The sequence below is a fragment of the Curtobacterium sp. P97 genome (assembly GCF_023712445.1).
GTDB lineage: Bacteria > Actinomycetota > Actinomycetes > Actinomycetales > Microbacteriaceae > Curtobacterium.
This window is the reverse complement of the sequence record NZ_JAMAYF010000003.1, coordinates 173,015-230,685: the sequence shown is the minus strand read 5'-3', so window position 1 is coordinate 230,685 and position 57,671 is coordinate 173,015. Positions and strand designations below refer to the sequence as shown.

Annotated in this window: 48 protein-coding genes and 1 tRNA gene (2 of these 49 running past the window's edge); 28 read left to right on the top strand and 21 right to left on the bottom strand. The window is 72.5% G+C overall.

Annotated elements, in window-relative coordinates; genetic code table 11:
• Positions 1-1,346, top strand: partial view of an ABC transporter ATP-binding protein gene (locus M3677_RS04445; RefSeq protein ID WP_251159883.1) — the 3' portion only. It extends 793 nt beyond the left edge of the window; the window shows 1,346 of its 2,139 coding nt (coding positions 794-2,139); its start codon lies off the left edge, out of view; the stop codon is at positions 1,344-1,346.
• A 52-nt stretch (positions 1,347-1,398) separates the two neighbouring features.
• Here M3677_RS04445 and M3677_RS04440 read toward each other — a convergent pair whose 3' ends face one another.
• Together M3677_RS04440 and M3677_RS04435 are read right to left on the bottom strand one after the other, a co-directional pair.
• Positions 1,399-1,938 carry a GNAT family N-acetyltransferase gene (locus tag M3677_RS04440; protein ID WP_251159882.1) on the bottom strand — a complete coding sequence of 180 codons (540 nt, stop codon included), beginning with the start codon at positions 1,936-1,938 and terminating at the stop codon, positions 1,399-1,401.
• Positions 1,935-2,684, bottom strand: a complete 750-nt coding sequence (locus M3677_RS04435) for a CPBP family intramembrane glutamic endopeptidase (RefSeq protein WP_251159881.1) — start codon at positions 2,682-2,684, stop codon at positions 1,935-1,937. The genes M3677_RS04440 and M3677_RS04435 overlap by 4 nt, the downstream gene beginning before the upstream one ends.
• Positions 2,685-2,823: 139 nt before the next feature.
• On the opposite strand from M3677_RS04435, the gene typA reads away from it, so the two are divergent.
• From typA to M3677_RS04400, 7 genes are all read left to right on the top strand, one after another.
• Positions 2,824-4,746, top strand: a complete 1,923-nt coding sequence (gene typA, locus M3677_RS04430) for a translational GTPase TypA (protein WP_066652823.1) — start codon at positions 2,824-2,826, stop codon at positions 4,744-4,746.
• Between the two features lie 109 nt (positions 4,747-4,855).
• A complete protein-coding gene (locus tag M3677_RS04425) occupies positions 4,856-6,049 on the top strand; it encodes an amidohydrolase (RefSeq protein WP_251159880.1) in 1,194 nt (397 codons plus the stop codon).
• A 75-nt stretch (positions 6,050-6,124) separates the two neighbouring features.
• Positions 6,125-6,664 carry a hypothetical protein gene (locus tag M3677_RS04420; RefSeq protein WP_066652830.1) on the top strand — a complete coding sequence of 180 codons (540 nt, stop codon included), beginning with the start codon at positions 6,125-6,127 and terminating at the stop codon, positions 6,662-6,664.
• A 19-nt stretch (positions 6,665-6,683) separates the two neighbouring features.
• Positions 6,684-7,949, top strand: a complete 1,266-nt coding sequence (locus M3677_RS04415) for a PIG-L family deacetylase (protein ID WP_251159879.1) — start codon at positions 6,684-6,686, stop codon at positions 7,947-7,949.
• A gap of 37 nt (positions 7,950-7,986) precedes the next feature.
• Positions 7,987-8,304 carry a ferredoxin gene (gene fdxA, locus M3677_RS04410; RefSeq protein WP_066652836.1) on the top strand — a complete coding sequence of 106 codons (318 nt, stop codon included), beginning with the start codon at positions 7,987-7,989 and terminating at the stop codon, positions 8,302-8,304.
• Between the two features lie 13 nt (positions 8,305-8,317).
• Positions 8,318-9,436, top strand: a complete 1,119-nt coding sequence (gene dapC / locus M3677_RS04405) for a succinyldiaminopimelate transaminase (RefSeq protein ID WP_308201965.1) — start codon at positions 8,318-8,320, stop codon at positions 9,434-9,436.
• Positions 9,437-9,630: 194 nt separating this feature from the next.
• The gene (locus tag M3677_RS04400) at positions 9,631-10,929 is read left to right on the top strand and encodes a citrate synthase (RefSeq protein WP_081984701.1); all 1,299 of its coding nucleotides are present in this window, start codon (positions 9,631-9,633) and stop codon (positions 10,927-10,929) included.
• Between the two features lie 489 nt (positions 10,930-11,418).
• Here M3677_RS04400 and M3677_RS04395 read toward each other — a convergent pair whose 3' ends face one another.
• Both M3677_RS04395 and dapD read right to left on the bottom strand, forming a co-directional pair.
• A complete protein-coding gene (locus M3677_RS04395; RefSeq protein ID WP_251159878.1) occupies positions 11,419-12,234 on the bottom strand; it encodes an alpha/beta hydrolase in 816 nt (271 codons plus the stop codon).
• A 23-nt stretch (positions 12,235-12,257) separates the two neighbouring features.
• Positions 12,258-13,226, bottom strand: coding sequence for a 2,3,4,5-tetrahydropyridine-2,6-dicarboxylate N-succinyltransferase (dapD, locus tag M3677_RS04390; protein ID WP_251159877.1), 969 nt, complete (start codon positions 13,224-13,226; stop codon positions 12,258-12,260).
• Positions 13,227-13,400: 174 nt separating this feature from the next.
• On the opposite strand from dapD, the gene dapE reads away from it, so the two are divergent.
• Together dapE and M3677_RS04380 are read left to right on the top strand one after the other, a co-directional pair.
• Entirely contained in the window at positions 13,401-14,483 is a 1,083-nt protein-coding gene (dapE, locus tag M3677_RS04385) for a succinyl-diaminopimelate desuccinylase (protein ID WP_251159876.1), read from the top strand.
• Complete coding sequence (locus M3677_RS04380) at positions 14,480-15,718, top strand: hypothetical protein (protein WP_251159875.1); 1,239 nt, start codon at positions 14,480-14,482, stop codon at positions 15,716-15,718. Before dapE ends, M3677_RS04380 begins: the two co-directional genes overlap by 4 nt.
• Here the strand turns inward: M3677_RS04380 and M3677_RS04375 are convergent.
• Positions 15,697-16,839 carry an AI-2E family transporter gene (locus M3677_RS04375; RefSeq protein WP_158407733.1) on the bottom strand — a complete coding sequence of 381 codons (1,143 nt, stop codon included), beginning with the start codon at positions 16,837-16,839 and terminating at the stop codon, positions 15,697-15,699. The two genes, M3677_RS04380 and M3677_RS04375, sit on opposite strands and share 22 nt — an antisense overlap.
• A gap of 145 nt (positions 16,840-16,984) precedes the next feature.
• On the opposite strand from M3677_RS04375, the gene M3677_RS04370 reads away from it, so the two are divergent.
• A complete protein-coding gene (locus M3677_RS04370) occupies positions 16,985-17,155 on the top strand; it encodes a DUF3117 domain-containing protein (protein ID WP_017887054.1) in 171 nt (56 codons plus the stop codon).
• Positions 17,156-17,328: 173 nt separating this feature from the next.
• On the opposite strand, the gene M3677_RS04365 is transcribed toward M3677_RS04370, so the two are convergent.
• Positions 17,329-17,961 carry a class I SAM-dependent methyltransferase gene (locus tag M3677_RS04365; protein ID WP_251159874.1) on the bottom strand — a complete coding sequence of 211 codons (633 nt, stop codon included), beginning with the start codon at positions 17,959-17,961 and terminating at the stop codon, positions 17,329-17,331.
• A 64-nt stretch (positions 17,962-18,025) separates the two neighbouring features.
• Here M3677_RS04365 and M3677_RS04360 point away from each other — a divergent pair, with 64 nt between their 5' ends.
• Positions 18,026-18,406: a twin-arginine translocase TatA/TatE family subunit gene (locus M3677_RS04360; protein WP_066652853.1), complete on the top strand. Its 381-nt coding sequence runs from the start codon at positions 18,026-18,028 to the stop codon at positions 18,404-18,406.
• Between the two features lie 18 nt (positions 18,407-18,424).
• On the opposite strand, the gene M3677_RS04355 is transcribed toward M3677_RS04360, so the two are convergent.
• Genes M3677_RS04355 through M3677_RS04340 form a run of 4 tightly spaced genes read right to left on the bottom strand, consistent with a single transcriptional unit; the run spans position 18,425 to position 22,348 of the window.
• Complete coding sequence (locus tag M3677_RS04355; RefSeq protein ID WP_251159873.1) at positions 18,425-19,276, bottom strand: bifunctional 2-polyprenyl-6-hydroxyphenol methylase/3-demethylubiquinol 3-O-methyltransferase UbiG; 852 nt, start codon at positions 19,274-19,276, stop codon at positions 18,425-18,427.
• A 43-nt stretch (positions 19,277-19,319) separates the two neighbouring features.
• Positions 19,320-20,486: a P-loop NTPase gene (locus M3677_RS04350; RefSeq protein WP_251159872.1), complete on the bottom strand. Its 1,167-nt coding sequence runs from the start codon at positions 20,484-20,486 to the stop codon at positions 19,320-19,322.
• Positions 20,479-21,045 (bottom strand): DUF1003 domain-containing protein, encoded by a 567-nt coding sequence (locus M3677_RS04345; RefSeq protein ID WP_251159871.1) that lies wholly within the window; start codon positions 21,043-21,045, stop codon positions 20,479-20,481. The genes M3677_RS04350 and M3677_RS04345 overlap by 8 nt, the downstream gene beginning before the upstream one ends.
• Complete coding sequence (locus M3677_RS04340; protein ID WP_251159870.1) at positions 21,029-22,348, bottom strand: CBS domain-containing protein; 1,320 nt, start codon at positions 22,346-22,348, stop codon at positions 21,029-21,031. Before M3677_RS04340 ends, M3677_RS04345 begins: the two co-directional genes overlap by 17 nt.
• A gap of 157 nt (positions 22,349-22,505) precedes the next feature.
• On the opposite strand from M3677_RS04340, the gene M3677_RS04335 reads away from it, so the two are divergent.
• The gene (locus tag M3677_RS04335; RefSeq protein WP_251159869.1) at positions 22,506-23,408 is read left to right on the top strand and encodes a general stress protein; all 903 of its coding nucleotides are present in this window, start codon (positions 22,506-22,508) and stop codon (positions 23,406-23,408) included.
• 115 nt (positions 23,409-23,523) lie between these two features.
• On the opposite strand, the gene M3677_RS04330 is transcribed toward M3677_RS04335, so the two are convergent.
• Both M3677_RS04330 and M3677_RS04325 read right to left on the bottom strand, forming a co-directional pair.
• Entirely contained in the window at positions 23,524-24,033 is a 510-nt protein-coding gene (locus M3677_RS04330; protein ID WP_081985226.1) for a GNAT family N-acetyltransferase, read from the bottom strand.
• 15 nt (positions 24,034-24,048) lie between these two features.
• Positions 24,049-25,533 (bottom strand): aminopeptidase P family protein, encoded by a 1,485-nt coding sequence (locus M3677_RS04325; protein WP_251159868.1) that lies wholly within the window; start codon positions 25,531-25,533, stop codon positions 24,049-24,051.
• 61 nt (positions 25,534-25,594) lie between these two features.
• Here M3677_RS04325 and M3677_RS04320 point away from each other — a divergent pair, with 61 nt between their 5' ends.
• A complete protein-coding gene (locus M3677_RS04320; RefSeq protein WP_251159867.1) occupies positions 25,595-26,476 on the top strand; it encodes a PHP domain-containing protein in 882 nt (293 codons plus the stop codon).
• Positions 26,477-26,567: 91 nt separating this feature from the next.
• Here M3677_RS04320 and M3677_RS04315 read toward each other — a convergent pair whose 3' ends face one another.
• Positions 26,568-28,064, bottom strand: coding sequence for a DEAD/DEAH box helicase (locus M3677_RS04315; protein WP_251154714.1), 1,497 nt, complete (start codon positions 28,062-28,064; stop codon positions 26,568-26,570).
• Between the two features lie 104 nt (positions 28,065-28,168).
• On the opposite strand from M3677_RS04315, the gene M3677_RS04310 reads away from it, so the two are divergent.
• Positions 28,169-28,885 carry a ferritin-like fold-containing protein gene (locus M3677_RS04310; RefSeq protein WP_251159866.1) on the top strand — a complete coding sequence of 239 codons (717 nt, stop codon included), beginning with the start codon at positions 28,169-28,171 and terminating at the stop codon, positions 28,883-28,885.
• 82 nt (positions 28,886-28,967) lie between these two features.
• On the opposite strand, the gene M3677_RS04305 is transcribed toward M3677_RS04310, so the two are convergent.
• A complete protein-coding gene (locus M3677_RS04305; protein ID WP_251159865.1) occupies positions 28,968-29,264 on the bottom strand; it encodes a hypothetical protein in 297 nt (98 codons plus the stop codon).
• A 1-nt stretch (position 29,265) separates the two neighbouring features.
• Complete coding sequence (locus M3677_RS04300; protein ID WP_066657860.1) at positions 29,266-29,490, bottom strand: DUF3107 domain-containing protein; 225 nt, start codon at positions 29,488-29,490, stop codon at positions 29,266-29,268.
• Between the two features lie 117 nt (positions 29,491-29,607).
• On the opposite strand from M3677_RS04300, the gene M3677_RS04295 reads away from it, so the two are divergent.
• Together M3677_RS04295 and M3677_RS04290 are read left to right on the top strand one after the other, a co-directional pair.
• Positions 29,608-32,763: a UrvD/REP family ATP-dependent DNA helicase gene (locus M3677_RS04295; protein WP_251159864.1), complete on the top strand. Its 3,156-nt coding sequence runs from the start codon at positions 29,608-29,610 to the stop codon at positions 32,761-32,763.
• A complete protein-coding gene (locus M3677_RS04290; protein ID WP_251159863.1) occupies positions 32,760-36,074 on the top strand; it encodes an ATP-dependent DNA helicase in 3,315 nt (1,104 codons plus the stop codon). The genes M3677_RS04295 and M3677_RS04290 overlap by 4 nt, the downstream gene beginning before the upstream one ends.
• A gap of 196 nt (positions 36,075-36,270) precedes the next feature.
• On the opposite strand, the gene M3677_RS04285 is transcribed toward M3677_RS04290, so the two are convergent.
• A complete protein-coding gene (locus M3677_RS04285; protein ID WP_066652883.1) occupies positions 36,271-37,269 on the bottom strand; it encodes a phosphotransferase in 999 nt (332 codons plus the stop codon).
• 119 nt (positions 37,270-37,388) lie between these two features.
• Here M3677_RS04285 and nudC point away from each other — a divergent pair, with 119 nt between their 5' ends.
• Both nudC and M3677_RS04275 read left to right on the top strand, forming a co-directional pair.
• Positions 37,389-38,324, top strand: a complete 936-nt coding sequence (gene nudC, locus M3677_RS04280) for an NAD(+) diphosphatase (protein ID WP_209683619.1) — start codon at positions 37,389-37,391, stop codon at positions 38,322-38,324.
• Positions 38,321-40,075 carry an ATP-dependent helicase gene (locus M3677_RS04275; RefSeq protein WP_209683617.1) on the top strand — a complete coding sequence of 585 codons (1,755 nt, stop codon included), beginning with the start codon at positions 38,321-38,323 and terminating at the stop codon, positions 40,073-40,075. The genes nudC and M3677_RS04275 overlap by 4 nt, the downstream gene beginning before the upstream one ends.
• Here the strand turns inward: M3677_RS04275 and M3677_RS04270 are convergent.
• Together M3677_RS04270 and M3677_RS04265 are read right to left on the bottom strand one after the other, a co-directional pair.
• Complete coding sequence (locus tag M3677_RS04270; protein ID WP_209683615.1) at positions 39,966-40,823, bottom strand: hypothetical protein; 858 nt, start codon at positions 40,821-40,823, stop codon at positions 39,966-39,968. The two genes, M3677_RS04275 and M3677_RS04270, sit on opposite strands and share 110 nt — an antisense overlap.
• A 60-nt stretch (positions 40,824-40,883) precedes the next feature.
• A complete protein-coding gene (locus M3677_RS04265; protein WP_251159862.1) occupies positions 40,884-42,305 on the bottom strand; it encodes a zinc-dependent metalloprotease in 1,422 nt (473 codons plus the stop codon).
• A 169-nt stretch (positions 42,306-42,474) separates the two neighbouring features.
• On the opposite strand from M3677_RS04265, the gene M3677_RS04260 reads away from it, so the two are divergent.
• The 4 genes from M3677_RS04260 to M3677_RS04245 all read left to right on the top strand — a co-directional run bounded on the left by M3677_RS04260 (position 42,475) and on the right by M3677_RS04245 (position 48,021).
• Positions 42,475-43,584: a S16 family serine protease gene (locus M3677_RS04260; protein WP_251154721.1), complete on the top strand. Its 1,110-nt coding sequence runs from the start codon at positions 42,475-42,477 to the stop codon at positions 43,582-43,584.
• Between the two features lie 248 nt (positions 43,585-43,832).
• Positions 43,833-46,862: a UPF0182 family protein gene (locus M3677_RS04255; protein WP_209683611.1), complete on the top strand. Its 3,030-nt coding sequence runs from the start codon at positions 43,833-43,835 to the stop codon at positions 46,860-46,862.
• A 63-nt stretch (positions 46,863-46,925) separates the two neighbouring features.
• A tRNA-Met gene (locus M3677_RS04250) sits at positions 46,926-47,002 on the top strand.
• Between the two features lie 206 nt (positions 47,003-47,208).
• Positions 47,209-48,021: a carbon-nitrogen hydrolase family protein gene (locus M3677_RS04245; protein WP_209683607.1), complete on the top strand. Its 813-nt coding sequence runs from the start codon at positions 47,209-47,211 to the stop codon at positions 48,019-48,021.
• Between the two features lie 942 nt (positions 48,022-48,963).
• Here M3677_RS04245 and M3677_RS04240 read toward each other — a convergent pair.
• On the bottom strand, positions 48,964-50,166 hold the full coding sequence (locus M3677_RS04240; RefSeq protein WP_251159861.1) for an aminotransferase class I/II-fold pyridoxal phosphate-dependent enzyme: 1,203 nt from the start codon (positions 50,164-50,166) through the stop codon (positions 48,964-48,966).
• Positions 50,167-50,387: 221 nt separating this feature from the next.
• Between M3677_RS04240 and M3677_RS04235 the strand changes: the two genes are divergently transcribed.
• From M3677_RS04235 to M3677_RS04215, 5 genes are all read left to right on the top strand, one after another.
• Positions 50,388-52,526 carry a S1C family serine protease gene (locus tag M3677_RS04235; protein WP_251159860.1) on the top strand — a complete coding sequence of 713 codons (2,139 nt, stop codon included), beginning with the start codon at positions 50,388-50,390 and terminating at the stop codon, positions 52,524-52,526.
• 218 nt (positions 52,527-52,744) lie between these two features.
• Positions 52,745-53,788, top strand: a complete 1,044-nt coding sequence (locus M3677_RS04230) for a glycosyltransferase family 2 protein (RefSeq protein WP_251159859.1) — start codon at positions 52,745-52,747, stop codon at positions 53,786-53,788.
• 9 nt (positions 53,789-53,797) lie between these two features.
• Entirely contained in the window at positions 53,798-54,616 is an 819-nt protein-coding gene (locus tag M3677_RS04225; protein ID WP_251159858.1) for a CDP-alcohol phosphatidyltransferase family protein, read from the top strand.
• Entirely contained in the window at positions 54,613-55,557 is a 945-nt protein-coding gene (locus tag M3677_RS04220) for a glycosyltransferase family 2 protein (RefSeq protein ID WP_251159857.1), read from the top strand. The genes M3677_RS04225 and M3677_RS04220 overlap by 4 nt, the downstream gene beginning before the upstream one ends.
• 138 nt (positions 55,558-55,695) lie before the next feature.
• Positions 55,696-56,928: a CDP-glycerol glycerophosphotransferase family protein gene (locus M3677_RS04215; RefSeq protein ID WP_251159856.1), complete on the top strand. Its 1,233-nt coding sequence runs from the start codon at positions 55,696-55,698 to the stop codon at positions 56,926-56,928.
• A gap of 11 nt (positions 56,929-56,939) precedes the next feature.
• Here M3677_RS04215 and M3677_RS04210 read toward each other — a convergent pair whose 3' ends face one another.
• Complete coding sequence (locus tag M3677_RS04210) at positions 56,940-57,251, bottom strand: hypothetical protein (protein ID WP_251154728.1); 312 nt, start codon at positions 57,249-57,251, stop codon at positions 56,940-56,942.
• A gap of 108 nt (positions 57,252-57,359) precedes the next feature.
• Positions 57,360-57,671, bottom strand: partial view of an ABC transporter ATP-binding protein gene (locus tag M3677_RS04205; protein ID WP_251159855.1) — the end only. The gene runs 459 nt beyond the window's last position; only the last 312 of its 771 coding nucleotides appear in the window; its start codon lies beyond the right edge, outside the window — the gene reads right to left on this strand; its stop codon occupies positions 57,360-57,362.

The following is a 57,671-nucleotide window of genomic DNA, read 5'->3' as shown; positions in this document are numbered from 1 at the left end:
GCGCGCTGCCGCGGCTCGACGAGTCGAGCGGCGAGCCGCTCGTGCCGATCCCCGGGTCGCCCCCGTCGCTCATCGGGCTGCCCGACGCCTGCCCGTTCGCCGACCGGTGCCCGCTCGCCGCGGCCGTCTGCCGTGGGTCGGAACCGCCGCTCGCCGCGGTCGACGTGGCGGCCGGTGTCCCCGGAGAAGGGCCGGTCGACACCTCGGTGCCGCACGCGGTCGCCTGCCACCGGTACGAGGAGGTCGCCGAGGCCCACGCCGACGCCGGCGCGATCTTCCGGCTGCCCGAGATCCCGGACACCGGCGTCGCGGTCACCACACCCGCCGCCCGCGAGCAGCGTCCCGCCGTCGTCCAGGTCGAGGGGCTGACGAAGACGTTCCCGCTCGTCAAGGGGTCGGTGTTCAAGCGCAAGGTCGGCGAGGTCTACGCGGTGGACGGCGTCGACCTCGACATCCGCACGGGCGAGACGCTCGGGCTGGTCGGGGAGTCGGGGTCCGGCAAGTCGACGACCCTGCACCAGCTGATGGACCTCGAGCGGCCCGAGCACGGCACGGTCGAGCTCTTCGGACAGCCGGTCACGGCGTCGAAGCAGCTGCGGCAGCGCATCTCGATGGTGTTCCAGGACCCCGCAGCGAGCCTCGACCCGCGCATGTCCGTGTACGACGTCGTCGCCGAACCGCTCCGGGCCATCGGCGCCTCGTCGGACCGCATCGCCGAGCGGGTGCCGGAGCTCCTCGGGCTCGTGGGGCTCCGTGCCGCCGAGGCCGACCGCTACCCGCACGAGTTCTCCGGCGGGCAGCGGCAGCGCATCTCGATCGCTCGGGCGCTCGCGACCGAGCCGGAGCTCATCGTGCTCGACGAGCCGGTCTCCGCGCTCGACGTGTCGATCCAGGCTGGGGTGCTCAACCTGCTCGCCGACCTCAAGGCACGACTCGGGTTGTCGTACCTGTTCGTGTCGCACGACCTGTCGGTGATCCGGCACGTCGCGGACCGGGTGAGCGTGATGTACCTGGGCCGCACCGTCGAAGAGGGTGCGGTCGACGAGGTCTTCGAGCGCCCGATGCACCCGTACACGGCTGCGCTCATGTCGGCGGTCCCGGTGCCGGATCCCGTCGTGGAGCGCGCACGGCGGACGATCCTGCTGCCGGGGGACCCGCCCAGCCCGACCGAGCGCCCGACCGGCTGCCGGTTCCGCTCGCGCTGCCCGCTCTACGCGATGCTGCCCGAGGCGCAGCAGGCGCGGTGCCGCGACGAGGTGCCCGAGAAGGCGCCGCGCGCCGGCGCGGAGCGCGACCACCGTGCGGCGTGCCACTACCCGGAGCAGGTGCCGCAGCTGGTCGCGTGACCAGCCGACGGACGGCAGGCGCGGTGCCGGTCGGTGCCGCGCCTCCCGTCCGTCACCGGCCCACGTCCCGGTCGGTGCGCGACCACACGGTGAGGTCGACCACCGACCCGTCACCGAGGAACCCGGCGCGCCGCAGCGTCCCCTCGGGGACGAAACCGGCTCGGCGCGCGAGGGCGAGGGACGCAGCGTTGCCCGGTGCGATCCGCAGCTCCACGCGACGGAACTCCGCCGACGTGACGAGGTGGTCCGCCAGGGTACGGACGGCTGCCGCGGTCCCACCGGTGCGGCGCCGATCGGGCACCGACCAGTAGCTGAGTTCGCAGCTCCGGGCCCGGCGGTCGACACGTCTGACCTCGATCGACCCGGCCAGACCGCCCGCCCACTCGATGGCGAGACGGAGGCCGTCGCCGGATGCGCGGAGCGCCGCGGCCTCGTCGGCCCAGGCTCCGTACGCCTCGGGCGGCAGGCCCCGCGGGACCGGGAGCCAGCGGCAGATCTCGTCGTCGCGGTAGGCCGCCGCGATGGCGACGCCGTCGGCGGCCGTCAGGTCGCGCAGTCCACCGGGCAGCCGACCCCACCTCGGTGCGCTCACCGGAACAGTCCCGGGAACGCCTGGGCGACGAAGGGGTAGCCCACGAAGACGACGGCGTCGAGCAGGCAGTGCGTGATGACGAGCGGGAGCAGCCGCCCCCACCTCGTGTAGATCCACCCGAACACGACGCCCATCACCGCGTTCCCCACGAACGCCCCGAACCCCTGGTACAGGTGGTAGCTCCCGCGCAGGACCGCGGTCGACAGGATGACCTGCCACCGCCCCCACCCGAGCCCGCCGAGTCGCTCGTACAGGTACCCGATCACGATGACCTCTTCCTGCAGCCCGGACCGGACGGCCGAGAGCAGCAGGACGGGGATGGTCCACCAGTAGGTGTTCAGTGCCGCCGGGTCGACGTCCACGGTGAAGCCGAGTGCGCGACCGGTGAAGTAGAGCGCGAGTCCGGGGATGCCGATGCCGAGCGCGATGAGTGCTGCACCGCCGAGGTCCGGCCGCGCCCGGAAGCGGTCGATGCCGAGCCGGTGGAGGTGCGGGCGCCTGGCGCTCCAGAGGAGGTAGCAGACCAGCGCGACCGGGGCCAGGTCGACCGCGATGCCGACGAGCTGCCGTGCGAGGTCGACGTACTGCACGGTCGTGGTCGACGTGTTCAGCGCCGTCGACTGCTCGCCGAGGGGCGTCGTCTGCGACAGGTCGTCGATGATCTGCAGCACCGAGTACAGCGCGCTGCCACCCAGTGAGAGCATGAGGACGATCGTGATCTCGGTCCACGTCCGCCGTCGGGTCATGCGCTGTACTCCTCAGGGTTGCGAACTACCGGTAGACTGGCGTGTCGGGCGTTCCAGCCCACCCCCGGGCAGTGCCACCACGGCGCGAGAGCCGCCGTCGGCCGCCCGATCTTCTCCGAACACTTGAAGGATGTCCTGTATGGCGCTCGCCACCCGGTCCGACCTGCGCAACGTCGCCATCGTGGCACACGTCGACCACGGCAAGACCACCCTCGTCGACGCGATGCTCACGCAGACCAACTCGTTCGACGCCCACTTCGAGGGCGAAGACCGGATGATGGACTCGAACGACCTCGAGCGCGAGAAGGGCATCACCATCCTCGCGAAGAACACCTCGGTGCTCTACAACGGGGAGCACGCCGAGCAGTTCAACCCGGGTGGCCGCATCACGATCAACGTGATCGACACCCCCGGCCACGCCGACTTCGGTGGTGAGGTCGAGCGCGGCCTCTCCATGGTCGACGGTGTCGTGCTGCTCGTCGACGCGTCCGAGGGCCCGCTGCCCCAGACCCGCTTCGTGCTGCGCAAGGCGCTCGCCGCGAAGCTCCCGGTGATCCTGCTCGTCAACAAGACGGACCGCCCGGACTCCCGCATCGACGAGGTCGTCTCCGAGTCGCAGGACCTGCTCCTCGGCCTGGCCTCGGACCTGTCGGACGAGGTCGACGACCTCGACCTCGACGCGATCCTCGACGTCCCGGTCGTCTACGCGTCCGGTCGTGCCGGCGCCGCGAGCCGCAACAAGCCGAACGACGGCGAGCTGCCCGACAACGACGACCTCGAGCCGCTGTTCGAGGCGATCCTGCAGCACGTGCCGGCGCCGACGTACGACGACGAGCACCCGCTGCAGGCGCACGTCACCAACCTCGACGCCTCGCCGTTCCTCGGCCGCCTCGCGCTGCTCCGCATCTTCCACGGCACGATGAAGAAGGGGCAGACGGTCGCGTGGGTCAAGCACGACGGCACCGTCGCGAACGCCCGCATCACCGAGCTGCTCATCACGAAGGCACTCGACCGCTTCCCGGCCGAGTCCGCGGGCCCCGGTGACATCGTCGCCGTCGCTGGCTTCGACACCATCACCATCGGTGAGACGCTGTCCGACCCCGAGGACGTCCGCCCGTTGCCGACCATCACGGTCGACGACCCCGCCATCTCGATGACCATCGGGACCAACACGAGCCCGCTCGTCGGCAAGGTCAAGGGCCACAAGCTGACCGCGCGCATGGTCAAGGACCGCCTGGACCGCGAGCTCATCGGCAACGTGTCGCTCAAGGTGCAGGACATCGGCCGTCCGGACACCTGGGAGGTCCAGGGCCGTGGTGAGCTGGCGCTCGCCATCCTGGTCGAGCAGATGCGCCGCGAGGGCTTCGAGCTCACCGTGGGCAAGCCGCAGGTCGTCACGAAGCGTGACGAGAACGGCAAGCTCCAGGAGCCCTACGAGCACATGACGATCGACACGCCGGAGGAGCACCTCGGCGCGATCACGCAGCTCATGGCCGCGCGCAAGGGTCGCATGGAGAACATGACGAACCACGGCACCGGCTGGATCCGCATGGAGTTCATCGTGCCGTCGCGTGGCCTCATCGGCTTCCGCACGTCGTTCCTCACCGAGACCCGTGGCACGGGCATCGCGAACGCGATCTCGCACGGCTACGACGACTGGGCGGGCCCGATCCAGACCCGCATCAACGGCTCGATCGTCTCCGACCGCGCCGGTGTCGTCACGCCGTTCGCCATCACGAACCTGCAGGAGCGCATGACGTTCTTCGTCAACCCGACGGAGGAGGTCTACGAGGGCATGGTCATCGGCGAGAACTCGCGCGCCGACGACATGGACGTGAACATCACGAAGGAGAAGAAGCTCACGAACATGCGTTCGGCGAACGCCGACTCCTTCGAGTCGATGACGCCGTCGCGCCAGCTCTCCCTCGAGGAGTGCCTGGAGTTCGCGCGCGAGGACGAGTGCGTCGAGGTCACCCCCGACAACGTGCGCATCCGCAAGGTCGAGCTCGACGCGCAGGCCCGTCAGCGCGCGTACGCCCGCCTGAAGCGCCAGGACGCGTAACCCCGCGACAGCCTGGAGGCACTGCCTCCGTCCGACGGCCCGGTCACCTCGTCGAGGTGGCCGGGCCGTCGGCGTCCGCGCCCTCCGGCTCCGGGGTTACGGTGGACGGGTGACCCTCGATCTCCTCTCCCTGTACCAGGACCTGCACGCCCACCCGGAGCTCGGCTTCCAGGAGCACCGCACCGCCGGTGTGATCGCCGACCGACTGGCCGAGATCGGTGGGATCGAGGTCACCACGGGCGTCGGCGGGACGGGCGTCGTGGGCGTCCTGTCGAACGGCGACGGACCGGTCGTGTGGCTCCGCGCCGACATCGACGGCCTGCCCGTGCAGGAGCGCACGGGGCTGTCCTACGCGAGCACGCACACCGGCCGTGACGACGAGGGCGTCGAGGTCCCGACGATGCACGCCTGCGGACACGACATCCACGTCACGTGGCTGCTCGGGACCCTCGAGCGCCTCGTCGACACCCGTGACGCGTGGCACGGCACGGTGGTCGCCGTCTTCCAGCCCGCAGAAGAGGTGATCTCCGGTGCCCGCGCGATGATCGAGGACGGCCTGGTCGAGCGCTTCCCGCAGCCAGAGGTCGTGCTGGGGCAGCACTCCGCCCCCGCGCCGGTCGGGATCGTCGCGGTCGGCAGCGGACCGGTCATGGCGTCGAGCGACCGGCTGACGGTCACGTTCAACGGCCGCGGCGCGCACGGTTCGGCGCCGCAGGCCTCGCTCGACCCGATCGTCACCGCCGCGAGCGCCGTCGTGCGGCTGCAGACGGTCGTCTCCCGCGAGGTCTCGCCGTCCGACGCCGGCGTCGTCACCGTCGGCGCCTTCCACGCCGGGACCCGGCCGAACATCATCCCGGACCAGGCCGTCATCGAGATCTCGACCCGTGCTCGGAACGAGGAGACCCGCGAGCGGATCATCGCCTCGATCGAGCGCATCGTGCGGGCCGAGAGCGAGGCGGGCGGCCTCGCCGCGCCGACCATCGAGCGTGCCCCGGGTGCCGAGGTCACCGTGAACGACCCCGAGGCGGCGAAGCGCGTGCTCGAGGCGATCCGTCCCGTCGTGCCCGGCGCGCGCGACCTGGAGATCGGGCTGGCGATGGCGTCGGAGGACGTCGGGCAGCTCGCCACCGCGGCGGGGGTGCCGCTCGTGTACTGGTTCACCGGCATCACCGACCCGGAGCTGTTCCGCCGCGGCGAGGAGATCCCGAGCAACCACTCGCCGTTCTACGCGCCGCAGGCCGAGACGGCGATCCCGGTCGGCGTCGACGCCCTGACGGCAGCCGCCCGAACCTACCTGTCCTGACCGGCGGCGCGGCGGACGGGAGACTTCCCAGGGAACGCACGCCGCGCCTCCCGGCAGTCCACCTAGGGTGTCCGCATGCGCACGACCCGGACCCTCATCGCCGCCGTGACCGCGGGGATCGCCCTCGCGGGCCTGACCGGCTGCTCCGCCGACGCGGTGCGCCAGGCGACCGACCTCGGCTCGTCGGTCGCCTCGAACGTCAGCGAGACCGTGCAGGGCATCGACGGCAAGGCGGTCCAGGACGGCATGGCCTCGGTCGCGGGCGGCATCGACGGCGCCCTCGACGCGGCACTGTCGGGCACGGGTGTGACGAGCGACGGCAGGGTGCCGGACGGCTTCCCGACCCCCGACGTCCCGCTCGTCGACGGCACCGTGCTCGGCGGTGGGGCCGGGCCGAACGGTTCCGGCTGGGTGGTGCAGGTCCGCGTGGCCTCGGTCGACGACTTCGCGGCGGCCGCCGAGCAGCTCGCTGCCGCCGGGTACACCGAGTCCGCGAAGCGTGCGGACACGTCGAGCGCGTTCGGGATGTTCCGCAGCGACGCGTACCGCGTGGTGCTGACGGTGTCCGAGTCGTCGGACGGCGTCACCGCGACGTACATCGTCACGCCCCGCTAGCGAAGTACCCTGGGACGCGATGTCCAAGGCTCCCGCACCGCGTCCCGAGCGCGTCCTGTTCGTGCACGCCCATCCCGACGACGAGACCCTGTCGTCCGGCGGCACCATCGCCACCCTGCTCGAGCTCGGCGCCGAGGTGACGGTGCTCACCGCCACGCGGGGCGAGCGCGGCGAGATGCTCACCGAGGCCCTGGCGCCGCTCTTCGGTGACGGCCCCCGTGTCGCGGCACACCGCGAGACCGAGATCGCCGCCGCGCTGGCCGCGCTCGGCGGTCCGGCACACCTGTGGCTCGGCGGCCGGGGAGCACGTCCCACCGACCTGCCCGAGCGGCGGTACAGCGACTCCGGCATGCAGTGGGGACCGGACGGACGCGCGACGGCCGCCGACGACGCCCCGGCCGACTCGCTCACCGCGGCGGACCTGGGCGAGGTCGTCGACGACGTGCGCGCGGCGATCCGCTCCACCGGCGCCGACGCGGTGGTCAGCTACGCCGACGACGGCGGGTACGGCCACCCGGACCACGTGCGGGTGCACCACGCTGCCCGGTACGCGGCCCGGGCAGAGGAGGTCCCCTTCTCGATGATCGTCGACCCGACGTCGGACGAGGTCGACCTGACCGTCGACGTCGTCCCCGTCCGGGCGAAGGTCCGCGCCGCCGTCGAGCAGTACCGGTCGCAGGTCGCCATCGACCCCGTGGACCCGACGGATCCGCAGCGCCTGACCTGGGTGATGCCCCACGGCGTCCGGCAGGAGGCCCCCGCGGTCGAGGCGTTCCGGCACGACGCCGACCCGGTGCCCCACGCTCCCGAGACCTTCGCCGAGCTCACCCCTCAGGGGAAGGTGACGGCGGTCGTCGTCGCGGCGGTCGCCGGGCTCGTCGTCGGAGCACTCGGGACCGTCACGCACCAGCAGCGGCTCGCGGGCTTCCCGGTCGGCATGGTCCTGACGACGCTCATCGTGCTCGGACTCGTGGTGGGACTGCGCCTCCTGTACCGCTCGCGGGCGATGGTCGCAGCGGCCGGCATCGGGATCATCGTCGCGACGCAGGTGCTCGTGAGCGTCGGCGGGCAGTCGTCCCCGCTGGTGCTCGCGAACCTCGCCGGCTACGTCTGGACCTTCGCGCCGGCGGCGATCGCGGCGTTCGCCCTCGCCTGGCCCGACCTGTCGGGGCTGCGAGCCCGCGCCGCGGCGGCGTCGGCGTCCGGAGCCGGAGCCGGGGCCGGGACGGCTGCCGCATCGTCCACGGACACCGCGCGGTCCGGGGCTCCCGGGCGCCGCGAGTAGACTCGACCACGCTCAGTCCGAAGGGAGCACCCGCACCGTGACCTACGTGATCGCCCAGCCCTGTGTCGACGTCAAGGACCGCGCCTGCATCGACGAATGCCCGGTCGACTGCATCTACGAGGGTGACCGGTCGCTGTACATCCACCCCGACGAGTGCGTCGACTGTGGTGCGTGCGAGCCGGTCTGCCCGGTCGAGGCGATCTACTACGAGGACGACCTGCCGGACGAGTGGGCCGACTACTACAAGGCCAACGTCGAGTTCTTCGACGAGGTCGGTTCGCCCGGCGGTGCCGCCAAGGTCGGTGTGATCCACAAGGACCACCCCGTCATCACGGCCCAGCCCCCGCGCGGCTGACCCGGACCGCTCCGTGGTGCTCGACCTCCCCGACTTCCCCTGGGACCAGCTCGTCCCGTTCAAGCAGCGCGCAGCGGCGTACGAGGGCGGCATCGTCGACCTCAGCGTCGGTTCGCCCGTCGACCCGACCCCCGAGATCGTCCGACGGGCCCTGGCGGGTGCCACCGACGCGCACGCCTACCCGCAGGTCGCCGGCACGCCCGCGCTGCGCGAGGCGATCGCCGACTGGTACGGCCGTCGGCAGGGCATCACGCTGACGCCCGAGCAGGTGCTCCCGACCATCGGCTCGAAGGAGTTCATCGCCGGGCTCGCGCTCTGGCTCGGGATCGGCCCGGGGGACACCGTCGTGTTCCCGGAGGCCGCGTACCCGACCTACGAGCTCGGAGCCGCGCTCGTGCGCGCTGACGCGCTCGCCTCGGACGACCCCGCCGCATGGCCGGAGAGCACGAAGCTCGTGTGGCTGAACTCGCCCGGCAACCCGGACGGTCGCGTGCTGTCCGTCGAACAGCTGCGCGCCGCGGTCGCACGGGCGCGGGAGCTCGGCGCCGTGATCGTCGGCGACGAGTGCTACGCCGAGCTCGGGTGGGAGCCGCCGTACGACGCGTCGCCGACACCCTCGATCCTCGACCCGCAGGTCGTGGGCGATCGGGTGGACGGCGTGCTCAGCGTGTACTCGCTGTCGAAGCAGTCGAACCTCGCCGGGTACCGTGCTGCCTTCGTCGCGGGGGACGCCGCGATCCTGGCCGACGTGCTGGCGGTCCGGAAGCACACCGGCATGATGCCGCCGCTGCCGGTCCAGGACGCGATGATCGTGGCCCTCGCCGACGACAGGCACGTGCAGCAGCAGAAGGCCCGCTACCGGGCCCGTCGGAACATACTCCGACGGGCACTCGAAGGAGCGGGCTTCCGGATCGACAACAGCGAGGCCGGGCTCTACCTCTGGGCGACCCGCGGCGAGCCCGCGCTCGACACGGTCGGCTGGCTGGCGGAACGGGGCATCCTCGTCGCACCAGGCACCTTCTACGGGCCCGCCGGGGCGGAGCACGTCCGGGTGGCGCTCACCGCGACCGACGACCGGATCGCGGCCGCGGCGCAGCGGCTGGCGAGCACCCGGAGACTGGCCGCGTCCTGATCGAGGTGGGCCGCGCCTCCCGGTCGTGACGAGGGGTGGGACCGCTGTGCGCTCCCCGCACAATCCGTGGAATCCACCAGATCTCCGCCTTCCGGTGGTGCACGACCGACAGTCGGCGCAGTTAGGCTGTCGTCGTGACTGACACTGCCAACGACGCTCAGAAGACGGCCACACCGCCCACCACGCCCGTCCCCGTGAGCCCCGCCGCCGCGGAGTCGACGGAGACGGCGACACTGACGTTCCCGGGTGGCACGGCGGAGTTCCCGATCCTGCCGAGCGTCGACGGCGCGTCCGCCATCGACATCTCCTCGCTGAAGAAGCAGACCGGGCTGAACACGCTCGACTACGGCTTCGTCAACACCGGCGCGACCAAGAGCGCCATCACGTACATCGACGGCGACCAGGGGATCCTGCGCTACCGCGGGTACCCGATCGACCAGGTCGCATCGGGGTGCACGTACCTCGAGGTCGCGTGGCTCCTCATCTACGGTGAGCTCCCCACGAAGGACGAGCTCGACGACTTCGACGCCCGCATCCGTCGGCACACGCTGCTGCACGAGGACCTCCGCCGGCTCTTCGACGCACTGCCGCACTCGGCGCACCCGATGTCGGTGCTGTCGAGCGCCGTGAGCGCACTGTCGACGTACTACGAGGACGACATGGACGTCGACGACCCCGAGAAGGTCGAGCTGCAGACCGTCCGGCTCCTCGCGAAGCTCCCGGTCATTGCCGCCTACGCGCACAAGAAGGCGATCGGGCAGGCGTTCCTCTACCCGGACAACAAGCTGTCGTTCGTCGACAACTTCCTCCGGCTGAACTTCGGCACCATGGCCGAGCCCTACGAACCGAACCCGGTGCTGTCGAAGGCTCTCGAGCGGCTCCTCATCCTGCACGAGGACCACGAGCAGAACGCCTCCACCTCGACCGTGCGCCTGGTCGGCTCGACGAAGGCGAACATGTTCGCGTCGATCTCCGCCGGCATCAACGCGCTGTACGGGCCGCTGCACGGTGGCGCGAACGAGGCCGTGCTCGAGATGCTGCAGCAGATCAAGGACTCCGGTGAGCCGGTGTCGCGCTTCGTCGAGCGGGTGAAGAACAAGGAGCGCGGGGTGAAGCTCATGGGCTTCGGGCACCGCGTCTACAAGAACTACGACCCGCGCGCGAAGCTCGTGAAGGAGTCCGCGCACGAGGTGCTGCAGTCGCTCGGGGTGCAGGACGACCTGCTCGACATCGCGATGGAACTCGAGCAGATCGCGCTCGAGGACGAGTACTTCGTCAGCCGCAAGCTCTACCCGAACGTCGACTTCTACACGGGCATCATCTACCGGGCGATGGGCTTCCCGCCGCGCATGTTCACGGTGTTGTTCGCCATCGGGCGTCTGCCGGGGTGGATCGCCCAGTGGCGTGAGCTCAACAACGACCCGCTCAACAAGATCGGCCGCCCGCAGCAGCTCTACGTGGGGCACCCGGAGCGGGACCTGCCCGCCCGCTGACGTCCGGCCCCGGTCCGAAGGCCCGCTCGCGCCCCGCAAGCGGGCCTCTTCCGTCACGCTCGACGGTCGCGAGCCGCGAGCGGGCTATTTCTGTGACGCTCGGCGTCGTCCGGCGACGGTTCCTGCCCGCTCGGCAGGAGACGCGCGGCGTGTCCTGCCCGCTCGGTGACCTGAGCGCAACTGCGAACGCGCCTCCCGTCCGGCGCGCAGCTCGTTCCTTCCCGACACGCGTGCCATGGCAAGCGGAATCGGGCGTACCTGGTCGATCCTGCGGATCAGGTACGCCCGGTTCTGCTGGGTGCGCCCGGTTCTGCTGGGTGCGCCCGGTTCTGCTGGGTGCGCCCGGTTCTGCTGGGTGCGCCCGGTTCCGTGAGTGCGCCCGGGGTCCGTCGGTCCCCGGCGGCGTCACCCGGCTCGCGGCGAACTCCTCGCGGCGCTCAGGAGCGGCGCTCGGGAGCGGCGGTCAGGCGCCGCGCTCAGGAGCGGCGTTCAGCAGGCGCGGTGCGCCGCCGCCGGGAATCGGCCCGTCGCCCAGGTCCCGAGCAGGTCGACGGCAGCACGGAACGCGGGCGTGCCCGGTCGGTTCAGGAAGGCGTGCCGATCGGGCAGGACGTGTCGCTCCACCGACGTGCCCGCCGAGACGAGCTCGGCAGCGAACCGCTCGCCCGACGCCCGCATCGCGTCGGACGCGGCGTCGACGACGAAGGCGGGCGGGAAGCCGGTCAGGTCCTGTCCGCCGGCGAACGCGGTCCGCTGCCCGAGTGCCGTCCGGGGCACCGCGTTCCGGTTCGCGACGTCGAGTGCCCACGGGGCGTGCGTCACACGGCGGTGTCCGCGGACGGTGCGCTGCACGGCGCGGTCGCGGGGGAGTCGGGCGTGGTGGAAGCCGTACGCGAGGACGACGCCCTCCGGCGGGTCGCCGGCATCGAGCAGGCCGAGCGTCGCGGCGGACGCGAGGCACGCCCCCGCGCTCGCCCCACCGAGCAGCAGCGGCCCGTCGGTGTGCGCCCTCGTGTGTCGGACCACCGCGAGCACGTCGTCGCGCGCGTGGGGCCACCGCGCCCGGGGCCGAGCTCCACGGCGTCCGACCCAGGGCAGCCCGGGCAGCGGAGCGAGGCGGTGGTCGACGGTCACGACGGCGAGCCCGTGGGCGGCCAGCGCGGTGGCGACGGCGTGCGACTCCGGTTGGTCGAGGCCACCGCGGAAGAACCCGCCCCCGTGCAACCAGACCAGTGTGGGTCCGCCCGGGCGTCCGTACCGCCGGACGGGCACCGGTCCGTGCGGCCCCGCGATCGTCGCCCCCATGCCGTCTCTCGTCGGGAGCGGCGCTACGCGTGCAGCGCCGTGTTGAGCTGGATGCCCTGGCCCTGGCGCTGCAGGGCCTCGACCGCACCGGAGAGCGAGTTGCGCCGGAACAGCACGTTCGGCACGCCCGACAGCTCTGCGGCCTTCACGGTGCGCGGCGTGCCGTCCGGGTTCGGTGCGACCCCCACCAGGACGACCTTGGTGCCGGCCGTCACGTAGAGTCCGGCCTCGATCACGGAGTCGTCGCCGAGCGAGATGCCGAGGCCGGCGTTCGCCCCGAGGAGCGCCCGCTCGCCCAGCGACACCCGGTGCGTCCCGCCGCCGGACAGGGTCCCCATGATCGACGCACCCCCACCGATGTCGGTGCCGTCTCCGACGACGACCCCCTGCGACACCCGACCCTCGATCATGGCGTCACCGAGCGTGCCGGCGTTGAAGTTCACGAAGCCCTCGTGCATGACGGTCGTGCCGGGAGCCAGGTGTGCGCCCAGCCGCACCCGGTTGGCGTCGCCGATGCGCACCCGGTCCGGCACGACGTAGTCGAGCAGGCGGGGGAACTTGTCGACCGCGTGCACCGCGATGCCCGCACGCTGCAGGACCGGACGAAGGCGGACGAGGGCGTCCGGGTGCACCGGGCCGGCGTTGGTCCAGGCGACGATCGGCAGGTGACCGAAGACGCCGTCGAGCGAGACGGTGTTCGGCCGGACGTGCAGGTGGCTGAGCAGGTGCAGCCGCAGGTACGCATCGGGCGTGCTGATCGGTGCGTCGTCGATGACGATCTCGGTCGTCACCGCCTCGATCCGGACCTCGCGCCGGGGGTCGTCGCCGACGTGCGCCTCGAGCTCGGGCGGGAACACCGCGTCGGCCGGACGCGCACCGAGGTGCGTCTCGGGGTACCAGGTGTCGAGGACGGTGCCGTCGGCGGCGATCGTCGCGAGGCCGTGGCCCCAGGCGTGCGTGGGTCGGTCGGTGGCAGCGGTCGCGTCGGTCACGCCACCAGGGTAGCGAGCGGGCCGGTCGGCGACCCGTCCGGGGAGACGGTCTGTGGAGAACGTCGGTGACGCGACCAGGCCGGCCTGGAGGCGCGGGTGCTGTGGACGGATCGGCACCGTCCACCGGTGGTCGCCTCACCGTCCGCTGAGGGAAGCGGCCGGTACGCTGACCGCATGCCGGAGCAGCTCGACCTCACCGCCTCGTCCATCGACATCACGCGCGCCGTCTGCGACATCGAGTCGGTGTCGGGGAACGAAGGACCCCTCGCCGACGCGATCGAGGTGGCGCTGTCGTCGCTGCCCCACCTCGACGTCGTGCGCGACGGCGATGCGATCGTGGCACGCACGCAGCTCGGTCGCGAGCGCCGGGTCGTGATCGCCGGGCACATCGACACGGTGCCGCTCAACGGCAACTTGCCGACCGAGTTCCGGACCGCGGACGACGGCACCGAGATCCTCTGGGGTCGCGGCACGGTCGACATGAAGGCCGGGTGCGCCGTGCAGCTGAAGCTCGCGCACGACCTGACCGAGCCGAACGTCGACGTCACGTGGGTGTTCTACGACCACGAGGAGGTCAGCGACTCCCTGAACGGCCTCGGTCGGCTGGCGCGGACCCGTCCCGAGCTGCTCGCGGGCGACTTCGCGATCCTCGGTGAGCCGTCAGGGGCCCAGATCGAGGGCGGGTGCAACGGCAACCTCCGCGCCGAGGTCCGGACCTCCGGCAAGCGCTCCCACAGCGCACGCAGCTGGATCGGCGACAACGCGATCCACAAGACCGCACCGATCCTGGCGACGCTCGCGGCGTACGAACCGCGCACCGTGACGGTCGACGGGCTCGAGTACCGCGAGGGGCTCAACGCCGTGGGCATCACCGGCGGCATCGCCGGCAACGTCATCCCGGACGAGGCCATGGTGCACGTGAACTACCGCTTCGCGCCGTCGCGCAGCGCGGACGAGGCGGTCGCGCACATCCGAGAGCTCTTCGCCGGGTACGACGTGCAGATCGTCGACCTCGCCGCCGGCGCCCGCCCCGGGCTCGACGCGCCGCTCGCGCAGCAGTTCGTCGCAGCGGTCGGCGGCCCGGCCCCGCGCCCGAAGTACGGGTGGACCGACGTCGCCCGCTTCTCGGCGCTCGGGGTCCCGGCGGTCAACTACGGTCCCGGCGAGCCGGTCTTCGCCCACCACGACGACGAGCAGGTCCCCGTCGACCAGATCACCGCGGTCGAGGACGGCCTGCGTCGGTGGCTGACGGCGTGACCACCGGCCCCGCGCGCACCGTCGCGGGGCTCCACGGCGACGGCCGCTGGCGCACGCGCTACCGGCTCGTGCCCTGGTGGGTCCGGGTCACCGTCGTCTACGTGGTCGCGCGGCTCGTGACGGGGGCGATGCTCCTGGCCTTCGCCGGTGTGCAGACCGCCAACTCGTTCACCGGCGCGCGTCCGTCGTACCTGTCCTTCGCATCCATATGGGACGGCGCCTGGTACCGGGTGATCGCGTCGAACGGGTACCCGTCGACCCTGCCGGTGGACGCCGCGGGTCACGTCGCCGAGAACGCGTGGGCGTTCATGCCCGCGTACCCGTTCCTCGTCCGAGGGCTGATGGTGCTGACCGGGGCGTCGTTCGAGGCCGTCGCGGTCACCGTGTCGCTGGTCGCCGGGTGGGGCGCTGCGCTGGTGTTCCGACGGCTGATGGGCCGCTTCCTCGACGACGGCCGGGCGACGTTCGCCACGGTGCTGTTCTGCGTCGCGCCGGTGTCCGCCGTGTTCCAGGTCGCCTACGCCGAGGCGATGGGGCTCTTCCTGCTCCTGGTCGCCCTGCTGCTGATGGTCGACCGCCGCTGGTGGACGATGCTGCCGGTCGTGCTGCTGCTCGGGATGACCCGACCGACCGGGCTCGCGTTCGCGTTCCTCGTGGTGCTGTTCCTGGCCGCCTGGACGATCCGGCCGTCGTGGGTGCGCGAGGTGGAGCGGCCGACCCTGCGCACCGCTCTGCCGTCACTCGTCGTGGGTGCGGTCTCGGGGCTCGTCGGACTCGCATGGCCGGCGATCGCGTGGGCGGTGACCGGGGTCCCGAAGGCGTACACCGACACCGAGCTCGCCTGGCGCTCGTCGTACATCGGGTGGCGGGAACTCGTCCCGTTCGCGCCGTGGATCCAGGGCGCTGGCTGGTGGTTCGGGCAGCCGGCGGGCGCGATCCTGCTCGCCGTGGCGCTCGTCGGGTTCGCGGTGTTCGTCGCGCACCCCGCTGTGCGTCGCGTCGGCCTCGAGCTGCGGTTGTGGGGCGTGGCCTACGTCGTCTACCTGCTCGCCGTGTTCTTCCCGCAGTCGAGCACCTGGCGCATCCTGCTGCCGATCGCGCCGCTCCTCGGCATCGTGGCCCTCCCGCGGTCGTCGGGCTACCGGGTGCTGGTGGTCGCGGTCTGTCTCGGTCTGCAGTTCGTCTGGCTGTACACCTGCTGGTGGGTCGACGGCTACGACTGGACGCCGCCGTGATCGACCTCGCGGTCGTCTGAGTCCTCGGCGGCGGGTGTCGCCGAGGGGTCCTCGCCCGGGCGCCAGTCGGCCGCGGCGTGCACCATGGCGTTCACCGTGGCGATGAACGGCACGGCGAAGAAGGCTCCGACGACGCCGGCGATCGTGGTGCCCGCGGTCACGCCGAGCACGACGCCGAGCGGGTGCACCCGGACGGCCGAGCCGGTCAGGAACGGGTGCAGCACGTGGCTCTCGAGCTGCTGGACCACCACCACCACGGCGAGCATGACCAGCGCCGGGACCAGTCCGTTGAAGACCAGCGCGATGAGCACGGCGACGATGCCGGCGACGATCGCCCCGACCACCGGGACGAACGCGCCGAAGAACACGATCACGCCGATCGGGACGGCGAGCGGCAGGCCGAGCGCGAGCGCGCCGATGACGATGCCGAGTGCGTCCGTCACCGCGACGACGAGCTGCACGCGGATGAAGCTGGTGAGGGTCTTCCACCCCGCCTGTCCCGCGGCGTCGATGCGCCCGCGCGAGCGTCGCGGGAAGATCCGCACCACCCACGACCAGATCCGGCGGCCGTCGATGAGCACGAAGATCGTCGTGAACACCACGATGAACAGCCCCTCGAGCGCGTGCACCAGCCCGCTGCCCGCCTCGGCGGCCCCGGACAGGATCGACGCGACGTGGGTCTGCAGGAACTTCGTCGCCTCCGCCAGGTACTTCGTGACCTGCGCCGAGGTGATGCCGAACGGCTCGGACGCGAGCAGGGTCTGGAAGGTCTGCACGTTGCTCGTCAGTCGACGCTCGAGCGTCGGCAGGTCGTAGCGGATCTGCGCCGTCACGACGAGCGCCAGGACACCGAGGACGACCACGACCGAGATGCAGGCCGTGAGCACGGCGAGCCACTTCGGCCACCGGTGACGTTGCAGGAACGCCGAGAAGGGGGCGAGCAGTGCGCAGACGAGCAGCCCGACCAGGAACGGCACGAGGATGTCCTGCAGCAGGACCACGAGGGCGACGACGACGGCGAGGGCAGCCACCACCACGAGGAAGCGCCACGAGAACGCTCCGGCGATGCGCATGCCCCTCGGCACCGCCTCGACGACCGGATCGACCTGTGGACGCAGCATGGAGCGGATGTTCGGCACACGCCAAGGTGACCACCCGGAGCCGCGAGAACGTCGCATTCCGACACCCCCAACCTGGGCGGTTTCGCAGTTGCCCCCTCGGTACGGGATAATGGGCCTGCATCTTCTGCACGAAAGGGGACATCTGATGGCAGCGATGAAGCCGAGGACCGGTGACGGGCCGATGGAGGCTGTCAAGGAGGGTCGACTCATCATCGTGCGGGTTCCGCTCGAAGGTGGAGGCCGCCTGGTGGTCTCGGTCAACGACGCCGAGGCCAAGGAACTCCACGACGCACTGGCAGAGGTCGTCTCCGCCTAGTCCGTCGACGCACCACGACGAGAGGCCCGGAGCGCGTACGCTCCGGGCCTCTCGTGTGCGTCGTGGCCGACGGAACCGGCAGACCGGGCCGCGACGTCCGTCGATCCAGGACGTCCATCGGATCAGGATGTCCGTCGGTCCAGGACGTCCGTCGGGTCAGGACGTCCGGCGGGTCAGGCCGAGACCTTCGTCATCTGCAGCAGCCCGTCCCCGGCGGGGGAGAGCGCACTCCGCACCGCGCCCGAGGTCGAGACCTCGGTGAGCAGCAGTCGGAAGTCCGTCGTCGCGCGGTCCCGACGCACCGGGTCCGCGACGCGACCGCGCCAGAGCGCGTGCGGCACGAGCACGGTGCCCCCGACGCGCGCGAGGCGGAGTCCGTGCTCCACGTACTCGATCACGTGCTCGGGGTCGGCGTCGACGAGGACGACGTCGTACGACGCCTCGTTCATCCGGGGCAGCACCTGGTTCGCCCGACCCGGGATGAGCCGGACGCGCGAGGGTGCCGTGCCGGCGGCGACGTAGGCGTCACGGGCGTACTGCTGGTGGTCGATCTCGACGTCGATCGTCGTGAGGGTCGCATCGGGCGCGCCGCGCAGCAGGTAGAGCCCCGAGACGCCGAGCCCGGTGCCGATCTCGATCATGCTCGTCGCGCGCGATGCCGCTGCGACCACGGCGATCTGGGCGCCGATCGCGGGGGAGACGGCTTCGACCCCGAGTTCGAGGGAGTGCTCTCGCGCTCGGGCGATCACCTCGGGCTCCGAGACGATGTCCTCGGCGAACTTCCAGTTCGACTCTTTCTCTGACACGCACACTCCGTTCGGGAGACAACTCTACGGGTGCGGCGCAGTGGGACGGGTTACGCTCGTTGCCGTGTCCATCGACTTCAACAAGATCCTGATCATCGGGATCATCGCGGTGCTGCTGCTCGGGCCGCAGCGCCTGCCGATGTACGCGCAGAAGCTCGCCGAGTTCGTCAAGGCGATCCGCCGGTTCGCGGACACCGCGAAGGACCGCATGCGCGAGGAGATGGGCCCCGAGTTCGACGACGTCGACTGGCAGAAGCTCGACCCCCGGCAGTACGACCCCCGTCGCATCATCCGCGACGCCCTGCTCGACTCCGGGGGCACCGCCGCCGGCAGCACGGCCGCGGTGGAGACCGCGCAGGTCACCGCGTCGAAGGTGCGTGCGACGGCGCCGGTGGTGCCGCTCGCCGAGGGCGAGCCGGCCCCCTTCGACACCGAGGCGACCTGAGGCGGCTCCCGTCCGTTCTCAATCACGCGTCGCGACGATCGTGAACGTCGTCGGCATCCGGTCGCGGTCCGGGGCGGGCCACACCCACGAACCGTTGCCGTCCTCCTCCATGCGCGGGCTGAACCGCCACGGCAGGGTGCGCCCCTCGTCCAGACGGCGGAGACGCAGTCCGGCGCCGAGCAGGGCGTTGACGACCTCGGACAGCGGGTGCGGCCACTCGTACGTCCGGGTGTTCGCGACGGTGCCCTCGCCGACGTAGGTACCCGCGTCCTCCCACTGCTGGGCCGTGCCGTCGGGGAAGTACCGGTGTCGCGTCGCGAGTTCCGGCGCGTCCTCGTCCAGGGCGTACAGCGCGGGGTGTCCGTCGCGGATGAAGAACACCCCGCCCGGCCGGAGGAGCCCCGCGACCTGCGCGGCCCAGCGGTCGAGGTCCGGGAGCCAGCAGATCGTGCCGATGCTCGTGTAGACGACGTCGAAGTCGCCCGTGACGGCCGCGCGGGCGTCGAGGACGTCGGTCTCCACCCACGTGACGTCGAGGCCGAGCCGGTCGGCCAGGGCCGCTGCTGACGCGAGCGCCGGTGCCGAGAAGTCGACCCCGGTGAGGCGTGCACCCTCGCGGGCCAGCGAGACCGTGTCGGTGCCGATGTGGCACTGGAGGTGGCAGACGTCGAGCCCCGCGAGCGTGCCGCCGGGCAGCCACGGTGTGAGCGCGGGCAGGTCGTCGCGCACGACGTCCGACCGGTGTGCCGGGTCGTCGAGCGCGGCGACGTCGTACGCGCCCTCGTGGATGGGGACCCGGTCGTCCCAGTTCGCGCGGTTCGTCGCGCGGGCGGCGTCCCAGTCGACGCTGACGTGGTCGGAGCTGTCCATGCGGCCACGCTAGCGGGCGCATCGGCCCGTGCGCGACGATCGCTCAGGACAGGCTGAGCCCGAGCTTCCGTCCGGCCAGGCCCCGTCCCATCGTGGTGATGGTCTCGGCGACGGACCGCAGGGCGACCGCGGCGGGGTCCTCCGGGGCGCCGAGCACGACCGGGACGCCGCCGTCGCCGCCCTCCCGGAGCGGGACCGACAGGGGGACGCGGCCGAGGACCGGCACGGGGACGTCCTGCCCCCGGGAGAGCCGAGCGGCGGTCTCGTCGCCGCCGCCCTCGCCGAACAGGTGCAGGACGCTGCCGTCGGGCTGCACGAGCCCGGCCATGTTCTCGACCACACCGATGACCTTCTGCCCGGTCTGCCGTGCGACGACCCCGCTCCGCTCGGCGACGTCGGCGGCCGCGGCCTGGGGCGTCGTGACGACGAGCACCTCGGCGTGGGGGAGCAGCTGTCCGACCGAGATCGCCACGTCGCCGGTGCCGGGCGGCAGGTCGAGCAGGAGCACGTCGAGGTCGCCGAACCACACGTCGGTCAGGAACTGCGAGACCGTGCGGTGCAGCATCGGTCCACGCCAGGACACCGCGGTCGAGACGTCGTCGACGAACATGCCGATCGACACGACCTTCACGTCGTGGGCGACCGGCGGCAGGATCATGCTGTCGACGCGGGTCGGCCGGGGTGCGACGCCGTGGTCGTCGGTCAACCCCATCAGGCCGGGCACGCTGAAGCCGTGCACGTCGACGTCGACGATGCCGACCCGCTGACCGGCCGCTGCGAGCGCGACGGCCAGGTTGACGGTGACCGTCGACTTCCCGACCCCGCCCTTGCCGCTCGTGACGGCGATCACGCGGGTCAGGGAGTCCGGGGTGAACTGCACGCCGCGCGGCCGGCCGGCACGGAGGCGTTCGGTGAGGGCGGCGCGGGTCGCCGGGCTCATCACGTCGACGTCGACCTCGACGTGGTGCACGCCGTCCACGGAACCGGCGGCCGACCGCACGTCGCGCTCGATGGTGTCGGCGGCGGGGCACCCGACGATCGTGAGCTGCAGGTCGACCCGCACCGAGCCTCCCGGCCGGACGTCGACCCCGCGGATCATGTCGAGTTCCGTGACGGGGCGGCGGATCTCGGGGTCGATCACGCGACCGAGCGCAGCGAGGACCGCGGCGCCGAGCTGCTCGTCGGGCGTCGCTGCGGTGCCGTCAGCCACGCGTGCTCGTCGCTCCCTCACCGTCGTCGACGGAGTCGGCGCGCAGCGCTGCCTCCTCGGCGTCCCGCCGGTCGAGCTCCTCGAGCAGCGACCGGATCTCGGCGCGGATGAAGTCCTTCGACGCCATCTCCCGCATCGCCAGGCGGAGGGCGACGACCTCGCGGGCCAGGTACTCGGTGTCGGCGAGGTTGCGCTCGGCGCGCTGGCGGTCCTGCTCGAACTGCACGCGGTCGCGGTCGTCCTGCCGGTTCTGCGCGAGCAGGATGAGCGGTGCCGCGTAGGAGGCCTGCAGTGAGAGCACCAGGGTGAGCGCGGTGAAGCCGATCGCAGCCGAGTCGAACTGCAGCGGCTTCGGCGCCAGGGTGTTGTAGCCCATCCACAGGGCACAGAAGAGCGTCAGACCGACCAGGAACCAGGGCGTCCCCATGCCGCGGGCGATGCCCTCGGTCGCACGACCGAAGGTGTCGCCACGACCACGGCGGCGGGTCGGGAGCACGCGTGTGCGCATGCCCTTCGGCGAGTCGAGTCGCTCCTGGCGGTTGTCATCCGTTCGGGCCACGGGTGGTCCTCCTCCCCGTCGTCACGGGCGTCTTGCGCTGGCGTTGGCGGAGTCGCGAGGGGGCATCCCCCTCGCCGTGACTTCGCCAGTCGTCCGGCAGGACGTGGTCGAGGACATCGTCGATCGTCACCACCCCGACCAGACGGTGGGCGTCGTCGACCACGGGGACGGACACGAGGTTGTAGGTCGCCATCACGCGCGTGACCTCGGCCGCGCTCGCGTCGACGCGGACCGGCTCGGTCTGCTGGTCGATGAGCGTGCCGAGGCGCTCGTTCGGCGGGTACCGGAGCATGCGCTGGAAGTGCACGAGCCCGAGGAACCGACCGGTCGGCGGCTCGTAGGGCGGCAGCACCACGCACACGCTCGCGCCGAGCGCCGGGGCGAGCTCGTGCCGGCGGATGAGCGCCAGTCCCTCGGCCACGGTCGCGTCCGCCGAGACGATGACGGGTTCGGTGGTCATGAGACCACCCGCGGTGTCCGGCTCGTACTCGAGGAGCATGCGGACGTCCTGCGCCTCCTCCGGCTCCATGAGCTGCAGCAGCGCCTCGCTCCGGTCGTCGGGGAACTGCGCGAGCACGTCTGCGGCGTCGTCGGGCTGCATCTGGTCGAGGACGTCGGCTGCGCGGGCGTCCGCGAGCCGGGTCAGGATCTCGATGCGCTCCTGGTCGGGCATCTCCTCGAGCACGTCGGCGAGCCGGTCGTCGGGGAGCTCCTCGGCGACCTCGAACCGGCGCTCCTCGGGCAGGTCGAGCAGCGTCGACGCCAGGTCGGCCGGGACCAGGTCGGAGTAGGCGGCGATGACGTGCTCGGCGGACTGGGCCTCGCCGGGGAGCTCGTCCTCGGTGACCTCGTTCCACGTGGCGAACGTCGTCGGGCCCTTGCCGAACGGCGACGGCGTCGTCTTCGGCTTGCGGAGGAAGAGCTGCGACACCTCCCAGTCGCCCTGTCCGCGGTCCTCGATCGCGACGTCCTCGATCGTGGCGCGGATGCGGTCGCGCGTCAGCAGGACCTTGCGGCCGAGCATCTCCGCGATGACGCGCACCTCACCCCCGCGCTGCTCGAAGCGACGCATGTTGACGATGCCGGTGGTGATGACCTGACCGGCGCCGATCGACGTGACGCGGCCGATGCTGAGGAAGATGCGGCGCTTGCCGGGCACCTCGACGATGAGCCCGACGACGTGCGGGGCGTCGACGCGGCGGTACACGACCAGGACGTCCCGGACGCGACCGACGCGGTCGCCCGCGGGGTCGAAGACGGAGCACCCGGCGAGGCGGGCGACGAAGACCTTCGTGGCGCTCACCCGTCCAGCGTAGTCGCTGCCGCGCGGGCCGGGGACGAGCGCACCCTGCGCACACCGAGGGGACGCGCGGCTCGGTGCACCAGCCGCTGCGCCCCTGTCCCGGAGGTTCCCGGGAGGCGCACGTGTGATCGCAAGGTGCCCGGTGGATGATGGCTGGGTGAGCAACCAGAGCCCGTTCGCCGGACGCACCGCCCAGGCCTTCCCGACGCTGCCGCGTGGGGACGTCCTCGGCACCTACGACAGCTACCCCGATGCCCAGCGCGTCGTCGCGAAGCTCGCCGAGGCGGACTTCCCCGTCGCCAAGATCTCGATCGTCGGCAACGACCTGAAGACCGTCGAGCGCGTCACCGGGAAGATGACCTACGGCCGTGCGGCCATCGCGGGCGCGCTCTCCGGTCTCTGGCTCGGCATCTTCTTCGGCATCGTCCTGACGCTGTTCTCACCGACGGCGGGCGGGCTGATCATCGCCGCGGCGATCATCGGTGCCGCGTTCGGCATGCTGTACGGCATCGTCTCGTTCGCGATCACGAAGCGGCAGCGGGACTTCACGAGCGTGCACCAGGTGCTCGCCACGAACTACCAGATCGTCGTCGACCCGCAGCTCACCGGCCAGGCGCAGCGGATCCTCGGCCAGCACGGCGCGACGCCGTCGACGCACTGGAACGACGCTCCGCAGCCTGGCGCGCCGGGTTCGCAGGCCCGTCCGTCCCAGGGCCAGGAGCCGTGGCGTCCGGGCCCCCAGCAGGGCTCGCCCTACGGTGGGCACGCGACGCCGCACCAGCCGCAGCAGCCGCAGCAGCACCGGCCTGGAGGCCCGCAGCAGTCCGGCCCGTCGGCCGCCGGTCCGCGGTACGGGACCAACGACGGCCCCCGGTACGGCGAGACCCCGCAGACGGCGCAGCAGCCGGCGCCGACGTCGGACCCGCGTGTCCCGCAGTCACGACCGGGCCAGCCCCCGCAGTACGGGGAGCGCGTCGACGGAGCCGACGAGCGCCCCGCCGGTGCGGACCAGCGACCCGGCTCGGCACCCGACGACCGCCGCGACGGCGAGCGCGGCTGACGGAGGGACCGAACCGCAGGACGCCCGCGTCGACGATCGTCGACGCGGGCGTCCTGCGTTGCGGCACGTGACCGGTCAGGGCGCCGGTCAGGGGTCGCCGGTCAGGGCTCGGTGGTCAAAGCACCTTCGAGTAGCACATCGACCGCGCCGCTCCGACGTACGGCCCGAACTGCGCGATGCGGCGGAAGCCCTCGCGCTCGTAGAACCCGATCGCGCGCTTCTGCTCGTCGCCGGTCTCGAGCACGAGCGCCGGGGAACCCAGGTCGATCGCGGCCTCCTCGAGGCGACGGAGGATCGCGCTCGACACACCGGCCCCGCGGGACTCCGGCCGCACGTACATCCGCTTCACCTCGGCGATGCCGTCCTGCACCAGGCGCAGGCCACCGCAGCCGAGGGGCGTGCCGTCCTCGTCGCGGGCCAGGAAGAAGACCGCGATCGAGTCGGCCGTCGGCTTCTCGCCCGGTTCGGTGTCCCCGCCGTAGGCCCGGTCGATCTCCAGACGCTGAGCGGCACGGAGCCGCTGTGCGTCGGGCGAGTCGAAGTGCTCGACGTCGATCACCAGCCCGCGCGGCGCGATCGGGCCGTCGGTCGGGGCGGACGTCGTGCTGGGGGAGGCGTCGGGCATCGTCACCCGCTCAGGCTAGCGGCCGGTGCGGGCGATCCACCCCTCCACTTCCGAGGGGGTCCGGGGGATGCCGACCGACAGGTTCTCGGCGCCGTCCTCGGTCACCAGGACGTCGTCCTCGATCCGGACGCCGATGCCGCGGAACTCCTCGGGCACGGTCAGGTCGTCCTGCTGGAAGTACAGGCCGGGCTCGATCGTGAACACCATGCCCGCCTGCACGACGCCGTCGATGTACATCTCGCGACGCGCCTTCGCGCAGTCGTGGACGTCGAGCCCGAGGTGGTGGCTCGTCCCGTGCACCATGTAGCGGCGGTGGAACTGGTTGTCCGGCTGCAGCGACTCCTCGGCCGTACCGGGCAGGAAGCCCCACTCGGCGGTCTTCTTCGCGATGACCTCCATCGCGGTGGCGTGCACCTCGCGGAAGGTGATGCCCGGCTTCACGATCGCGAACGCGGCGTCGGCGGCTTCGAGCACGGCCTCGTAGACCATGCGCTGCACGTCGGTGAAGGTGCCCGACACGGGGAGCGTCCGGGTGATGTCGGCGGTGTAGAACGAGTCGACCTCGACGCCGGCGTCGATCAGGATCAGGTCGCCCGGCTGCACCGCGCCGTCGTTGCGGGTCCAGTGCAGGATGCACGCGTGGTGGCCGGACGCGGCGATCGTGTCGTAGCCGACCGTGTTGCCGTCGGCTCGTGCGCGACGGTTGAACGTGCCCTCGACGATGCGCTCGCCGCGAGGGTGCGCGAGCACGGCGTCGAAGTCGGCGATGACGTCGTCGAAGCCCGACCCCGTGGCCTCGACGGCCTTCCGGAGCTCGCGCACCTCGTACGCGTCCTTGACCAGCCGGAGCTCGGACAGGTCACGGGAGAGCACGTCCTCGGTCGCCGGGGCCCCGTCCACGGCGTCCGCACCGCCGACCGTCGTGCCGAGTCGGGTGTCGAGGGCGCGCGTCAGCTCGGCGTCGGCATCGCGGACGAGCAGGACGGATGCATCGAGGCCGTCGGCCACCCCGGCGAAGGCGCCGAGGTCGGCCGTCGCGAGACCCAGGTCGGCGGCGACCTCGTCGAGCGAGGGGCGGGGCCCGACCCAGAACTCACCGATCTCGGGGTTCGCGTAGAACTCCTCGGAGTCACGGCCGGCCGTGGCGCGGAAGTACAGCGTGGCGTCGTGACCGGACCCGTTCGGGGTCATCACCAGGACGGAGCCGACGACCGTGTCGGTGCCCCAGCCGGTCAGGTGCGCGAAGGTCGAGTGCGGACGGAACGGGTAGTCGCAGTCGTTCGACCGCACCTTCGCCTGACCCGCGGGAACGACGATCGTGCGTCCGGGGTGCAGCTCCGAGATGCGAGCACGTCGCTCTGCCGCGAAGGCCGACTGCTCGCGCGGCTCGGGGGTGGGGCGCTCCCGGTCCGCCCACTGCGACGCGATGTGGTCCTTGAAGGTCGAGGACCCGGGGGTGGTGGATCGGTTGCTCGTCGCGCGAGGAGTGGTGTCGGCCATGTCACCCATCATCGCACCGAGCTGACCCTCCGGCCTGAGCGGCTGTTCACCTGTCGGTAGCATGGTCGACGTGCCCGATCCGTTCATCGACCTGCACGCCCACTCGAGCGTGTCCGACGGCACCGAGCGGCCGGCGGAGCTCGTCGCTGCCGCCGCTGCTGCCGGCCTCGACGGCGTCGCCCTGACGGACCACGACACGACGGCCGGCTGGGACGAGGCGACCGCCGCCGTCCGCGACCGCCCGATGTCGCTGCTCCCCGGCCTCGAGCTGAGCACCCGCGTCGGCCACCGGAGCGTGCACGTGCTCGGCTACCTGGTCGACCCGACCGACGAGGCCCTGGTCGCGGAGACCGCCCGGATCCGCGACGGCCGGTTCGCGCGGGCACGGCGCATGGTCGAGCGCATCGGTCGCGACCATCCGATCACGTGGGACGACGTCCTCGCCCAGGCGCGCGACGGCGCCACCATCGGGCGCCCGCACATCGCCGACGCCCTGGTCGCCCGGGGGCTCGAGCCGGATCGCAGCGCGGCGTTCCGCGGGATCCTGCACCCGGCCTCCGGCTACTACGAACCGCACGAGGCGCCGACGCCCCTGCGCGGCGTCGAGCTCATCCGCGGTGCCGGTGGCGTGCCGGTGATCGCGCACCCGGCGGCGTCCTCGCGCGGGATCGTGATCGACGAGCCCATGCTGCGTGACCTCGTCGACGCCGGCCTCGGCGGGCTCGAGGTCGACCACCGCGAGAACCTCGCCCACGGCAAACGGACGCTGCTCGACTGGGCCGGTCGCTACGACCTGTTCGTCACCGGCTCGAGCGACTACCACGGCACCGGCAAGCCGAACCGGTTCGGCGAGCACCGGACCGCGCGGCACTCCTTCGACGCCATCGTCGACCAGGCCACCGGCAGCGACCCGGTGCACGGCGCGGGCTCCCGCCTGGCCTGACGTCCGCCCCTGTCGGGGTCCCCGGCGGGCAGGCACGCGGACGTGACGAAGGCCCCGTCACGTGGGTGACGGGGCCTTCGGACGGGAGGCGCTACTCGCCCTCGCCGGTGCCCTGCGGTGCCGAGGTGGTCGCCTCGGCGGAACCGCTGCGGCGACGACGACGGCGACGGCGCTTCGCGGCCCCGTCGGTGGTCGAGCCCTCGCCGGCGGGCTGCGCGGCGTCGGGACCCGTGGAGTCGGCGGCCGGAGCCGACGTGACGGCGTCGGACGAGCCTCCCGACCGGGTGCGCGAGCGCGGACGCGAGCCGCCCTGGCGGTCACCGCTGCGCTCGGAGCCGCGACGGTCACCGGTCCGCTGCGCGCCACGGCCGGCGGAGGAACCTGCCTCGGCCGCGTGCGAGGGCGCACCGGGCAGGCGGCCCTTCGTCCCGGCGGGGATGTCGAGGTCGGCGAACAGGTGCGGCGACGACGAGTAGGTCTCGACGGGCTCGGGGATGCCGAACTCGAGGGCCTTGTCGATGAGCGTCCACTTGTGCAGGTCGTCCCAGTCCACGAAGGTGACCGCGATGCCCGTCTTGCCGGCACGACCGGTGCGGCCGGCGCGGTGCAGGTAGGTGTCCGGGTCGTCCGGGATGGTGTGGTTGATGACGTGCGTGACGTCGTCCACGTCGATGCCGCGCGCCGCGACGTCGGTCGCGATCAGCACGTCGCGCTTGCCGGCCTTGAACGCCGCCATCGCGCGCTCGCGCTGCTCCTGGTTGAGGTCGCCGTGGACGGCGGCAGCGTTGAAGCCACGGTCCTTCAGTTCCTCGACGAGCTTCGCGGCGGCGCGCTTCGTGCGCGTGAAGATCACGGTCTTGCCGCGGCCCTCGGCCTGCAGGATGCGGGCGATGACCTCGTCCTTGTCGAGCGAGTGCGCGCGGTAGATGACGTGCTTGATGTTCGCCTGCGTCAGGCCCTCGTCGGGGTCCGTCGCGCGGATGTGCACCGGGCGCGTCATGAACCGGCGGGCCAGCGCCACGATCGGAGCCGGCATCGTCGCCGAGAAGAGCATGGTGTGGCGCACCGCGGGGACGGCCTGGAAGATGCGCTCGATGTCCGACAGGAAGCCGAGGTCGAGCATGCGGTCTGCTTCGTCGAGCACGACCTCCTGCACCTTCGACAGGTCGAGCAGGCGCTGGCGCTGCAGGTCGATGAGGCGACCGGGCGTGCCGACGACGATCTGCGCGCCGGCCTTGAGCTGCTCGATCTGGCCCTCGTACGCCTTGCCGCCGTAGATCGACACGATCGTGGTCGACCGGTTCGAGGTGGCGAGCTCGAGGTCCTCGGTCACCTGGACCGCGAGCTCGCGGGTCGGGACGACGACGAGCGCCTTCACGCCGTGCTCCGGGTCGGCGCCGAGACGCTGGATCAGCGGCAGGCCGAAGCCGAAGGTCTTGCCGGTACCCGTCTTGGCCTGGCCGATGATGTCCTGGCCGGTGAGGGCGAGCGGGATCGTCTGCTGCTGGATCGGGAAGGGCTCGGCGATGCCCTTCGTCGCGAGCGCGTCGACGATGTCCTGCTCGATGTTGAGGTCTGCGAAAGTCAAAGAATCACCTTAGTCCTGGTGGAAGTCCAGGCCAGTCTACCGACGGCGGGCGAGGACAGCGCCCGCCGGGCGGGAGTGGTGCCCGCGGCCCGTATGCTTGGGGCGTGGTGTCGTGGTGGAACCGGAAGCGCGCTGCGCAGCTCGCCGCCGCGTGGCTGGCGTCGCGGAACCCGCGGAACGCCAAGCCCGTGGAGCGCCTGCAGCTGGACGACGTGAGTCCCGAGCTCGACGTGTACCTGGGGCAGGCGGCCTACCTGCAGCTGTCGCTCTACGAGACGATGGGTCGAGCCGGTGCCGCGGCGCCGACGATGGCCGGGCGGCTCGTCACGGGCGTGCTCGCGACGACCGCGCTCGAGCGGCACCGGACGATCGTCGCCGAGATCGAACGAGGCGGGTGGGCGCCCGCGGAGCTCATGGAGCCCCACCGCGAGGCGATCGACCGCTTCCTGCTGCGCACGAGCGGCGCTGACTGGTACGAGTCCATGCTCACGGGCTACGTGACGGCAGGGATCCTCAACGACCTCTTCGGCAACCTGCTCCGGTCGCTGCCGCTCGACGTCCGGCAGCGGTTGCGGACGGTGTTCGACGCGCGCGAGGAACCCGCGGTCGTCGAGGAGCTGGCAGCACACATCGAGCAGGACCCGCGCGTCGGGTCGCGCCTGGCGATGTGGGGCCGGCGGCTCGTGGGGGACACGCTGCTCGTGGCACGGTCGGCGCTGGCGGTCCACGCCCGTGAGGACCAGGAGAAGCTCGAGCCCGTGTGGACGGAGCTCATCGCTGCGCACACACGGCGGATGGACGCGCTCGGCCTGACCGCCTGAGGTGCGGGCCGCGCTGACAGCCCGGGGCGCGGGCCGCGTCGACGGCCCGGGGCGCTGGGGGCGCTCGCTCGGGCCCGCTCGGTCAGAGGCGCTCGGTGCGTGCGCGCTCGAAGGCGTGCTCGTCTGCGGCCGTGCGACGACGACCCAGGACCCACTCGGTCACGACGGCGACGACCCCGGCACCCACCAGGGCCACGACCCAGATCCATCCGCCGTCGTACGGCCAACCGGCCCAGGTCAGGGCCTCCCACACGACGGCCGCAACGACGCCGCCGACGACGGGTCCGAGCAGTGCGCCGCGCGTCGAGCGCCACGGCACCACGACGTGCGCGACGGCCCCCGCGATGAGGCCGCCGAGCACGGCGAAGAGCAGCTCCACGTCAGGCGACGAAGCCGATGCGGCGGGACTCCTCTGCGCCGACCTCGACGTAGGCGAGCGAGGCGACGGGCACGATGAACCGGCGGCCCTTCTCGTCCTTGAGGGAGAGGTGGGTCGACTGCGACTCGAGGGCCGCTGCCACGGCCTGCTCGATCTCCTCGGCGCTCTGGGCGGTCTCGAAGGCGATCTCGCGCGGGCTGTTGATGATGCCGATCTTGATGTCCACGAGCACAGCGTATCCGAGCGGTACCGCGTCGGCCCGGGCGTTCGCCGGGGGCGCACCGCCAGCGGCGGTCCCGGTGCGTCGAGCGTTGCTGTCGGCCGTCCTCGGTACCGTGTCCGCGTGCCCAGGACCACGCTGACGACCCTCCCCGAGGACGTCGGGGTCGTCCGCCCGCTCGTCGCCGACCCCGCGCAGGACGCCGTGCTCGCGCTGCCGGAGGGCCGGCACGCCGCCGTGCTCGGCGCGCCGGGCACGGGCAAGACCACCACGCTCGCGCGGCTCGTCGCCGACCGGCTGTCCCGCCCGGACGCGGTCTCGCCGGACGGTCACGCCACGGTGCTCGCGCTGACCTCGGCCCGCACCGCAGCCACGGCGCTCCGCGATCGCCTGGCGGCCGCGGTCGACCGGGCGGTCCCGGGCGCGCTCGCCCGGACGGTCAACTCCCTGGCCTTCCAGGTCGTCGCGCACGCCGCCGCGCTGCAGGGGCAGGAGCCGCCGACGCTGCTCACGGGTGGCGAGCAGGACCGCATCATCGCCGACCTGCTCGCGGGGCACGAGACCGACGGGGTCGGACCGGAGTGGCCGGCGCCGATCACCGCCGTCGTACGGGAACGGGCCGGCTTCCGCACGGCACTCCGCGACGTGATGATGCGCGCCGTGGCCGCCGGGGTGGAGCCCGAGGACATGCGGGAGCTCGCCGACGAGCGCGGTCGCCCCGAGTGGCGCGCGGTCGGTGACTTCGTGGACGAGTACCGCGCAGCGGTGACGGCCTTCCGTGGCAGCAGTCTCGACGCTGCGGAGCTCGTGGCGTTCGCGACCGCCGCGGTGCTGCGACACGAGGTCCCGGCGAGTGTCGCCGCGCTGCGCCTGGTCGTCGTGGACGACACGCAGGAACTCGTCGAGGGCGAGGCCGCCCTGCTCGGGGCGCTCGCCCGCTCCGGGGTGCAGGTCGTGGCCTTCGGGGACCCGGACATCGCGGCCTCGGCGTTCCGCGGTGCGGAGCCGGACGTGCTCGGACGCCTGGCCACTCGGCTCGGTGTGGCGCGCGTCGACGAGGTCGTGCTCGGCACGGTGCACCGGCACGCGGTACCGGTCCGGGAGCTCGTCGGCGCGGTGACGGCGCGCATCGGGGCAGCCGCGGCCGGGCGCCAGCGCACCGCCGTCGCGTCGACGACCGGTGCCCGGAGCGACGCCGTGCTGCACCTCGAGGCCGGCAGCCGTTCGGCGCTCGTCGTCGCCGTCGCCCGGCGCCTCCGTGAACACCGGCTGCTGGACGGCGTGCCGTGGCACCGGATGGCCGTCGTCACCCGCAGCGGAGCGGCCATCCCGGAGCTCGTGCGTGCCCTGTCCGTCGCCGAGGTGCCCGCGACGGCCGGCGCCGCTCCGGTGCGCCCGCGTGACGACAGCGCTGCCCGGGCGCTGCTCGACGCCGCCGCGGTCGCGCTCGGGGTGCTCCCGCTCGGTGCCGACCTGGCGACGTCGTTCGCGACCGGACCCCTCGGTGGCCTGGACACCCTGGCGATGCGACGTCTCCGGCTCGCCCTGCGTCGCGAGGAACTCGCGGGCGGCGGGACCCGTACCGCCGACGAGCTGCTCGTCGAGGCGCTCGGTGCCCCCGAACGGCTCGCCACCGTCGACGCCGGCTTCGCCCGACGCGCGACCCGACTCGCCCGCAGCCTCGTGCAGGCGCGGGCGGACGCCGCCGCGGACGCCAGCATCGAGGAGATCCTGTGGGGACTGTGGGAGCGCAGCGGCCTCGCGACGGCCTGGGGCGGGCAGTCCGCGGCAGGAGGTGTCGGGGCCGCCGAGGCCGACCGGCACCTCGACGCCGTCGTCGGGCTCTTCACCGCGGCGAAGCGCTTCGTCGAGCGCACCCCGGACGCGCCCGCGCGGGTGTTCGTCGACGACCTGCTCGGCGCCGACCTGCCCGAGGACTCCATCGGCCCCGACCGCACGGCCGGCCGCGTGCGCGTGCTCACCCCCTCGGCCACGATCGGGCTCGAGTGCGACGTGGTCGTCGTGCTCGGGCTCCAGGACGGTGTCTGGCCGAACACCCGGGTGCGCGGGAGCCTGCTCGACCCGGACGGGCTGGTCCGCGCAGCCGCCGGCGTCGACGACCAGACCGTCGACGACCGGGCAGCCGTCATCGCGGACGAGCTCCGGTTGTTCGCCCGCGCCGTCTCCCGCGCCACCACCCAGGTCGTCATCGGCACGGTCGCCAACGACGACGAGGCACCGTCGCCCTTCGTCCGGCTCGTCCCGGTGCCGCCGGACCGGCAACCGACCGTGCACCCGCTGTCGCTCCGGGGCATGGCGGGTTCGCTGCGGCGCCGCGTCGTCGCCTCGGGCGACCACGAGGCCGCATCCGCCCTCGCACGGCTCGCCGAGGCCGGGGTCGCCGGTGCGTCACCGGACGAGTGGTACGGGACGGCCGAGCCGACGACGGAGGACCCGCTGGTCGACCTGGACGCCCCGCCGGCGCCCGAGCACGAGGACGGTGAGCCGGTCGCCCCGACGGTCGCGGTGTCGCCCTCGCGCATCGGCACCTTCGAGGAGTGCCCGGTGCACTGGTTCGTGCAGACCTTCGGTGGCAGCGCGCCGAGCCCGGCGATGGGCATCGGGACGATCGTCCACGAGGCGATGGAGCAGGCCACCGCGGTCGACGTCGAGTCGCTGTGGGACCACGTGGAGGGGCGCTGGGACGAGCTGACCTTCGAGTCGCCGTGGGTCGCCGACCGCGAACGCGCGCGGACCCGGCGGATGATCGAGGGGCTCAGCGACTACCTGCGCACGTTCGCGAGCGCCGGTCGACGGCTGCTCGGCGCGGAGACGTCGTTCGCACTCGTGACCGGGCCGGCGCGGATGCGCGGCAGCATCGACCGCATCGAGGTCGACCCCGACGGGCGGGTCAGCGTCGTCGACCTGAAGACCGGCCGCTCCATGCCGAGCGAGAAGAACGACATGCCGGAGCACCCCCAGCTCGGCGCGTACCAGCTCGCGGTCGAGGACGGCGCGGTCGAGGGGGTCCCGGTGGGCGCGCCGATGGCCGACGCCCGACTCGTCTTCGTGCAGAACCCCCGCTCGGGACAGGCGTACTCGGAGCGCACGCAGCACGCCTTCGACGACGAGGCGCGCGAGGCCTACCGGGAACGGTTGCACGCCGTCGCGCGGGGGATGGCCGGCCGGACCTTCCTGGCGAACGTCGACGACCACTGCGACCGGGCGCGGACCGGCGTCGAGTGCCGCATCCACGTGGTGGGGGAGGTGACCTGGTGACGACCGGTACCGACACGCAGCCCGGGGCCGACGCAGGTGTCGACACCGCCGCACCCCCGGCGGCCCACGACGCCGACGCGCCCCCGGCGATCCACGATGCCGACGCGATCGCCGACGCCCTCGGCCGACCGCGCCCGACCGACCAGCAGCGTGCGGTCATCGAGTCGCCGCTCGCTCCCGCGCTCGTCGTCGCGGGAGCCGGCAGCGGCAAGACGGAGACGATGGCGTCGCGGGTGGTGTGGCTGCTCGCGAACGGGTTCGTCCGTCCGGCCGAGGTGCTCGGGCTGACGTTCACCCGCAAGGCGGCCGGTGAGCTGTCCGTGCGCATCAACGACCGGATCCGTGCGCTCGAGGACGTCGGGCTCCTGACCGCCGGCGACGCCTTCGAGGCCCCGACGGTCTCCACCTACAACGCGTTCGCCAACGCCGTGTTCCGCGAGAACGCCCTGCTGGTCGGCCGTGACGGCGAGTCCCAGGTGCTCACCGAGCCCTCCGCCTGGCAGCTCGCCCGTCGGGTGGTCGTCGGTGCGCGGGACGACCGGCTCGCCGGGCTCGACCGCGACGTCGACACCGTGACCGCTGCCGTCGTGGCCCTCGCCGGGGCGGTGTCCGAGCACCTCGTCGACCCGGCCGACCTGCGTCGCTTCGCGATCGACTTCGGTGCGCTGCTCGAGCTGCCCGGGAACGCCAGGGGCAACCCCTACAAGGCCGTGACCGACACCGTCGCAGCGATCGGAGCGCTGGAGCCGCTCGTCGACCTCGTCGAGGAGTTCCGACGGCAGAAGGTCGACCGCGGCTTCGTGGAGTTCTCGGACCAGATCGCCCTCGCGCTCGCCGCGGCCGAGTCCGCCCCGCGGGTGGTCGACGACCTGCGGAGCCGGTTCCGTGTGGTGCTCCTCGACGAGTACCAGGACACCTCCGTGGTGCAGACACGCTTCCTCGCCCGGCTCTTCCGCGGACACCCGGTGATGGCGGTCGGCGATCCGCACCAGTCGATCTACGGCTTCCGCGGGGCGAGCGCGGCGAACCTGGCCCGCTTCCCGCGCGACTTCGCGGACGCACCGGTCGCACCGGTCGCGGGGACGGACGGTGCCGGAACGCCGGCGCCGGTGACCTTCGCCCTGTCCACGAGCTGGCGCAACCCGGTCGACGTGCTCGCCGGCGCGAACGCCGTCGTCGACCCGCTGTCGGCTGCGTCGGAGGTCGCCGTGGAGCGACTCGCGCCGCGACCCGGTGCGGACGCCGGCACGGTGACGGCCGTCTTCCCCGAGACCCTGCCCGAGGAGGCGGACGCGGTCGCCCGCTGGTTCGCGGACCGCCGGAGTGCCTCGCCGGAGGGCTCGATGGCGCTGCTGCTGCGCTCGCGGAAGGACCTGTCGGCGTTCACCGCCGCGCTCGGTGCACACCGGGTGCCGTTCCACGTGCTCGGCACCGGCGGCCTCCTGCAGCGACCCGAGATCGTCGACCTGGTGGCGTGTCTCCGGGTGCTCCACGACCCGGCGGCCGGCAACGACCTCATCCGCCTGCTCGCCGGCGCACGGTGGCGGGTCGGTGCCGCCGACGTCGCCGCGCTGCACGAACTCGCCCGCTGGCTGTTCCGCCGCGACCACACGCAGCAGCGCCTCGACGACGAGCTGACCGCGGCGTTCCGCGCGTCCGTCGCCGCCGGGGAGCACGGATCGATCGTCGACGCGCTCGACTTCGTCGCGAGCGCCCCCGACGAGCACGGCGCCCTCGAGGGCATCAGTCCCGCCGGCCGCCAGCGGATGCGCGAGCTCGGGCAGCAGCTCGCCGCGCTCCGGGCCCGGGCGGCCGGGGACCTGGTCGACTTCGTGACCCTGGTCGTGCAGGAGATGCGGCTCGACGTCGAGGTCGCCGCCCACGAGCAGGGGAGCGCCGCCTTCCTCGACGCGTTCGTCGACGAGCTCGCCGGGTTCGTGACGACCGACGACCGCGCCGACCTCGGTGCCTTCCTCGGCTGGATCGACGCCGCCGCCCGCCGCGACGACATGGGCCCGCGGTCGGAGGAGCCGGAGGCCGGCACGGTGCAGATCCTGACGATCCACGGGTCGAAGGGCCTGGAGTGGGACGCGGTCGCGGTGCCGCGGCTCGTCGAGGGCGCGCTCCCCGCCCGACCGCAGGAAGGATCCTCGGGGTGGCTCGGCTTCGGCCGCCTGCCGTACGAGTTCCGCGGGGACGCCGACGAGCTCCCGCGGCTCGAGTGGCGGGGGCACGCGGACCAGAAGGGCGTCGTCGACGCCATCGAGGCCTACAAGGAGCAGGTGAAGGCCCGGAACGAGGACGAGGAGCGTCGGCTGACCTACGTGGCGCTGACGCGGGCACGGCACGACCTGCTCGTGTCCGGGTCGTCGTGGGCCGGCGGGGTCAAGCCGACGCCGCCGAGTCGGTACCTCCGGGACCTCGTCGCGGCAGGGGTCGTCGCTGCCGACGCCGTCCCCGACGGCACCGTGCACGAGGAGAACCCCCTCGGCGGGGACGGGGCGACCCAGACCTGGCCGCACGTGCCGTTCGGGCAGCGGGGTGCCCGGGTCCTCGCGGCAGCCGAGCGCGTCCGGAACGCGAACCCCGGTGCGGCCGGGCGCTTCGCGGCGGACATCGACCTGCTGCTCGCCGAGCGGCAGGCTGCACGGTCGGACCGGCGCCGCGTCGCGATCCCGCACCGTGTCCCGGCCTCGGGGTTCAAGGACTACATCGGCCAGCCGGACGCGGTCGCCGAGCGCCTGCGCCGGCCCATGCCGGAGCGGCCGTACCGTGCGACCAGGCTCGGCACGCTCTTCCACCAGTGGGTCGAGCAGCGCGCGCGCAGCGGTGGCTCGCTCGAGACCCTCGACCTGTGGGACGACGAACGCGACCTCGACGCGGACGAGGCCGTGGACGCCTCGACCGACGCCGCGGTCACCGACGACGACGCACGACGACTGGCGGCGTTCCAGGCGACCTTCGCCCGGTCACGCTGGGCCGACCTGACCCCGGTGGAGGTCGAGCGCGAGATCCACATCCCGTTCCTCGGGCACAGCGTGGTGTGCAAGCTCGACGCGGTGTACGAGATCGACGGTCGCGCCGAGGTGGTGGACTGGAAGACCGGCAAGGCACCGACCGGCACGGCGGACCTGGCCGCGCGGCAGCTGCAGCTCGCGCTGTACCGGGTGGCGTACGCCGAGTTCACCGGGCGACCGGTCGACGAGGTGGACGCCGTCTTCTACTTCGTCGCGGACGACCTCGAGGTACGGCCCACGGCGCTGCTCGACCGTGCCGGTCTCGAGCGCGCCTGGCAGGAGGCGCTCGGCTGATCCGGTGCGTCGACCGGCCGGGTGCGTCGACCGGCCGGGTGCGTCGACCGGCCGGGCCCGGTGCGTCGGCCGGCCGGATCAGGGCTGGGCCGCTGCGGCACGTGGACCGACGCCGTGTCGGACGGGAGGCGCGGGGCGGGGCCGCGGGGAGCCTCCCGTCCGATGGGTGGTCGCGACGGACGGGGCGGCGGCCGGGTCAGCCGTGTCGACGCTCGGTCGACGACAGCAACTGCTCGACCTCGCCGATCTCCATCGTCTCGGGGGAGACCGACTGCAGCGGCGCCGCGCTCGGGGTCTGCACGGCGTCGACCAGCCGGTGCATCATCGCGACCGCGTCGTCGACCACCTCGGTGCTCTTCGCCTGCACGCCGTGCAGCAGCCACTGGGCGGTCTCGAGCTCGTGGTGGACGCGGGCGCGCTGGGCGAGCTGGCGGTCCCGACCCCCGCCGTTCGCCTCGTACGCACTGATCACGGTGTCGAAGGCGTCGCGGTGACCGGCGAGCACCCAGGCCAGGTCCTTCGCGGGGTCGCCGAGTCGGAGCTCGCCCCAGTCGAGGACGCCGGTGACCGAGTCGCCGTCGACCAGGACGACCCCGGTGCCCAGCGCGCCGTGCACGACCGTCGGGGTGAACTGCCAGAGCTGCTGGTCGCGCGCAGCGCCCTCCCACCGTTCGACGAGTGCGGCGGGCACGAGCTTCGTGGCGACCGCGCGGTCCATCACGGAGACGGCGGAGCGCAGGACCTCGAACGGGGTGAGCGACGGCAGTCCCGCGTCCGTCACGAAGCTCGTCGGCAGCTGGTGGACGGCCGCGACGGCACGGCCGACGGCGGTCGCGAGGTCGGGACGCTCGGTCAGGTCGCGCAGCGTCGGGTGGGTGCCCGGCACGTAGGTCGTGACGATCGCCCGGGTCGAGCCGATCGGCGCCTGACCGCGGTACTCGGCCACGGCGAACGGCAGACGCGAACGGATGCCGGCGCTCAGGGCACGGATCGCGACGAGGTCCGCGGACTGCCGGGCCTCGGCCCGCTGGTTGCGCGGGCGACGGATCGCACTGAGCGCGCCGTCCGCGTCGCGGAGGACGGCCGACTCGTAGTCACCGGAGGCGGCCGAGCCGAGTGTGCGCGTGCCCGTGACGACCAGACCGGGAACGGCCGTGGTCGCCAACGCGGCTAGAGTGAACTGGGATCCCGCCATGCCCCTCAGGGTAGGTCCGCGTCCGGTGCCGGAGCGCACGCCACGCTGGCCTGTGCAAGCCCGGGCACCGTCCACAGGGTCCCGTTGAGAAACCCGTCCCGATCGAGGAGCACCCCGCCGTGACCGTCGAGTTCGCCGCCAGACTCCCGCTGTCCCGCAACGAACTCGACCGCGACGCGGAGTTCCGGACCACCCCCGACCTCGACCGCGTCCTGCGCGCCGACCCGGACACCCGGTGGCTGCCGGTCCGCGGTGCCGAGCTGCTCCGTGACGCCGACGGCGCGCTCCGGTTCGTGGGCGCCGACGCGGTGCCCGAGCACGCGGTGACGCTCTACCTCGGCCGAGCGGTCACCGACGCCGCCGACGCTCCCGCCGGCACGCGCTTCGCCGCCGCGCTGCTCGACGCGACGGCCGCCGCCGCGATCGAGCCCGACGACGGGGCGTGGTCGAGCCTGCGCATGTTCGGCACCGAGCTGTCCGCCCGCGACCAGGGCCTCGCGGTCGAGGCCGTCGCGATGGCGAACTGGCACGCCGTGCACGGGTTCTCCCCGCGCACCGGCTCGCCGTCCGACGTCGTCAGCGGCGGGTGGGTCCGCCGCGACCCCGAGGGGCACGAGCTCTTCCCGCGGACCGACGCGGCGATCATCGTCGGGGTCACCGACGCCGACGACCGCATCCTGCTCGGGTCGAACGCCGCGTGGGACGCCGACCGCTACTCGCTGCTCGCCGGCTTCGTCGAACCGGGGGAGTCCCTCGAGGACGCCGTCCGCCGCGAGGTCTGGGAGGAGTCCGGCGTGCGCGTCGAGGAGCCCGAGTACCTCGGGTCGCAGCCCTGGCCGTTCCCCGCGTCGCTCATGGTCGGCTTCCGCGCACGCGCCGTGGACGGCGATCCCTCGACCGCTCGACCGGACGGCGTCGAGATCCTCGACGTCCGGTGGTTCTCGCGCGACGAGGTCCGCGAGCGTGCCGGCGACACCCTGCTGCTGCCCGGCCGCACGTCGATCGCCCGCGCGATCATCGAGGAGTGGTACGGCGGGCCGCTGGACGTGCCGTGACCGATCCCCGCGCGGCGACCGGTGCCGCACCGGTGCGCCCGCCGTCGCCGGACGAACTGCTCGCGGCGCTCGACGCCGAGCAGCAGACCGTGGCCCGGACGTTGCTCGGCCCCGTCGCCGTGCTCGCCGGCGCAGGGACCGGCAAGACCCGGGCGATCACCCACCGGATCGCGTACGGGGTCGCGACCGGCACGTACTCGCCGAACCACGTCCTCGCGCTCACCTTCACGACACGGGCGGCCGGGGAACTCCGGTCGCGGCTGCGCGCGCTCGGCGCCGGGACGGTCCAGGCGCGGACCTTCCACGCCGCGGCGATGGCACAGCTCAGCTACTTCTGGCCGGACACCGTCGGCGGGCACGCCCCGCGCATCGTGGAGTCCAAGGGACGGGTCATCGCGCACGCCGCCGACACGGTCGGGATCCACGTGGACACCCCGGTGCTCCGCGACCTCGCGGCCGAGGTCGAGTGGCGCAAGGTGCAGATGCTCACCTACGACGAGTACGAGGCCGCTGCGGCCGACCGGGTGATGCCGCGGGACACCCCGCCCCGGCGGGTGATCGACCTCATGAAGGCGTACGAGCAGCTCAAGGACGACCGTCGGCAACTCGACTTCGAGGACGTCCTGCTCGCGACGCTCGGCATGGTCGAGTCGGAGCCGCGGGTGGCCTCGTACGTCCGACAGCAGTACCGGTTCTTCGTCGTGGACGAGTACCAGGACGTCTCGCCCGTGCAGCACGACCTGCTGCGCGCGTGGCTCGGCGGCCGCGACGACGTGTGCGTGGTCGGTGACGCCAGCCAGACGATCTACTCGTTCGCGGGCGCGTCGAGCCGGTACCTGCTGGGCTTCGGGTCGGAGTTCCCCCGCGGGTCGGTCGTGCGCCTCGAACGGAACTACCGGTCGACGCCCGAGGTGGTGCACGCCGCGAACACCCTGATGCGCGGGCAGCCCGGTGCGCTCGACCTCGTCGCGCAGTCCGCCGAGCGGGGCCCGGAGCCGGAGGTGCTGCCCTGCGTGCACGACGGCGACGAGGCGCAGACCGTCGCCCGTCGCATCGGCGAGCTCGTGGCGTCGGGAGCGGCGTTCGGCGACTGCGCGGTCCTGTTCCGCGTCGGCGCGCAGTCCGCCGCGCTCGAGTCCGCCCTCGGTCGCGCCGGCATCCCGTACCGGGTGCAGGGCGGCACGCGGTTCTTCGACCGGCCCGAGGTGAAGCTCGCGGTGCACCACATGCGCGGCGAGGCCGTCCGGCAGACCGACGACGAGCTCACCCGCCGGGTCGGGCTCGTGCTGCAGCTGAGCGGCTGGACCCCGACGCCGCCGGACGGCACCGGCGCGGTCCGCGACCAGTGGGAGGCGTTGCAGGCGGTCATGGGCCTGGCCGAGGCCGCGCCCGCCGGCACGACGATGCAGCAGTTCACGCAGGACCTGGTCGACCGTGCGGCGACCCACCACGAGCCGGAGCTCGACGCTGTGACCCTCGCCACGCTGCACTCCTCGAAGGGTCTGGAGTGGCCCCACGTCGTGGTCGTGGGCGCCGCCGAGGGGCTGCTGCCCATCTCCCACGCCGCGACCGACGCCGAGGTCGACGAGGAGCGCCGGCTGTTCTACGTCGGGCTGACCCGCGCGCGTCGCTCGGTCACCGTCACGTGGTCACGGCAGGGTTCCACGCGCGGGGGTGCCCGGGCGCCGAGTCGGTTCCTGGCAGCGCTCGACAGGCGCACCGAGGGTGCTGTGCCACCGGCAGCAGGCTGACCGTCAGGTCGTCGCGGTCGAAGACGACCTGCTCCGTCGTGGGGACCTGGGTCCGCAGGGGCAGGCGCTGCACGAGCATCCGCACCGCGGCCGATGCGACCGCTGCGCGTCGCCAGGGCGACAGCGGTGCTGCCGGCCGACCCCACACCTGGGCGGCCAGCGCGGGCCACGCCGGGTCCTCGTCCACGCGGGCGTACTCGACACACTGCAGGCACGGGCCGTCGCCCGGGACGACCACCGGCCCGAGCCGGATCCGACCGTCGCCGACCACGAGCGACAGGTGCGGGGTCCCGCGCCGCGCCCACGCCGACCGGAGCGCCGGGTCGACGACGTGGTCGACGACGACCACCGCGAGTGCGGGGGTCGGGTCCGGCAGCACGACCGGCCCACCGCGGCGCGCGGCCGTCCGGGCCACCGTCACGCCCTCGCCGGAGAGCATCTCGGCGACGGTGTCGGCGAGGACGCCGTCCCCGTGGACCTCGACCCGGGCGAGCGGCTCGGGCAGGACGTCGACGACGGCGGGGGAGGCGTCACCGAGCACGCGGGCCGCCACCTCGGGCCTGCACCCCGTCGTCCCGGCGAGGGCGGTCAGGGCGTCGCGGCTCGTCTCCCGCCGGAGCGCGCAGAGGAAGCGCTCCTCGGCCACGGTCGGGACGGGGACGACGGCGCGCGGCGGGTCGACGCCGAGCTGCACGGTCCCCGGGTCGCGCCAGACGAACTCGAGCGTGGGGTCGATGCGGATGCCCATGCACCCACGCTGGCGGAACGGCCGGCCCCGTGGGGACCGGCCGTCACGATCTGTGGAGAACTAGCGGGGTCCGGCGCCGGGGGTGTCGTCGCCCGCAGCGCGGTCGTCCGCGGGGCCACCCTCGTCCTCGATGCCGCCGCTCTCGTCCTCGCGCGGGCGGTCGCCGGAGGCGTCGTTGAGCAGGTCCTCGAGCGCCTTGTCGAACGCGTCGTCCTCGGCGGAGCGACCCGGGTTCCGCAACCGCAGCACGAAGGCGTCCGGGTCGTCCACGTCCTCGGACGTCGGCACGGCGTCGAAGTGCGACCACAGGGCGTCGCGCTCCTCGGCCCCGAACTCCTCGGTGACGCGCTGCCAGAGCGCAGCGGCCTCGCGCAGACGGCGGGGGCGCAGCTCGAGGCCGACGAGCGTGGCGAAGGCCGACTCGGCGGGACCACCGGCGGCACGGCGACGGCGGACCATCTCCGCGATCGCGTCGGACTTCGGCAGCCGGACCGTCGCGGCGGCGGTGACCGTGTCGACCCAGCCCTCGACGAGCGCGAGCATCGTCTCGAGCCGGCCGAGCGCGGCTTCCTGCTCGGGCGTGCGCGGCGGGATGAGCGCCCCGGACGCGAGTACGTCGCGCAGCTGCTCCTGGTTGGTCGGGTCGATCTCCGAGGCCAGTTCCTCGACCCGGTCGAACGGGATGTGGATGCCCCGTGCGTAGTCGGTGATCGACGAGATGATGTGCAGCCGGAGCCAGCGGGCGGAGCGGAAGAGCCGGGCGTGCGCGAGCTCACGGACGGCCAGGTAGATCCGGACCTCGTCCTCGGGCACGTCGAGGCCCTCGGCGAACTCGGCGACGTTCTGCGGCAGCAGTGCGGCGACCTGCTCGTCCAGGAGCGGTACGCCGACGTCGCCGCCGGAGACGACTTCCTTCGACAGCTGCCCGACGACCTGGCCGAGCTGGATCGCGAACAGGGCGCCGCCGACGCCGCGCATCGCCTTCGAGACGTCGCCGAGCATGGCCTTGAGCTGCTCGGGCGCGCGCTGGTCGATCGCCTCGGTGAGCGCGTTCGCGATGCTCAGCGCCACCGGCTCGGCGATCTGCGCCCAGACCGGGGTGGTGGCCTTCGCCCACTGCTCCCGCGTGTACAGGCTCGGCGTCGCGGTGAGCTCGGGGACGCTCGTGGCCTCGTCCAGCCAGAGCGCGGCGACCTGGAACGCCTGGTCCGATGCCTGGGCGGTCGCCGGGTCGACCGGGTGCCCGCCGTCGCGCGCGATCGCGGTCGCACGCTCGGACGCGACCGAGAAGTCGATGCCGTCCCTGCCCGACTGCGCCGCGCGCTGGAGCTGGCTCATCAGGTTCGCCACGAACGCCGGGTCGTTCGGCAGTCCGGCCGCGCCCGCGAGCTGCGACGGGTCGATCTGTCCCTCTCCGGAGAGCAGCTTGCGCAGCATCTCCTGGAAGTCGTCGTCCGGCCCCGGCTGCGGTTGATCAGGCATGACGACTACGCTAACCGCTGCTCACGGGGCCGCGCCCGGGATGCTCCCGAGGGGACGCCCGGACCGCTGCGCCGAGGGCGAACAGCCCGCGAGCACGCGGGCGACCGACCCGCCAACGCGCGGGTGCACCGCCCGCACCCGCGGGCGCCCCGCCCGTGGAAGGACGTCCGTGACCCTCTTCGCCCCCGCGCCCCGTCGCCGTTCCCGCGCACGCACCGTCGGCTGGGCGTTCGTCATCGGCGCGGTCGTGCTCGGACTCCTGGCGAGCTTCCTGCCGAGCCCCTACCTGATCGAGGTGCCCGGGCCGGTCTACAACACGATCGGCACGCAGCGGCAGGGGCAGGGCAAGGACGCGAAGGACGTCGAGCTCATCCAGATCGACGGGGCGGAGACGTACCCGACGGGTGGCGCGCTCGACATGCTCACCGTGGGCATCCAGGGTGACGCCACGAACCGCCCGTCGTGGACGAGCGTGATCCGCGCGCTGTTCTCGCGCTCCGAGGCGGTCATCCCCGCGAGCGCCGTCTACCCGGAGGGCACCACCACCGAGCAGGTGAACCAGCAGGACGAGGCCGACATGCGGTCGTCGCAGCAGTCCGCCGTCGCCGCCGCGCTCATCCACCAGGGCCACGACCTGCCGACCGAGCTCCGGGTCGGGACGGTGCAGGAGGGCTCCGCTGCGGACGGCACCATCCGCGAGGGCGACGTCATCACGGCCTTCGACGGGGAGCAGCTGACCGAGAACGTCGACGCCGGGTCGCTCCGTGCGGCGGTCGCGGAGCACGGGACCTCGTCGCCGGCGACGGTGACGCTGCTGCGCGACGGGAAGCGCGAGCAGGTCGAGGTCACCCCCCGCGAGGAGCAGGGGACCCCGCTCCTCGGGGTCGGCGTCACCGAACGGTACGACTTCCCCTTCGACGTGAAGATCGCGCTGCAGGACGTCGGCGGCCCGTCCGCCGGCATGATGTTCGCGCTCGGGATCATCGACGAGCTGACGCCGGGCGAGCTCAACGGCGGGAAGCACGTCGCGGGCACCGGCACGATCACCGCGGACGGCGAGGTCGGCCCGATCGGTGGCATCCGGCAGAAGCTCTACGGCGCGAAGGACGCCGGTGCGACCGTGTTCCTGGCGCCGGCCGACAACTGCGACGAGGTCGTCGGCCACGTGCCGGACGGACTCGACGTCTACAAGGTCGCCACGCTCGACCAGGCGGTCACCGACCTCGAGACGATCGCCGCGGGGAAGAGCACCGCCGGGCTCGCACGCTGCGGCTCCTGACCCGATCACCCGCACGGCGCGACGTGCGCGCTCGACGCGATCCGCGCCTCCCGGCCGACCGGCCTGGAGGCTCGGCTCGCCTTCCTGAGTCCCCGTACAGTTTCGCTGTCGGTCCGGACCAATAGGATCGGAGCACTGACGGCCCGGCGCGCCGGGCCCGCCGGTCCGACACGTCTGGAGCACATCAAGTGACGACAACCTCGTCCACCTCGGGCACTGCTGGGCGGCGTTCGCCGCGGGTCCCGATCGTGGTCACGATCATCGTGCTGGCCGCACTGGTGATCGGCTTCTTCATCTTCGCCAGCCTGTACACCGACTACGCGTGGTTCGCGCAGCTCGGGTTCCAGCAGGTCCTCACCACGCGCTGGATCGCGGGCACGCTCATGTTCGTGGCCGGGTTCCTCGGCATGGCGGTCCCGGTCTACGTGAGCATCGCGCTCGCCTTCCGCTTCCGCCCGGTCTACGCCAAGCTCAACTCGCAGCTCGACCGCTACCAGCAGGTCATCGAGCCCCTGCGCCGCGCGGTCATGATCGGCATCCCGGTCGTCCTCGGCCTGTTCGCCGGGCTCGCGACCGCCGGTCGCTGGAGCATGGTGCTCGAGTACTTCAACCGGACCCCGTTCGGCCAGAAGGACCCGCAGTTCGGGCTGGACATCGGGTTCTACGTGTTCGAGCTGCCGTTCTGGCGCTCGATCGTGGCGTACTCGTCGGCCGTCGTCCTCATCGCCGGCATCGCCGCGCTCGCCGCGACCTACCTCTACGGCGCGCTCCGCTTCGGCGGTCGCGAGGTCCGCATCTCGAAGGCCGCGCGCGTCCAGCTCGCCGTCACCGCAGCGGTCTACGTGGCGCTGCAGGCCGTCAGCCTGTGGCTCGACCAGTACGCCGCGCTGACGAAGGACAACCCGCTCATCACGGGTGCGCAGTACACCGACGTCAACGCCGTCATCCCGGGGCGCGAGATCATGGCGGGCATCGCGGCGATCGTCGCGATCCTCTTCATCGTCACCGCCGTCATCGGCCGCTGGCGCATCTCGATCGTCGGCACCGGGCTGCTGCTCGTCGCGGCGATCGTCATCGGCGGCATCTACCCCTGGATCGTCCAGCGCATCCAGGTGAAGCCGTCGGAGCGGACCTACGAGTCGGCCTTCATCGAGCGCAACATCAAGGCCACCCGCGACGCGTACGGCGTGAGCGGGGTGCAGGAGCAGAACTACGACGCCACGACCGAGGCGAGCTCCGGTGCACTGGCGCAGGACGCCCAGACCACGGCGAACATCCGTCTGATCGACCCGAAGATCGTCTCGGACACGTTCAGCCAGCTGCAGCAGTACCGGCAGTACTACCAGTTCCCCGACCAGCTGGACGTCGACCGCTACGACATCGACGGCCAGACCGAGGACACCGTCATCGCGGTCCGCGACATCGACCTCGACGGGCTCAGCTCGCAGGCGAACACCCAGTACAACCGGACGTTCGTCTACACCCACGGCTTCGGCGTCACCGCGGCCTACGGCAACCAGCGCGCGAGCGACGGCAAGCCGGTGTTCCTCGAGTCCGGCATCCCGTCGAACGGGCAGCTCGGCAACTACCAGGAGCGTGTCTACTTCGGTGAGACCTCGCCGCCGTACTCCATCGTGGGCGGACCCGAGGGCTCGAAGAACATCGAGCTCGACTACCCGGCCGGCTCCGACGACAGCGACGGCGGCAACGCCACGACGACGTACCAGGGCGACGGCGGACCGAGCCTCGGCGGGTTCTTCAACCGCCTCGTCTACGCGGCGAAGTTCCAGTCGGAGCAGATCCTGCTGTCGGACGCGGTGAACCGCGACTCGCAGATCCTGTACGACCGCGACCCGATCCAGCGCGTGCAGAAGGTCGCTCCGTACCTGAAGCTCGACAGTGACGCGTACCCGGCGATCGTCGACCACCGCATCCAGTGGATCGTGGACGGCTACACGACGAGCGACGCCTACCCGTACTCCCAGAGCCAGAGCCTGTCGGACACGGTCGCCGGGACCGACTCGTCGGCGTTCCGCACGGACCAGGTGAACTACATCCGCAACTCGGTGAAGGCCACCGTCGACGCGTACACCGGCAAGGTGACGCTCTACGCGTGGGACACCGAGGACCCGGTGCTCAAGACGTGGCAGAAGATCTTCCCCACGTCGACGCAGCCGGTCTCGCAGATGAGCGCGGAACTCCTCGACCACGTGCGCTACCCGACCGACCTGTTCAAGGTGCAGCGCTCGATCCTCGGCACGTACCACGTGACGAACGCGAACTCGTTCTACTCGGGTGACGACGCGTGGAACACCCCGCAGGAGACCACCACGGGCACGACCGACTCCGAGGCCAACTCGGACACGGTGTCGCAGACGACGACGAACGCCCTCGGTACCAGGACCACGGCGTCGCAGGGCAACCTGCAGGACCCGTACTACCTGACGATGAAGGTGCCGGGGCAGGACACCGCCTACTCGCTGTACACGACCTACATCCCGCAGCAGTCGGCCGGAGCGAACAACCGCAACGTGCTGACCGGGTACCTGGCGGTGGACTCCGACGCGGGTGGTGCCGGCAAGGGCGAGAAGGCGTCGAACTACGGCAAGCTCACGCTGCTGACGATGCCGAAGACGGACAACATCCCGGGTCCGGCGCAGGTGCAGAGCCTCTTCAACGGTGACACCACCGTGTCGCAGGAGCTGAACATCCTGAAGCGGGGCAACTCGACCGTGAAGCAGGGCAACCTGCTGACGCTGCCGGTCGGCGGTGGGTTCCTCTACGTCCAGCCCGTCTACGTCCAGTCGACCTCGAGTGGCTCGTACCCGCTGCTGCAGAAGGTGCTCGTGGCCTTCGGCGACAAGATCGCGTTCGAGGACACCCTCGACCAGGCGCTCAACGAGCTGTTCGACGGTGACTCCGGTGCTGCCGCCGGTGACCAGGGCGCGGCGAACGGGTCGGGTTCGACCGGTTCGTCGGACTCGGGTTCGTCGGGCTCGGGTTCGTCGGGCTCGGGCTCGTCCGACTCGGGTTCGGGATCGTCCGACTCCTCGGGTGACTCCGGTTCGTCGTCCGGAGGGTCCTCCTCCGGCGGCTCGGGCGACTCGTCGAGCAACACCGGCAACCAGGCGCTCGACCGGGCCCTGGCCGACGCGCGCAGCGCGCTGCAGGACCGCCAGAAGGCCTACGCCGACAACGACCTGGTCGCTGCGGCCGAGGCGGACAAGCGCCTGCAGGACGCCATCGAGGCCGCGACCGAAGCCGAGAACGGCAACTGACACGCCGTGGCGGGGCACTCGATTTGTGCCCCGCCACCGGGGTGTGTAGGCTATTGGATGTGCCGCGGGGTGGAGCAGTTCGGTAGCTCGCTGGGCTCATAACCCAGAGGTCGTAGGTTCAAATCCTGCCCCCGCAACCAAGCGTCACAAGAAGGCCCCGGTCCACTCGGACCGGGGCCTTCCTCGTTCCACCCGGACGTGCAAGGCCTGCTGGTCGTGCACCGCGTGCTGGTCGTGCCGGTCGTGCCGGTCGTGCCGGTCGTGCCGGTCGTGCTGGTCGTGCTCGTCGCGCCGGTCGTCCTCGCCGCTGCGTTCAGCGAGGACGTGCCGCGGCTACGCTCGGGCCATGGCAACCCTCACCGTCGCCGCCGCGCAGTTCGCTCCCGTCGACGACACGGCAGCCAACCTCCGCACCGTGCAGGCCGCTGCCGAGGACGCCGCCGCGCGCGGGGTCGACCTGCTCGTGACGCCCGAGTACACGTCGTACTTCAGCGCGGAGATCGACGACCGGTTCGTCGCCGCCGCCGAGCCGCTCGACGGGCCCTTCGTGACCGGGCTCCGGGCGATCGCGCGACAGCACGCCATCGCGCTCGTCGTGGGTGTGGCCGAGACCGCGGGGACGCCGGGACGGTTCCGGAACACCCTGGTCGCGGTGCTGCCCGACGGATCGATCGCGGCGACGTACCGCAAGGTGCACCTGTACGACGCGTTCGGGTCGAAGGAGTCCGACCGCATCGAGTCGGGTGATGCCGACCAGCTGCCGGTGTTCGAGCTCGGCGGGGTCCGCATCGGCCTCGAGACCTGCTACGACCTGCGCTTCCCCGAGGTCACCCGGCGCCTGGCCGCACCCGAGGTCGGCGCAGCCGATGCGGTGGTCCTGCCGGCCGAGTGGGTGCGCGGCCCCGGGAAGGAACACCACTGGCGCACGCTGCTGACCGCCCGTGCGATCGAGAACACGGTCTGGGTGGTCGGGGTCGGTCAGACCGGGCCGATCGGTATCGGCGACTCCGTGGTGATCGACCCCGCCGGTGTCGCGGTCGCCGCCGGCGGAGCCCAGCCCGGCACCGTCGTCGCGACGATCGACACCGCGACCACCGAGGCGGTCCGTGCGGTCAACCCCTCGCTCGCGCTCCGTCGGTTCGACGTGCGCCCGCGCTGAGCGCACGCCCCGCACGGGCACGGACTGTGCCCACGCCCACGCCCGCGCCGCACAGGCTGCGCCCGCCCGCGCCTCTGCCGCACGTCTGTCTCCCCGAGCGGGCGGAACCGGCATCGCGGCGCGAGCTCCGCCCTCGATTCCGCCCGCTCGCACCCCCTGGTGCAGTCGTGGTCGCCCTCTGCTGCGAGCGGACGAACAGCGCGGACCAGCGCACGACGGCGAACGGGCGGAACCGGGAGGGCCGCGTGTCGAAGGATGCAGGAACGACCCGCTCGCGGGGACAGCCGGCGTCGGCCGGTGTCGGCACGACGAGCTGCGCTCCCCGGACGGGCGGAAACGGCGGCTCAGTGCGGGAAGACGTGCAGAGAACGCCCGCTCGCGGTGGCTGAGGGACCGGGTGGCCGGCGCTCGTCGAACGGGCGGAAACGGCGGCTGGGTGCGCCGAGACGTGCAGAAGAGGCCCGCTTGCGGTGGCTGGGGGACCGGGTGGCCGGCGCTCGCCGGACGGGCGGAAACGGCGGCTCCGTGCGGCGAGACGAGCAGAGAAGGCCCGCTCGCGGTGACTAAGGGACCGAGTGGCCGGGTGGCCGGGTGGCCGGGTGACCGGCGCTCGTCGAACGGGCGGAAACGGTGGCTCGGTGCGCCGAGACGTGCAGAAGAGGCCCGCTCGCGGTGGCTGGGGGACCGGGTGGCCGGGTGACCGGCGCTCGTCGGACGGGCGGAAACGGCGGCTCAGTGCGGCGAGACGAGCAGAGAAGGCCCGCTCGCGGTGACCGGGTGACCAGCGCTCACCGAGCGGGCGGAAACGACGGCTCGGTGCGGCGAGAAGTGCAGAAGAGGCCCGCTCGGCTGGTCCTCGCGGGACGGTGGCGGACGTGCACGTCGGGTGCGGCGCGCCGGATCACGGGGTGCGCCGTGGGGGAGGGTGGGGGCGCCTCCGGGTCAGTGGGTCGGGGCGAGGGCTGCGAGGCGGCTGACGGCCTCGGACAGGACGTCGCGGCGCTTGCAGAACGCGAAGCGCACGAGCGACCGGTAGCCCGCCGCGCGCTCCGGTCGGACGAACGCCGACACGGGGACGCCGACGACCCCGGCGAGTCCGGGGAGCCGCAGGCAGAACTCCCGGGCGTCGTCGTACCCGAGCGGTGCGGTGTCCGCGAGGACGAAGTACCCACCGTCCGGGTGCATCACCTCGAAGCCCGACGCGCGGAGTCCACCCGCGAGCAGTTCGTGCTTCTCGGACAGCTCCCGCGCGATGCCGTGGAACACCTCGTCGGGCAGACGGAGCCCGGCTGCGACCGCGGGCTGGAAGGGAGCCCCGTTCACGAACGTCAGGTACTGCTTGACCGAGACGACGGCCTCGACGAGTGCGGGCGCCGCCGTGAGCCAGCCGATCTTCCAGCCGGTGGTGCTGAAGGTCTTGCCAGCGCTGGAGATCGTGATCGTCCGGTCCGCTGCACCGGGCAGGGTCGCGACGGGGACGTGCGGTGCGCCGAAGGTGAGGTGCTCGTACACCTCGTCGGTGACGACCAGGGCGTCGTGCCGCTCGGCGAGCTCGAGGACGGTGGCCAGGACCTCGCGGGGGAGGACCCGCCCGGTCGGGTTGTGCGGTGTGTTCACCAGCACGACCCGCGTGCGGTCGGTGAACGCGGCACGCAGGGTGTCCTCGTCCGGCAGGAAGTCCGGTGCCGTCAGGGGAACCGTGACGTGGGTGCCGCCGGCGAGACGGATCAGCGCCCCGTACGCGTCGTAGAAGGGCTCGAAGGTGACGACCTCGTCGCCCGGCTCGACGAACGCGAGCAGCGTCGCGGCGAGGGCCTCGGTCGCGCCGGCGGTGACGAGGACCTCGCGGTCCGGGTCGACCGTCAGCCCGTACCAGTGCCCCTGGTGCTCGGCGATCGCTTCCCGGAGCTCCGGCGCCCCGCGGCCGGGCGGGTACTGGTTCACACCGCGGCGGATCGCGTCGACCGCGGCGTCGAGCACCTCGACCGGGCCGTCCTGGTCGGGGAAGCCCTGGCCGAGGTTGACGGCGCCGGTGGCGGCAGCGAGCGCGCTCATCTCGGCGAAGACGGTCGGCGCAGGGACACCGTCGGGACCGAGCAGCATCGCTCCCTCGGCAGCTCGGAGCCAGGGTCCGTTGCGGTGCATGGTGGTCCCTCCGGTGCGCGCGGCGCGGGTCGACGGCCTGGAGGCCCCAACCTAGTCGGACGGATCGGCAGTGCGCGTCCTGCGGGTCACCCGGCGCCGCGAGACCGGGAACGCGTCCACAGCCCACGCATAAGATCGCCATAGGTCGCTTGCAGCGCCAGCAGGAGCACCGCTCAGGTGGGTCCGGAAGACTGCACGAGCTTGAAAGGAGCACGTCCAGCATGACCGACACCACGCCACACGGCCAGGGCGACGACAACCGCCCCGAGGAAACCGACCACCGGGCCGCAGCCGAGGACGCCTCGCGCGCCACCTCCGGCGAGGGCACGTCGACGCAGGACGTCTCCGGACAGCCCGCCGACCGCCGTACGGACCACGACCACACCGACGTCATCGACGACGCCCACGGGGCCGAGACCGACGTCATCGCTGCGGGGACCGACACCACGACGGACCGCTACACCGCGCCCTACCCGACCATCGACCGCGACCGCGACGGCAGCGATGCCGGGCAGCAGGCCAGCCCCTACGGCTCCGACAACGCTCACCACGGCCGGGGCGACGGACAGAGCGCGTCCGGCCAGAGCGCCCACGGCCAGGACGACGACCGGTACGGGCACAGCCAGTACGGCCAGGGTCAGAGCCAGTACGGCCAAGGCCAGTACGGCCAGGACCAGGACCAGGGCCAGTACGGCCAGGGCCAGTACGGACAGAGCCAGTACGGCCAGGGCCAGTACGGACAGAGCCAGTACGGCCAGGGCCAGTACGGCCAGGACCAGAGCCAGTACGGCCGGAGTCAGTACGGCCAGGACCAGAACCAGTACGGCCAGAGCCAGAACCAGTACGGCCAGAGCCAGTACGGCCAGGACGGCCAGAGCCAGTACGGCCAGACCCAGAACCCGACCCCGTACGGTCAGGACCAGTACGGCCGGTCCCAGGGCCAGCCCCGCTACGGCGAGTACGCCCAGGGCACGCCGCAGGTCGGCTCGCAGTACGGCGCACCGCAGAGCGCCTCGTACCCCGGCTCCGCCCAGGCCCCCTCGTCCGCCAGCGCCTTCGGCGACGTGGACGGCTCGAACCAGCGCAACGGCCACTACTTCGGCGGCGCTGCCGCGGGTGCGGCGACCGGGACCGCCGCGGGTGCCGCAACGGGCACGACCGCGAACGGGAAGGGCGGCCGCAACAAGCTCGTCCTGCCGATCGTCGCGGGTCTGGTGCTCGCCGGCCTGGTGGGCGGCGGCGCCGGTTGGGCGGCCGGTGCAGCCCAGGGCGGCGGCACCACCGTGATCGGCTCCGGCTCGTCGCAGAACGGCGGCAACCTCACGGTCAACGACTACAACAACGCCACCGTCGTGACGGCGGTCGCCGCGCAGGCGACGCCGTCCGTCGTCACGATCAACGTCTCCTCGGGCTCCGCGGGCGGCACCGGCTCCGGTGTCTTCTTCACGAAGGACGGGTACATCGTCACGAACACCCACGTGGTGACCCTCGACGGTGACAGCTCGAACGGCACGATCACGGTCACGACGTCCGACGGCAGGATCTACCCGGCGAAGCTCGTCGGCACCGACCCGACGGTCGACCTCGCGGTCATCAAGATCGACGCGACCGGCACCAAGCCGATCTCCTTCGCGAACTCCTCCGAGCTCAACGTCGGTGACACCGCGGTCGCGATCGGCGCGCCGCTCGGCCTGTCGAACACCGTCACCGACGGCATCGTCTCGACCCTGAACCGCAGCATCCAGGTCGCCTCGAGCGCCCCCAGCCAGGGCGGCGACTCGAACGAGGGCGGCAACGGCGACAGCCCGTTCGAGTTCCCGGGCAACGGCGGATCCTCCACCAAGACGACCGTCTCGCTGCCGGTCATCCAGACCGACGCGTCGATCAACCCCGGCAACTCGGGCGGCGCCCTGCTCGACTCGAAGGGCAAGCTGATCGGCATCAACGTCGCGATCGCGAGCGCGGGCAGCTCCCAGTCCTCCGACGCGCAGTCGGGCAGCATCGGTGTCGGCTTCGCCATCCCGGCGAACCTGGTCCAGCGCGTCGCGAACGAGATCCGTGAGAACGGGTCCGCGACGCACGGTCTGCTCGGCGCGACGGTCGGCGACGCCTCCGAGGACGCGAACGCCACCCAGATGGGTGCGCTCATCAAGTCGGTGTCGTCCGGCGGAGCGGCGGCGGACGCCGGCCTGCAGAAGGGCGACGTCGTGACGAAGATCGGCTCGGCATCGGTGGCGGACGCCACCGACCTGACCGCGCAGGTCCGCTTCTTCGCCGGCGGTGCGAAGACGACGATCACCTACGTCCGCGACGGTCAGACGCGCGAGGCCGACGTCACGCTCGGGACCTACAAGAGCTGACGCGACCAGCGACGGACGGGAGGCGCGGTGCCGGCTGGCACCGCGCCTCCCGTCCGTCGTCCGGCCACGCCGCGGCTCGTGGTGCGGTCCGCCGGTCGGCGCCCTGGCGGGTCCGACGCAGGTGGGTGCTCCGGCCGCTTGATAGGCTCATGGCTGCTCTCCGGGGCGGTACCGGTCCACGGTGCGCTCCGCGCGTCAGCCACGACCCCGAGGACCGCATGCAGACAGACGGACAGCCCCTGCCGGGGGTCTCGTACGTGATGCCGGTGCTCAACGAGGTCACCGAGGTCCGTGCGGCGGTCGGGAGCCTGCTGGAGCAGGACTACGAGGGTCCGTTCGAGGTGATCCTCGCGCTCGGACCGTCGATCGACGGGACGAACGAACTCGTCGCCGAGATGAGCGCCGCCGATCCTCGTGTCCGGGCCATCGAGAACCCCGTCGGCTCCACACCCGCCGGGCTCAACGTCGCCATCCGAGCATCGGTGCACCCGATCGTGATCCGGGTCGACGCCCACTCGGTGCTGCCGTCGGACTACACCCGGATCGCCGTCCGCGTGCTGCTCGAGTCGGGTGCGGACAACGTCGGTGGCATCATGCACGCCGAGGGCCGCACGCCGTTCGAGCGTGCCGTCGCGCTCGCCTACGGCAGCCGGGTCGGCCTCGGGGGGACACCGCACCACGTCGGCGGCAAGGCCGGTCCGGCCGAGACCGCCTACCTCGGGGTGTTCCGACGCGACCGGCTGTTCGAGGTCGGACTCTTCGACGAGGGCATCAAGCGCGGCCAGGACTGGGAACTCAACCGGCGGTTGCGCCAGACCGGTGGCACGGTGTGGTTCACCCCGGAACTCGTGGTGACCTACCGGCCGCGGCCGAGCCTCCGTCGACTGGTGCGCCAGTTCGTCGCGACGGGCCTGTGGCGCGGCGAGCTCGCCCGACGCTTCCCGGCGAACAACGGCCTGCGGTACTTCGCGCCCCCGGCGATGGTCCTGGCGATGGCGCTCGGGATCGTCGCCGGACTCGTCGGCATCGTCGGTGCCGTGCTCGGGTCGCCCGTCGCCTGGGCGGCACTGGGCTTCGTCGTCCCCGCCGTCTACCTGCTCTTCGTCGTGCTCGGCGCCGTCCTCGTGGCGCGGCGTTCCGGGCTGCCCACGATGCTCTGGCTGATCGTCGTGCTGCCCTGCATCCACGTCGGTTGGGGCATCGGTTTCATCATCGGGTTCCTGACCCGGACCTCCGAGCTGACCACGCACACGGGACGGTGACCTGACCCCTTGACCGACGACACCACCGGCCGCGGCAGCGCCCGCCCGACCTCGATCGCCGAACTCCGTGCGGTCGCCCAACCCGACGAGGTCCGCTCGCGGGCGAACGCCGAGCACTGGACGGCGTCGCTCTACCTGCGCGACGTGTCGCCGTACCTGACCTGGGTGCTGCTCAGGACGCGGGTCTCGGCGAACCAGGTGACCGGCCTGATGATCCTGGTGGGGTGGAGCGTCGCCGCCGCGCTGCTGATCCCGGGCATCTGGGGTGCACTGCTCGCACTCGTGCTCGGTCAGCTGCAGATGCTCGTGGACTGCTGTGACGGTGAGGTCGCCCGGTGGCGCGGCACCCGGTCGCCCGCCGGGGTGTTCCTCGACAAGGTCGGGCACTACACGACCGAGGGACTCATCCCGATCGCGCTCGGCGTCCGCGCCGCGACCTGGCCGGTCCACGGCGCGGACTGGATGTGGACGACGATCGGGTGCGCGCTCGGCCTGGTGATCGTGCTCAACAAGGCGCTCAACGACATGGTCCACGTCGCCCGCGCGAACGCCGGGCTCGAGAAGCTCGTCGACCGCCGGGACGCCGGCACGGCCCCGTCCGGGCGGCGCTTGGCGACGCTCCGTCGCTTCGCACGCTTCCTGCCCTTCCACCGCCTGTACCACTCGGTCGAGCTGACCATCCTGGCGTTCGTGTTCGCACTGCTCGGACTCGTCGTCGGCAGCCCGCTGGTCGACCGGGTCCTGGTCGGGACGCTGTTGCCGCTCGCCGTCCTCGCCACGGCCGGTCACTTCGTCGCCATCATCTCGTCGAAGCGGGTGCGGGCATGACCTCGGGAGCGACGACGGGCGCCACACCGGAGGCGTTGCCCGGGACCCACCGTCGGAACGCCGTCCCGCACCGGCAGCGTCCGCGCATCGCCGTCGTGAGCCTGTCCCAGGGCACCCGTCCGGACGACCTCCGCCGTGGGCTGACGAGCGTGCTCGCGCAGCAGGACGTCGAGCTCGACGTCGTGTGCGTCGGCAACGGCTGGGAGCCGACGGGGTTGCCCGAGGGCGTCCGTGCGCTCGCACTGCCCGAGAACGTCGGGATCCCCGCCGGTCGCAACGCCGGAGCAGCAGTCGTCGACGGCGACTACGTGTTCTTCCTCGACGACGACGCGTCGATCCCGTCGCCGACCTTCCTGCGTGACGCCGTGGCACTGTTCGAACGCGACCCGTCGCTCGGCCTGGTGCAGCCGCGGGTGGTCGACCCGACCGGATCGGCGAACCCCCGTCGCTGGGTGCCGCGCATCCGCAAGGGCGCTGCGACCGACTCGTCGCCGGTCTTCTCGGTGTGGGAGGGGGCCGTGCTCCTGCCGATGGACGTCCACCGCGCCGTCGGCGGGTGGGGTGCACCGTACTTCTACGCGCACGAGGGCATCGAACTGGCGTGGCGTGTGTGGGACGCCGGTCGACGCGCCTGGTACGCCGGTGACCTGGTCGCGCACCACCCGGCGATCGACCCCGCCCGACACGCCGAGTACATCCGGCTGAACGCCCGCAACCGCGTGTTCCTGGCACGCCGCAACCTGCCGGTGGCACTGCGACCCGTCTACGTCGGGTCGTGGGCCGCGATCCAGGTGGCGCGCTGGTGGCGACACCCCGTGCGCCTGCGGACGTGGTTCGCGGGGATCCGGGAGGGCTGGACGGCGGACTGCGGACCGTCGCGGCCCATGGGGTGGTTGACCATCGCCCGGATGACGCTGGCCGGTCGGCCACCCGTCGTCTGACTCCGCCGCCCGGACGTCCCGGCGCCCCGACCGGGCGTCCGCGGTCGAGCACCCCGTCGCTGCCCGCACCACACCCTTCGTCACTGCCGTCGTCGCCGAGCACACCGCCCAGCAACCGCCCGTAGCCTGAGGACCACCATGCCGATCACCAAGGACGTCCGGACCGCGATCCGTCTCGCCCGCCGCCTGCTGCGTTCCCGTCAGAACCGGCGGGAGCTCGCCCGCCGGCTCCCGGAGGTCCCGGAGCTCGCACCGCGCTCGATCGAGGTCGCGGTCTACTTCGCCGACGGCAAGGTGAACATGTACCAGCTCCGGCAGTGGTACGCGCCGTTGGCGGAACTCGCCCGCGAGCGCCCCGTCGCGATCATCTCCCGCAGCCCCGGCACGATGACGACCCTGCTCGACGAGTCGCCCGTCCCGGCGGTGTACGCCCGCCAGGTCGTCGACCTCGAGCGGTTCGTCGAGGAGCAGGCACCGAAGATCGTCCTGTACGTCAACCAGAACGCCCGCAACTTCCAGATGATGCGGTACGGGCGCATGTGGCACGTCTTCGTCAACCACGGCGAGAGCGACAAGATGTACATGACCACCAACCAGTTCAAGGCGTACGACTACGCCCTGATCGCGGGAGACGCCGCCCGGGACCGCCTGCGTGCCGCCCTGTGGGACTACGACGTGGACCACCGCACCATCGCCATCGGACGCCCGCAGGCCGACCACTTCGCCGGCGCGGTGCCGTACCCCCACGACGACCGGACCGTGGTGCTCTACGCGCCCACGTGGGAGGGCGACCGCGCCGCCGCCGCGTACGGCTCGATCGCGTCGCACGGGGTCGAGCTCGCCGAGCGCCTGCTCGCGACCGGTCGACACCGTCTGGTGTACCGGCCGCACCCGCGCAGCGGCGTGCTCGACCAGGACTACCGTGCTGCCCACGAGCGCATCGTCGCCGCGATCACCGCCGCGAACGCCGCCGACCCGTCTGCGCACCACGTGTACGACGACGGCCCGCAGCTCGGGTGGCAACTGGCGGACGCGGACGTCGCCGTGACCGACATCAGCGCGATGATCTACGACCGACTGGCCGTCGGCAAGCCGCTGCTCGTGACGCGTCCGGCGGCACCCGAGGCCGACGTGGACGAGCGCGGGTACCTCGGAGCCGCGAACTGGCTGCTCGCCGAGGACGCCGCCGACGTGGTCGCGCGGGTGGACGCCGCCGCGAACGACGCCGAGGAGCTCGCGACGCTGCAGCACTGGGTCGAGCGGTACTTCGGCGACACCACACCCGGCGTCGCGACGCGCCGGCTGCATGCTGCCGTCGACCGTCTCGTGGCGCGCTGGCACGAGGTCGCCCGGGAGCGCGGCGAGGGCTGACCCTGCGGTCGTCACGACGCGAGGCCGACCAGACGGTCGCCCACGAGTGACATCCGCCACAGGTACTCGGAACGGTCCGGGCGCCGCCACCGGACGACCACGATGCCGGTCTGCTCGGGGTCGGCGCCGAACACCGCGATCGACAGGGATCGACCCGGGTCGAGACGGTTGACCGCCAGCGGCGGGCAGTACCCGCTGCCGAGGTGCGTGAGGGAGATCGCGTGGAGCGGCTCCGGCCCGGTGTTCACCAGGTCGTAGCGACGTGGTGCCCAGGATCGGTCGACGGTGAACGGGACTGCGTAGGCCGTGGGTGGGTGGTGCATGCGGGCCACGGTAGGGGGAGGGGCCGACGTCGGGAGCCCGGGGGAGTGCGCTGGTGCCTCGGCTTGTGGACGAGGGTACGGCGGGGCCCGGGTGTGGAGGAGCGGAGCTCAGGCCCCGTGGTCGGCCGCGTACCGCGCCAGGGCTGCTTCGATCGTGTCGTCGAGCTGCAGACGCCCCTTGTCGAGGTAGAGCCCCCGGTCGCAGAAGCGACGCAGGTCCTTGTCGTTGTGCGAGACGAAGAACAGCGTCCGGCCACCGGCCAGCAGCTCCTCGATGCGCTTGTAGCACTTCTCGCGGAAGCTCTTGTCACCCACCGCCAGGACCTCGTCCACCAGGATCACCGGTTCGTCCAACCGCGAGATCACCGCGAACGCGATGCGCACCTTCATGCCGCTCGACAGGTGCTTGTAGGGGGTGTC

What these genes read in the sequence shown, in the direction of transcription:
- M3677_RS04435 (WP_251159881.1), bottom strand. Translation starts at nt 2,684, where the DNA reads ATGACCCGACGGCGGACGTGGACCGAGATCACGATCGTCCTCATGCTC.
- typA (WP_066652823.1), top strand. Translation starts at nt 2,824, where the DNA reads ATGGCGCTCGCCACCCGGTCCGACCTGCGCAACGTCGCCATCGTGGCA.
- M3677_RS04420 (WP_066652830.1), top strand. Translation starts at nt 6,125, where the DNA reads ATGCGCACGACCCGGACCCTCATCGCCGCCGTGACCGCGGGGATCGCC.
- M3677_RS04415 (WP_251159879.1), top strand. Translation starts at nt 6,684, where the DNA reads ATGTCCAAGGCTCCCGCACCGCGTCCCGAGCGCGTCCTGTTCGTGCAC.
- M3677_RS04395 (WP_251159878.1), bottom strand. Translation starts at nt 12,234, where the DNA reads ATGGGGGCGACGATCGCGGGGCCGCACGGACCGGTGCCCGTCCGGCGG.
- dapE (WP_251159876.1), top strand. Translation starts at nt 13,401, where the DNA reads ATGCCGGAGCAGCTCGACCTCACCGCCTCGTCCATCGACATCACGCGC.
- M3677_RS04375 (WP_158407733.1), bottom strand. Translation starts at nt 16,839, where the DNA reads ATGCTGCGTCCACAGGTCGATCCGGTCGTCGAGGCGGTGCCGAGGGGC.
- M3677_RS04370 (WP_017887054.1), top strand. Translation starts at nt 16,985, where the DNA reads ATGGCAGCGATGAAGCCGAGGACCGGTGACGGGCCGATGGAGGCTGTC.
- M3677_RS04355 (WP_251159873.1), bottom strand. Translation starts at nt 19,276, where the DNA reads ATGGACAGCTCCGACCACGTCAGCGTCGACTGGGACGCCGCCCGCGCG.
- M3677_RS04330 (WP_081985226.1), bottom strand. Translation starts at nt 24,033, where the DNA reads ATGCCCGACGCCTCCCCCAGCACGACGTCCGCCCCGACCGACGGCCCG.
- M3677_RS04325 (WP_251159868.1), bottom strand. Translation starts at nt 25,533, where the DNA reads ATGGCCGACACCACTCCTCGCGCGACGAGCAACCGATCCACCACCCCC.
- M3677_RS04320 (WP_251159867.1), top strand. Translation starts at nt 25,595, where the DNA reads ATGGTCGACGTGCCCGATCCGTTCATCGACCTGCACGCCCACTCGAGC.
- M3677_RS04285 (WP_066652883.1), bottom strand. Translation starts at nt 37,269, where the DNA reads ATGGCGGGATCCCAGTTCACTCTAGCCGCGTTGGCGACCACGGCCGTT.
- M3677_RS04270 (WP_209683615.1), bottom strand. Translation starts at nt 40,823, where the DNA reads ATGGGCATCCGCATCGACCCCACGCTCGAGTTCGTCTGGCGCGACCCG.
- M3677_RS04265 (WP_251159862.1), bottom strand. Translation starts at nt 42,305, where the DNA reads ATGCCTGATCAACCGCAGCCGGGGCCGGACGACGACTTCCAGGAGATG.
- M3677_RS04245 (WP_209683607.1), top strand. Translation starts at nt 47,209, where the DNA reads ATGGCAACCCTCACCGTCGCCGCCGCGCAGTTCGCTCCCGTCGACGAC.
- M3677_RS04240 (WP_251159861.1), bottom strand. Translation starts at nt 50,166, where the DNA reads ATGCACCGCAACGGACCCTGGCTCCGAGCTGCCGAGGGAGCGATGCTG.
- M3677_RS04235 (WP_251159860.1), top strand. Translation starts at nt 50,388, where the DNA reads ATGACCGACACCACGCCACACGGCCAGGGCGACGACAACCGCCCCGAG.
- M3677_RS04230 (WP_251159859.1), top strand. Translation starts at nt 52,745, where the DNA reads ATGCAGACAGACGGACAGCCCCTGCCGGGGGTCTCGTACGTGATGCCG.
- M3677_RS04220 (WP_251159857.1), top strand. Translation starts at nt 54,613, where the DNA reads ATGACCTCGGGAGCGACGACGGGCGCCACACCGGAGGCGTTGCCCGGG.
- M3677_RS04215 (WP_251159856.1), top strand. Translation starts at nt 55,696, where the DNA reads ATGCCGATCACCAAGGACGTCCGGACCGCGATCCGTCTCGCCCGCCGC.
- M3677_RS04210 (WP_251154728.1), bottom strand. Translation starts at nt 57,251, where the DNA reads ATGCACCACCCACCCACGGCCTACGCAGTCCCGTTCACCGTCGACCGA.